General features: G+C 70.6%; 49 protein-coding genes (1 of these 49 running past the window's edge). 19 read left to right on the plus strand and 30 right to left on the minus strand.

Annotated features, from left to right (window positions below):
• Positions 1-411 (plus strand): TerD family protein (locus AOK03_RS05800; protein WP_167355579.1); only part of this gene is annotated, 411 nt, incomplete at its 5' end.
• 188 nt (positions 412-599) lie between these two features.
• Here AOK03_RS05800 and AOK03_RS05805 read toward each other — a convergent pair.
• Entirely contained in the window at positions 600-3497 is a 2898-nt protein-coding gene (locus AOK03_RS05805; protein WP_055564076.1) for a vitamin B12-dependent ribonucleotide reductase, read from the minus strand.
• A 137-nt stretch (positions 3498-3634) separates the two neighbouring features.
• Positions 3635-4180, minus strand: coding sequence for a transcriptional regulator NrdR (gene nrdR, locus AOK03_RS05810; RefSeq protein ID WP_055564077.1), 546 nt, complete (start codon positions 4178-4180; stop codon positions 3635-3637).
• Between the two features lie 495 nt (positions 4181-4675).
• On the opposite strand from nrdR, the gene lexA reads away from it, so the two are divergent.
• A complete protein-coding gene (gene lexA / locus AOK03_RS05815) occupies positions 4676-5461 on the plus strand; it encodes a transcriptional repressor LexA (protein ID WP_030778599.1) in 786 nt (261 codons plus the stop codon).
• A gap of 91 nt (positions 5462-5552) precedes the next feature.
• On the opposite strand, the gene AOK03_RS05820 is transcribed toward lexA, so the two are convergent.
• From AOK03_RS05820 to AOK03_RS05840, 5 genes are all read right to left on the minus strand, one after another.
• Positions 5553-7523: an ATP-dependent DNA helicase gene (locus AOK03_RS05820; RefSeq protein WP_055564078.1), complete on the minus strand. Its 1971-nt coding sequence runs from the start codon at positions 7521-7523 to the stop codon at positions 5553-5555.
• A gap of 40 nt (positions 7524-7563) precedes the next feature.
• Entirely contained in the window at positions 7564-9471 is a 1908-nt protein-coding gene (locus AOK03_RS05825; protein WP_055564079.1) for an IucA/IucC family protein, read from the minus strand.
• Positions 9472-9529: 58 nt separating this feature from the next.
• Positions 9530-10246: a GNAT family N-acetyltransferase gene (locus AOK03_RS05830; RefSeq protein ID WP_055564080.1), complete on the minus strand. Its 717-nt coding sequence runs from the start codon at positions 10244-10246 to the stop codon at positions 9530-9532.
• A 36-nt stretch (positions 10247-10282) separates the two neighbouring features.
• Positions 10283-12292 carry an IucA/IucC family protein gene (locus tag AOK03_RS05835; protein ID WP_425264354.1) on the minus strand — a complete coding sequence of 670 codons (2010 nt, stop codon included), beginning with the start codon at positions 12290-12292 and terminating at the stop codon, positions 10283-10285.
• Between the two features lie 98 nt (positions 12293-12390).
• On the minus strand, positions 12391-13830 hold the full coding sequence (locus AOK03_RS05840) for a diaminobutyrate--2-oxoglutarate transaminase family protein (RefSeq protein ID WP_425264355.1): 1440 nt from the start codon (positions 13828-13830) through the stop codon (positions 12391-12393).
• Positions 13831-14207: 377 nt separating this feature from the next.
• Between AOK03_RS05840 and AOK03_RS05845 the strand changes: the two genes are divergently transcribed.
• Entirely contained in the window at positions 14208-15437 is a 1230-nt protein-coding gene (locus AOK03_RS05845) for a trypsin-like serine peptidase (protein ID WP_055564081.1), read from the plus strand.
• 182 nt (positions 15438-15619) lie between these two features.
• Positions 15620-16831: a trypsin-like serine peptidase gene (locus AOK03_RS05850; protein ID WP_055564082.1), complete on the plus strand. Its 1212-nt coding sequence runs from the start codon at positions 15620-15622 to the stop codon at positions 16829-16831.
• Positions 16832-16935: 104 nt separating this feature from the next.
• On the opposite strand, the gene hflX is transcribed toward AOK03_RS05850, so the two are convergent.
• The 6 genes from hflX to miaA all read right to left on the minus strand — a co-directional run bounded on the left by hflX (position 16936) and on the right by miaA (position 24963).
• On the minus strand, positions 16936-18426 hold the full coding sequence (gene hflX, locus AOK03_RS05855; protein WP_055564083.1) for a GTPase HflX: 1491 nt from the start codon (positions 18424-18426) through the stop codon (positions 16936-16938).
• 194 nt (positions 18427-18620) lie between these two features.
• Positions 18621-20105 (minus strand): M1 family metallopeptidase, encoded by a 1485-nt coding sequence (locus AOK03_RS05860; RefSeq protein WP_055564084.1) that lies wholly within the window; start codon positions 20103-20105, stop codon positions 18621-18623.
• A 134-nt stretch (positions 20106-20239) separates the two neighbouring features.
• A complete protein-coding gene (locus AOK03_RS05865; RefSeq protein ID WP_055564085.1) occupies positions 20240-22387 on the minus strand; it encodes a RelA/SpoT family protein in 2148 nt (715 codons plus the stop codon).
• Between the two features lie 142 nt (positions 22388-22529).
• A complete protein-coding gene (gene dapF, locus AOK03_RS05870) occupies positions 22530-23408 on the minus strand; it encodes a diaminopimelate epimerase (protein WP_055564086.1) in 879 nt (292 codons plus the stop codon).
• 47 nt (positions 23409-23455) lie between these two features.
• Complete coding sequence (locus AOK03_RS05875) at positions 23456-23917, minus strand: hypothetical protein (protein WP_055564087.1); 462 nt, start codon at positions 23915-23917, stop codon at positions 23456-23458.
• Between the two features lie 107 nt (positions 23918-24024).
• Positions 24025-24963: a tRNA (adenosine(37)-N6)-dimethylallyltransferase MiaA gene (gene miaA, locus AOK03_RS05880; RefSeq protein WP_055564088.1), complete on the minus strand. Its 939-nt coding sequence runs from the start codon at positions 24961-24963 to the stop codon at positions 24025-24027.
• 182 nt (positions 24964-25145) lie between these two features.
• Here miaA and AOK03_RS05885 point away from each other — a divergent pair, with 182 nt between their 5' ends.
• On the plus strand, positions 25146-25436 hold the full coding sequence (locus AOK03_RS05885; protein ID WP_055564089.1) for a hypothetical protein: 291 nt from the start codon (positions 25146-25148) through the stop codon (positions 25434-25436).
• A 25-nt stretch (positions 25437-25461) separates the two neighbouring features.
• Positions 25462-25740, plus strand: coding sequence for an antitoxin (locus AOK03_RS05890; RefSeq protein ID WP_055564090.1), 279 nt, complete (start codon positions 25462-25464; stop codon positions 25738-25740).
• Between the two features lie 114 nt (positions 25741-25854).
• Here the strand turns inward: AOK03_RS05890 and AOK03_RS05895 are convergent, their stop codons facing one another.
• Positions 25855-26568, minus strand: a complete 714-nt coding sequence (locus AOK03_RS05895) for a class III extradiol dioxygenase subunit B-like domain-containing protein (RefSeq protein ID WP_055564091.1) — start codon at positions 26566-26568, stop codon at positions 25855-25857.
• Positions 26569-26596: 28 nt separating this feature from the next.
• Positions 26597-28087: a tRNA (N6-isopentenyl adenosine(37)-C2)-methylthiotransferase MiaB gene (gene miaB / locus AOK03_RS05900; RefSeq protein ID WP_079074510.1), complete on the minus strand. Its 1491-nt coding sequence runs from the start codon at positions 28085-28087 to the stop codon at positions 26597-26599.
• Between the two features lie 138 nt (positions 28088-28225).
• Between miaB and AOK03_RS05905 the strand changes: the two genes are divergently transcribed.
• Entirely contained in the window at positions 28226-29221 is a 996-nt protein-coding gene (locus tag AOK03_RS05905) for a TAXI family TRAP transporter solute-binding subunit (protein WP_055564092.1), read from the plus strand.
• Between the two features lie 29 nt (positions 29222-29250).
• On the opposite strand, the gene AOK03_RS05910 is transcribed toward AOK03_RS05905, so the two are convergent.
• On the minus strand, positions 29251-30666 hold the full coding sequence (locus AOK03_RS05910) for a sensor histidine kinase (RefSeq protein WP_055564093.1): 1416 nt from the start codon (positions 30664-30666) through the stop codon (positions 29251-29253).
• Between the two features lie 16 nt (positions 30667-30682).
• Complete coding sequence (locus AOK03_RS05915; RefSeq protein ID WP_055564094.1) at positions 30683-31372, minus strand: response regulator transcription factor; 690 nt, start codon at positions 31370-31372, stop codon at positions 30683-30685.
• Positions 31373-31658: 286 nt separating this feature from the next.
• On the opposite strand from AOK03_RS05915, the gene AOK03_RS05920 reads away from it, so the two are divergent.
• The 8 genes from AOK03_RS05920 to AOK03_RS05950 all read left to right on the plus strand — a co-directional run bounded on the left by AOK03_RS05920 (position 31659) and on the right by AOK03_RS05950 (position 38326).
• Positions 31659-32438, plus strand: coding sequence for an amino acid ABC transporter ATP-binding protein (locus tag AOK03_RS05920; RefSeq protein WP_055564095.1), 780 nt, complete (start codon positions 31659-31661; stop codon positions 32436-32438).
• 46 nt (positions 32439-32484) lie between these two features.
• Positions 32485-33405, plus strand: a complete 921-nt coding sequence (locus tag AOK03_RS05925; protein WP_055564122.1) for a glutamate ABC transporter substrate-binding protein — start codon at positions 32485-32487, stop codon at positions 33403-33405.
• 95 nt (positions 33406-33500) lie between these two features.
• Positions 33501-34148 carry an amino acid ABC transporter permease gene (locus AOK03_RS05930; RefSeq protein WP_055564096.1) on the plus strand — a complete coding sequence of 216 codons (648 nt, stop codon included), beginning with the start codon at positions 33501-33503 and terminating at the stop codon, positions 34146-34148.
• Positions 34145-35140 (plus strand): amino acid ABC transporter permease, encoded by a 996-nt coding sequence (locus AOK03_RS05935; protein ID WP_079074511.1) that lies wholly within the window; start codon positions 34145-34147, stop codon positions 35138-35140. The genes AOK03_RS05930 and AOK03_RS05935 overlap by 4 nt, the downstream gene beginning before the upstream one ends.
• A gap of 253 nt (positions 35141-35393) precedes the next feature.
• Positions 35394-37046 carry an FAD-dependent monooxygenase gene (locus AOK03_RS05940; protein ID WP_055564097.1) on the plus strand — a complete coding sequence of 551 codons (1653 nt, stop codon included), beginning with the start codon at positions 35394-35396 and terminating at the stop codon, positions 37044-37046.
• A 193-nt stretch (positions 37047-37239) separates the two neighbouring features.
• Positions 37240-37311 (plus strand): putative leader peptide, encoded by a 72-nt coding sequence (locus tag AOK03_RS44970; RefSeq protein WP_327084869.1) that lies wholly within the window; start codon positions 37240-37242, stop codon positions 37309-37311.
• 80 nt (positions 37312-37391) lie between these two features.
• A complete protein-coding gene (locus tag AOK03_RS05945) occupies positions 37392-37928 on the plus strand; it encodes a cupin domain-containing protein (protein ID WP_055564098.1) in 537 nt (178 codons plus the stop codon).
• Positions 37925-38326, plus strand: coding sequence for a rhodanese-like domain-containing protein (locus AOK03_RS05950; RefSeq protein ID WP_341845782.1), 402 nt, complete (start codon positions 37925-37927; stop codon positions 38324-38326). Before AOK03_RS05945 ends, AOK03_RS05950 begins: the two co-directional genes overlap by 4 nt.
• 69 nt (positions 38327-38395) lie before the next feature.
• Here the strand turns inward: AOK03_RS05950 and AOK03_RS05955 are convergent, their stop codons facing one another.
• From AOK03_RS05955 to AOK03_RS05980, 6 genes are all read right to left on the minus strand, one after another.
• Positions 38396-40960 (minus strand): FtsX-like permease family protein, encoded by a 2565-nt coding sequence (locus AOK03_RS05955; protein ID WP_055564100.1) that lies wholly within the window; start codon positions 40958-40960, stop codon positions 38396-38398.
• Complete coding sequence (locus tag AOK03_RS43795) at positions 40957-41835, minus strand: ArsR/SmtB family transcription factor (RefSeq protein WP_079074512.1); 879 nt, start codon at positions 41833-41835, stop codon at positions 40957-40959. The genes AOK03_RS05955 and AOK03_RS43795 overlap by 4 nt, the downstream gene beginning before the upstream one ends.
• Positions 41836-41976: 141 nt before the next feature.
• A complete protein-coding gene (recX, locus tag AOK03_RS05965) occupies positions 41977-42735 on the minus strand; it encodes a recombination regulator RecX (protein ID WP_055564101.1) in 759 nt (252 codons plus the stop codon).
• Between the two features lie 3 nt (positions 42736-42738).
• The gene (gene recA / locus AOK03_RS05970; RefSeq protein ID WP_055564102.1) at positions 42739-43863 is read right to left on the minus strand and encodes a recombinase RecA; all 1125 of its coding nucleotides are present in this window, start codon (positions 43861-43863) and stop codon (positions 42739-42741) included.
• 247 nt (positions 43864-44110) lie between these two features.
• Positions 44111-45388, minus strand: a complete 1278-nt coding sequence (locus tag AOK03_RS05975) for an AI-2E family transporter (protein ID WP_079074513.1) — start codon at positions 45386-45388, stop codon at positions 44111-44113.
• A 114-nt stretch (positions 45389-45502) separates the two neighbouring features.
• On the minus strand, positions 45503-45697 hold the full coding sequence (locus AOK03_RS05980) for a DUF3046 domain-containing protein (RefSeq protein WP_055564104.1): 195 nt from the start codon (positions 45695-45697) through the stop codon (positions 45503-45505).
• A gap of 80 nt (positions 45698-45777) precedes the next feature.
• Here AOK03_RS05980 and AOK03_RS05985 point away from each other — a divergent pair, with 80 nt between their 5' ends.
• Together AOK03_RS05985 and AOK03_RS05990 are read left to right on the plus strand one after the other, a co-directional pair.
• The gene (locus AOK03_RS05985) at positions 45778-46743 is read left to right on the plus strand and encodes a hypothetical protein (RefSeq protein ID WP_055564105.1); all 966 of its coding nucleotides are present in this window, start codon (positions 45778-45780) and stop codon (positions 46741-46743) included.
• A gap of 89 nt (positions 46744-46832) precedes the next feature.
• Positions 46833-51518, plus strand: a complete 4686-nt coding sequence (locus AOK03_RS05990; RefSeq protein WP_055564106.1) for an ATP-dependent helicase — start codon at positions 46833-46835, stop codon at positions 51516-51518.
• Between the two features lie 99 nt (positions 51519-51617).
• Here the strand turns inward: AOK03_RS05990 and AOK03_RS42430 are convergent, their stop codons facing one another.
• Positions 51618-51824: a hypothetical protein gene (locus AOK03_RS42430; protein ID WP_157868868.1), complete on the minus strand. Its 207-nt coding sequence runs from the start codon at positions 51822-51824 to the stop codon at positions 51618-51620.
• A gap of 225 nt (positions 51825-52049) precedes the next feature.
• Between AOK03_RS42430 and AOK03_RS05995 the strand changes: the two genes are divergently transcribed.
• Entirely contained in the window at positions 52050-52850 is an 801-nt protein-coding gene (locus AOK03_RS05995; RefSeq protein WP_055564107.1) for an Fpg/Nei family DNA glycosylase, read from the plus strand.
• A 103-nt stretch (positions 52851-52953) separates the two neighbouring features.
• Positions 52954-53757: an SDR family NAD(P)-dependent oxidoreductase gene (locus AOK03_RS06000; RefSeq protein ID WP_055564108.1), complete on the plus strand. Its 804-nt coding sequence runs from the start codon at positions 52954-52956 to the stop codon at positions 53755-53757.
• Here the strand turns inward: AOK03_RS06000 and AOK03_RS43800 are convergent.
• From AOK03_RS43800 to rimO, 6 genes are all read right to left on the minus strand, one after another.
• A complete protein-coding gene (locus AOK03_RS43800; RefSeq protein WP_425264356.1) occupies positions 53705-54061 on the minus strand; it encodes a hypothetical protein in 357 nt (118 codons plus the stop codon). The two genes, AOK03_RS06000 and AOK03_RS43800, sit on opposite strands and share 53 nt — an antisense overlap.
• A 217-nt stretch (positions 54062-54278) precedes the next feature.
• Positions 54279-54749, minus strand: a complete 471-nt coding sequence (locus AOK03_RS06005; protein WP_055564109.1) for a Dps family protein — start codon at positions 54747-54749, stop codon at positions 54279-54281.
• A gap of 173 nt (positions 54750-54922) precedes the next feature.
• Positions 54923-55297 carry a helix-turn-helix domain-containing protein gene (locus AOK03_RS06010; protein ID WP_055564110.1) on the minus strand — a complete coding sequence of 125 codons (375 nt, stop codon included), beginning with the start codon at positions 55295-55297 and terminating at the stop codon, positions 54923-54925.
• Between the two features lie 109 nt (positions 55298-55406).
• Positions 55407-56030: a CinA family protein gene (locus AOK03_RS06015; RefSeq protein ID WP_244177501.1), complete on the minus strand. Its 624-nt coding sequence runs from the start codon at positions 56028-56030 to the stop codon at positions 55407-55409.
• Positions 56027-56725: a CDP-diacylglycerol--glycerol-3-phosphate 3-phosphatidyltransferase gene (gene pgsA / locus AOK03_RS06020; RefSeq protein WP_055564111.1), complete on the minus strand. Its 699-nt coding sequence runs from the start codon at positions 56723-56725 to the stop codon at positions 56027-56029. The genes AOK03_RS06015 and pgsA overlap by 4 nt, the downstream gene beginning before the upstream one ends.
• Positions 56722-57671, minus strand: partial view of a 30S ribosomal protein S12 methylthiotransferase RimO gene (rimO, locus tag AOK03_RS06025; RefSeq protein ID WP_055564112.1) — the 3' portion only. Its footprint extends 532 nt past the window's final position; the window shows 950 of its 1482 coding nt (coding positions 533-1482); the start codon falls outside the window, past its right edge; its stop codon occupies positions 56722-56724. The genes pgsA and rimO overlap by 4 nt, the downstream gene beginning before the upstream one ends.

Here is a 57671-nt window from a genome sequence, read left to right on the forward strand (position 1 = left end):
GCGCCGTACGGCGCCCCTGTGTACCTCGTGCACTTCGACAGTCGCTCCCCCGACGGCACGATCACCCTCAACCGCGACAGCAGGACGGGGCAGGGATTCGGTTTCGACGAGGTCATGACGCTGGAGCTGGACCGGCTCGCTGCCACGTTCACCCGGGTCGTAGTGGGAGTGGCCATACAGCAGGAGACGGGACAGAAGGTGTTCGGTGACATTTCGAACGCCGCGTTCCGGATCCGCGAAGGCCACAAGAACCTGGCGGAGAGCGACCTGGCAGGGGTCTCCGGCTCCACGGCCGCGACCATCGGCCATTTCACCCGGGACGAGTCCGGAGCGTGGTCGTTCCGCAATGACATCCGGGGCTTCGACGCCGATCCGACGACGTTCGCCTCACTGATGGGCAGCGAGCACTGATCCCTCGGGCCGACACGAACCCAGGCTGACACAGACCGCGAAACGGACGGCTGGGCCCCCGACACACAAGAGAGCCCACGAAGCACAAGAGAGGGTGCCGACCCTTGGTCGGCACCCTCTCTCACGTGGAGCTCAGCGTCTCCGGCAGCAGTCGCTCAACGCAGCCTCGGACGCGCTCCCGCTCGCTGTCAGCTGCAGCCGCTGGTCGAGCCGCAGCCCTCGCAGATGTAGCAGGAACCGGCGCGCTGCATCTTCGTGCCGCAGGAGAAGCACAGCGGTGCGTCGGCCTGGATGCCCAGCTGCATCTCCACGAGCTCGGCGCTGGTGTGCGCCTGCTGCGGAGCCTCCTTGGCCACCTCGGCCTCCGCCTTCGGCGTGGAGACCGCCTTCAGGGACTCGGGCTGCCGCGGAGCGGACTGCGCCAGACCCTCGACGTCCACCTCGTCCTCGGCGGGCTCGTACGACCCGGTCTCCAGGTGGCGCTGACGCTCCTCGGCCGAGTGGATGCCGAGCGCGGAGCGCGTCTCGAAGGGCAGGAAGTCCAGCGCCAGGCGGCGGAAGATGTAGTCGACGATCGACTGCGCCATCCGCACGTCCGGGTCGTCCGTCATACCGGCCGGCTCGAAGCGCATGTTCGTGAACTTGGAAACGTACGTCTCCAGGGGCACGCCGTACTGCAGACCGACGGAGACGGCGATGGAGAAGGCGTCCATCATGCCCGCGAGGGTCGAGCCCTGCTTGGACATCTTGAGGAAGACCTCGCCCAGACCGTCGTCCGGGTAGGAGTTGGCGGTCATGTAGCCCTCGGCGCCACCCACCGTGAAGGACGTGGTGATGCCGGGACGGCCCTTCGGGAGGCGCTTGCGGACCGGACGGTACTCGACCACCTTCTCGACCGCGGCACGGATCGTGTCCTCGGTCTTCTCGGTGATCTCGGCCTTCTCCTCCTCCTTCTTCTTGGCGGAGAGGGGCTGGCCGACCTTGCAGTTGTCGCGGTAGATGGCGAGCGCCTTGACGCCCATCTTCCAGGCCTCGTAGTAGACCTCTTCGACGTCCTCGACGGTGGCGGTCTCCGGGAGGTTGACCGTCTTGGAGAGGGCACCCGAGATCCACGGCTGGATCGCGGCCATCATGCGGACGTGGCCCATAGCGGAGATGGAACGCTCGCCCATGGCGCAGTCGAAGACTTCGTAGTGCTCGGTCTTCAGACCCGGGGCGTCGATCACATTGCCGTTCTCGGCGATGTGGGCGACGATCGCCTCGATCTGCTCCTCCTGGTAGCCCAGGCGGCGCAGGGCCTGCGGCACGGTGCCGTTGACGATCTGCATCGAGCCGCCGCCGACGAGCTTCTTGAACTTCACCAGGGCGAGGTCGGGCTCCAGGCCCGTGGTGTCGCAGGACATCGCGAGACCGATGGTGCCGGTCGGGGCGATGACGGACGCCTGGGAGTTACGGAAACCGTTCTTCTCGCCGAGGCGGATCACGTCCTGCCAGGCCTCCGTGGCGGCGGCCCAGATCGGCGAGTCCAGGTCGTCCATGCGGACGGCCGAGGCGTTGGCGTCGGCGTGCTGCTTCATGACGCGCTTGTGCGGCGTGGCGTTGCGGGCGTAGCCGTCGTAGGGACCGACGACCGCGGCGAGCTCGGCGGAACGCTTGTACGACGTACCCGTCATCAGCGACGTGATGGCACCGGCGAGGGCGCGGCCGCCGTCGGAGTCGTACGCGTGGCCGGTGGCCATGAGCAGGGCGCCGAGGTTGGCGTAGCCGATGCCCAGCTGGCGGTAGGCGCGGGTGTTCTCGCCGATCTTCTGCGTCGGGAAGTCCGCGAAGCAGATGGAGATGTCCATCGCGGTGATGACCAGCTCGACGACCTTGGAGAAGCGCTCCGAGTCGAAGGACTGGTTGCCCTTGCCGTCGTCCTTGAGGAACTTCATCAGGTTCAGCGAGGCGAGGTTGCAGGACGTGTTGTCCAGGTGCATGTACTCACTGCACGGGTTCGAGCCGTTGATCCGGCCGGACTCCGGGCAGGTGTGCCAGGCGTTGATCGTGTCGTCGTACTGGATGCCCGGGTCGGCGCAGGCCCAGGCGGCCTCGGCCATCTTGCGGAAGAGCGACTTGGCGTCGACCTCCTCGATGACGTCGCCCGTCATGCGGGAGGTGAGGCCGAACTTGCCGCCCTCCTCGACCGCCTTCATGAACGTGTCGTTCACGCGGACCGAGTTGTTGGCGTTCTGGTACTGGACGGACGTGATGTCGTCGCCGCCCAGGTCCATGTCGAAGCCCGCGTCGCGCAGGGCGCGGATCTTCTCCTCTTCCTTCACCTTGGTCTCGATGAAGCCCTCGATGTCGGGGTGGTCGACGTCGAGGATGACCATCTTGGCCGCGCGACGCGTGGCGCCACCGGACTTGATGGTTCCGGCGGAGGCGTCGGCACCGCGCATGAAGGAGACGGGACCCGAGGCGTTGCCTCCGGAGGACAGCAGTTCCTTGGAGGAACGGATGCGGGACAGGTTCAGGCCGGCGCCGGAGCCGCCCTTGAAGATCATGCCCTCTTCCTTGTACCAGTCGAGGATCGACTCCATGGAGTCGTCGACGGCCAGGATGAAGCAGGCGGACACCTGCTGCGGCTGGGGCGTTCCGACGTTGAACCAGACCGGGGAGTTGAAGCTGAAGATCTGGTGCAGGAGGGCGTAGGCCAGCTCGTGCTCGAAGATCTCCGCGTCGGCGGGCGAGGCGAAGTAGCTGTAGTCCTCGCCGGCCTTGCGGTACGTCTTCACGATGCGGTCGATCAGCTGCTTGAGGCCGGTCTCGCGCTGCGGGGTGCCGACGGCCCCGCGGAAGTACTTGCTGGTGACGATGTTGACCGCGTTCACCGACCAGAAGTCGGGGAACTCGACGCCACGCTGCTCGAAGTTGACCGAGCCGTCGCGCCAGTTGGTCATGACGACGTCACGGCGCTCCCAGACCACCTCGTCGTACGGATGCACGCCGGGCGTCGTGTGGATGCGCTCGATACGCAGACCCTTGTTGGCCTTGGAACCCTTGGCGCGGGAACCTCGTGCCGGGCCGCTCGTCGTCTCGGTCATGCCGCCTCCCTATATCAGGCTAAAACGCCCTGAAGTGCCACGTTGTTCCCATGGCACGGATGTGTGTCTGGTGTCGAGGGCACCCCGGAGGGCACCTTCAACAGGTCTGGTTCGCCGCCGGCCCGTCGGTCAGCCGGTCAGTCGGCGGCAGTGGCGGGCACCGGGACTTCGACAGTCCCTCCGGGCCCGCAGTCATTCACGACGCGCTCTCCGTCCGCGTCGCTCGGCCCGGCGTCGAGCCGCTGTTCCCTCAGCTCCCCGATGGCAGCCTCGAAGTCCTCAAGTGAGTCGAAGGCCCGGTACACGGACGCGAAGCGCAGGTAGGCGACGAGGTCGAGCTCCTGCAGCGGGCCGAGTATGGCAAGGCCCACGTCGTGCGTGGTGAGCTCGGCGCTTCCGGTGGCCCGCACCGCTTCTTCGACCCGCTGGCCGAGCAGAGCGAGGGCGTCCTCGGTCACCGGTCGCCCCTGGCACGCCTTGCGGACGCCATTGATGACCTTGGTGCGACTGAAGGGCTCCGTCACCCCGCTGCGCTTCACCACCATCAGCGAGCACGTCTCCACCGTCGTGAAACGACGGGAGCAGTCGGGGCACTGACGGCGCCGCCGGATCGACGTGCCGTCGTCAGTGGTGCGACTGTCGACCACGCGGCTGTCGGGGTGCCTGCAGAAGGGGCAGTGCATGGAACTCCCAACCCTCCTTCACGGCACGACTCATAAGCCTCAACGAGCCCTCGGGGCCCTCGAAGCAGCCCCAAGCATAGGCGATCCCGGAGGCCCTGAAAGACCAGGGACCACAACTTCTGGGCTGCTGCCGCAATCCAACCACTAGATCTGGGGTTTGGCCGCTTTTTCGACACCGCGCGTGTCGTGCCGTGTCGAGCGACCCCGGACGCGCACGACGGCCACTCGCGCCGCTCTGGGCGGGGGCCGGTGCCGGGTTGACGGGGTGCCGGGTGGCAATATGGGAGCCCCACCGAGGGGCTCACTGCCCCGGCGGTGAAGCGTACCGTAATGAACCGAATTGCCGTTCGGCCCGAGCGCTAGCCATACACCCAAACACATGATCACGGTAGGTAATCTCCGTTTTTTCACTCGAACGTGTGTTTGGCGCAACCTTTCGAAAGCAACTACCGTTGGCTAGCTAGGGAGAGAACATCTCGAGAGGGGCCGACCGACGTGACCACCACCGCAGACAGCGCCACCATCACTGCCCAGGACCGCTCCCAGAGCCGACTCGAGCCGGTGCATGCCATGAATGACGCAGCCACGAACCAGGAGGGGCCCAAGCCCACTCGCTCCCTGCCGGGCCGACCTCCAGGCATCCGCGCCGACAGCTCGGGGCTCACCGACAGGCAACGCCGCGTGATCGAGGTCATCAGGGACTCCGTGCAGCGGCGCGGCTACCCGCCGTCCATGCGGGAGATCGGTCAGGCAGTCGGGCTTTCCAGCACCTCCTCCGTCGCCCACCAGCTGATGGCTCTGGAGCGCAAGGGCTTCCTGCGCCGCGACCCGCACCGCCCGCGGGCGTACGAGGTGCGGGGCTCGGACCAGCCCAGCAGCCAGCCCACCGACACCACCGGCAAGCCGGCCGCGTCGTACGTCCCGCTCGTGGGCCGCATCGCCGCCGGTGGGCCGATCCTCGCCGAGGAATCGGTGGAGGACGTCTTCCCGCTCCCCCGCCAGCTGGTGGGTGACGGCGAGCTCTTCGTACTGAAGGTCGTCGGTGACTCGATGATCGAGGCCGCGATCTGTGACGGCGACTGGGTGACGGTGCGCCGCCAGCCCGTCGCGGAGAACGGCGACATCGTGGCCGCCATGCTCGACGGCGAGGCGACCGTCAAGCGGTTCAAGCGCGAGGACGGTCACGTCTGGCTGCTCCCGCACAACTCCGCGTACCAGCCGATCCCCGGCGACGAGGCGACGATCCTCGGCAAGGTCGTGGCGGTGCTGCGGCGGGTGTGACTCCGCCCCTGACCGGGCCCCGGAACCAACTGCGCCGGTTCCGGGGCCCTGCTGCGTCCGGGGCACCCCGAGCTTCCCCAGGGGCCGGGGGCTAGGCCTCGTCCGCCTTCGCAGCCGCGTCGATCGCGGCCAGCGAGCGGCGTGCCTGATTACGGTCCGTCGTGTACCAGAAGTCGGGAAGCGAAGCCCGCAGGTAGCTGCCGTAGCGCGCGGTGGCCAGGCGGGGGTCCAGGACGGCCACCACTCCGCGATCCCCTGAGGCCCGTACGAGACGTCCCGCGCCCTGCGCCATCAGCAGGGCCGCGTGGGTCGCCGCGACCGCCATGAAGCCGTTTCCCCCGGCTTCGTCGACCGCCTTCTGGCGGGCGCTCATCAGCGGGTCGTCGGGACGCGGGAACGGGATCTTGTCCATGATCACCAGCTGGCAGCTGGGGCCCGGCACGTCGACGCCCTGCCAGAGCGACAGCGTCCCGAAGAGACAGGTCTTCGAGTCAGCCGCGAAGCCCTTGATCAGCTCGCCCAGCGTCTCCTCGCCCTGCAGCAGAATCGGCATGTCCAGACGCCCGCGCAGCTCCTCCGCCGCGCCCTGAGCGGCACGCATCGAGGAGAACAGGCCGAGCGTGCGTCCACCGGCCGCCTCGATCAGCTCGGCCAGCTCATCGAGCATGTCGCTGCGGGTCCCCTCGCGTCCCGGCCGGGCCAGGTGCTTGGCGACGTACAGGATGCCCTGCTTGCCGTAGTCGAACGGGGAGCCGACGTCGAGGCCCTTCCAGACCGGCGCGTCATCGGATTCGGTGCCCTCCGGGGCCAGGCCGAGCGAGGCGCCCACTCCGTTGAAGTCACCGCCGAGCTTGAGCGTGGCGGAGGTGAGCACCACCGAACGGTCGGCGAAGAGCTTCTCCCTGAGGAGGCCCGACACGGACATGGGGGCCACCCGAAGGGAGGCTCCGTAGCGATCGTGGCGCTCGTACCAGACCACGTCGTACTCGGAGCCGTTCGTGATGCGCTCCGACACGTCGTGGATGGACTCCACGGAGGCGAGGGCCTGCTTGCGGACCGCGTCCTCGTCCTGGACCGACTTGTCCCGGGTCGAGCCGAGCGCGCTGATGACCGTGCGGGCGGCGTCGCGCAGGGCCATCAGCGCATAGCCGAGGTCCTCGGGAATCTCCTCCAGACGGCCGGGCAGGGCCAGCTCCATCAACCGCTCGAAGCCCTCCGAGGCGGTCTGGAGCTGATCCGCGGCCTTCTCGTTGACCAGCTTGGCGGCACGGCGCACGGCACGGTTGACCTGCCCCGGAGTGAGCTCCCCCGTGGCCACGCCGGTGACGCGGGAGACCAGCTCGTGGGCCTCGTCCACGATCAGCACCTCGTGCTGCGGCAGGACGGGGGCGCCTTCGATGGCGTCGATCGCGAGCAGTGCGTGGTTCGTGACCACGACCTCGGAGAGCTTGGCGCGCTCGCGGGCCGCCTCGGCGAAGCACTCCGCCCCATAGGCGCACTTCGAAGCTCCCAGGCACTCCCTGGAGGAGACGGACACCTGGGCCCAGGCCCGGTCGGACACTCCGGGAGTCAGATCGTCGCGGTCGCCGGTCTCGGTCTCGTCCGCCCAGTCCCGCATCCGCAGGAGGTCCTGGCCCAGCTTGCTGGTGGGAGCGGCCGCCTCGAACTGATCGAAGAGGCCCTCCTCCTCGTCCTGCGGCATGCCTTCGTGGAGGCGGTGCAGGCACAGATAGTTCGAGCGGCCCTTCAGCATCGCGTACTGGGGCCGACGGCGCAGCAGGGGGTGCAGCGCGTCCACCGTGCGCGGCAGATCGCGCTCCACGAGCTGCCGCTGCAGGGCGAGGGTGGCCGTCGCGATCACCACACGCTCTCCGTGGGCGAGGGCCGGCACCAGATAGCCGAGGGATTTACCCGTGCCGGTGCCGGCCTGGACCAGCAGGTGGGAGCCGTCGTCGATCGCCTCGGCGACGGTCTCGGCCATGGACACCTGGCCAGGGCGTTCCGTACCACCGACAGCGGTGACGGCGGCGTGCAGGAGCTCGGGGAGCGAGGGCTTCGTCATAGCGCGACCACCCTACGGTGCCCCACTGACAATCCGCCGATCAAGGCTGATGGAGGGGGTTGGCCACGGTCCCGTGCACGGCGGCGTGCGGACGCTGGGAACGATCACGGTACCCGTCGAGGTGGAGTCGGTTCCGGTTCAGGCAGAGCCGCTCGATACGGGGGGTGAGCAGGTCGAACATCTCGTACCGTTCCTTCAGCTCCGGAACGCGCGCCTGGTGCCGCAGGATCTCGGAGCGCACGAAGGACCAGAAGTCGCTCTCCGGGACGCCCAGTTGCTCCTCACAGATCGGCGCGAGATACCGGAAGACCCCCACGAAGAGACCCGAGTGGATGAACTGGGTGAGGAATCCGGGGGGCTCGGTGAGCAGTACGTCGCGGACGTCGCCCGGCATCGAGTCCTGCTCGGGCAACGGCACCGCGCTCACGTTGACGTCGTCCACGAAGTCCTTCACCGCGAGCCGGACGGGCACGTCGTTGTCGTCGAAGACGACGATGGTGTTCTCCCCATGGGGGGAGAACACCGTTCCGTAGCGGTACAGGAAGTGCAGCAGGGGCGGCAGCAGTGCGGCGAAGAGCCGCCGCAGCCAGACCGCGGGAGCCAGCCCCGAACGCTCCACGAGCTCGGCGACGAACGCACGCCCGTCGAGGTCGGTGTGCGTGAGCGAGGCGAGGGTGCGGGCGCGTTCCCCGGGCGCCAGATACCGGGTGATGGGCTCGCGCCAGATGGCGCCGAGCAACTCTCGGTACTGGTACGGGACTTCCGGCAACCCGTCGTACACGGGATGTTCGACAGCCACTGAGGCCACCTCGCCGAGCAGGATGACCCCGCACTCGTCGCGCAGGAAGGGGTCCGCGTCCCGGAGCGCGTGCATCCACGCCGTGACGGCGGGCGCGGCGACGGTGCGGCCGGTCGGCAGCCCCCGCCACACGAGGGTGTTGAGGACCGACAACGGAAGCTTCACGGTGTGCCGGTCGGGACGGGAGGTGTTGAGGAACGTACGGATGGACTGCTGGGGCAGGCGCAGATCGCCGTCGCTGCAGAGCGGGACGATGGCATCGGTGGCGACGGACGGCGCGAAGAGCGGCAGCACGACCTCGTCCCACTGCCAGGGGTGCACCGGGAGGTAGAGGTACTCCTCCGGGTCCAGCCCGCGTGCGCGGAGTAAATCGGCGAAGGCTTCCCGGGTGTCGGTGGAGAGCTCGCGGGCGTAGAGCTGCTGTGCGGTGTCCAGTCCCGTGACGCCCCGGTACACGGCAAGGCCGGTGTGTACGGCGATCCAGGGAAGCGTCGTGGAGCGGCGGGCCTCAGGCGCCCATCGGTCGGTGTCACCCGCGGAGAAGCCGATGCGCCCCTTGTTCAGGACGAGCCAGGGGTGGCCTGTCTGGTGCCCTTCGAGTTCCGCGTAGTCGAGGTCGGCGAGCCGGGCTGTGCTGAGCGCCGTGTGGTCGATCCGGGTGTCGGCGCTGAGTGTGACGGTGAGCTCGCGAATGAGGTGCCCGAGGGTGGCCCCGTCCAGGCCCAGGGTCCTGCGGGCCAGTACGAGGAATCGCAGGGGGTCGCTCAGGGGCTGGGCCGGTCCGTCGCCCTCGGTGAGGGTGAGGCCGACCGGATCCACGTACCAACTGCCGTACGAGCCGCGACGCGCGCGGAAGGTGAGGCCGGCGCCCTGTCGGCCCGCCGCGCCAGTGAACCCGTCGCGCTCCCCGGTCGCCCCTATGGCCTCGGCCGTCTCTCCCTGTTCGGCCGGATCGAGGAGGAGCCGGTAGGTACCCACGCCCCCTTCGCCCACCGGCACGGGCCGAATGATCTCCTCGTACGCGAACTCTCCGATCATCTTGGCCAGCAGGCGCCGTCCCGCCGCTCGCCATCTGTCCCGGGTCAGCTCGGGCGGGTCGTACAGCTCGGCGGTGGGGCGGGGAATCGGGCTGGCGGACGGATTCGGCACGGGGACTCCTCAGTGAGGGAACCGGATCGGGTCGAGCGGTGTACCAGAAGTGATCGGGTCAGAGCACGGCGCGCAGGGCCCGGTCACGGACCATCAGCGCCGCGCGTTTGTCCGGCAGATCCACCTCGGCGGAGAAGCGGAAACCGGCGCTCAGGAAGGCGGAGACGGACGGGGTGTTGCGCAGGTCGGGTTCGGCCACGACACGTGCGCATGCAGGGCGGTGGTCGAGCACCAGGTCGGCCACGGCTTTGAGCAACGAAGTGCCGAGGCCGCGGCCACGGTTGGCGACGCCGCCGATGAGGAGGTGGATTCCGGTGTCGTGCGGGCGCGAGGGGTAGTACCTGGCGAGTGGATCCAGGTCCGCCCGGTAGATCTCCCAGTAGCTCATCGGCATGCCATCCAGCACGCCCAGACAGGGAACGCTGCGTCCGTCCCCGTCGAGCTGTGTCCGCAGGTGCGCCTCCGTCACGGCGTCGGGCCCGGACAGTTCCCAGAAGGCGGCCACGGCGGGGTCGTTCATCCAGCGGCTGATCACCGGGAGGTCACGTTCGAGACGTACGGGAACGAGCTGGAAGACACCGGCGCCGGTCGTGGTGGGTCCCCAGGCTCCGACGCCGTCCAGGAGGTCGTCCCGCACCGTGCCGACCGGCCGCTCGCCCTCGGCCAGCAGGGCGGCGAGGTCGTCGGGCAGCCGCAGGTCGAGGGTGTCGGTGCAGTCGGCGCCGGCAGCGGTGGATCCGGTCCCGGCATCGGTGCTCGCGTCGGTGGGAGGCACGGCGTCGCTCCTGTCAGGAGAGGTGGGGCATGTTCCTCAGGAATGAAGGGGATTGGGGATGGTCACGTAGACGGACTGGGTGTCGACCGGGCCGACGAGCTCGTCGAGGCCGTGCAACCGGGTCAGCAGGTTGGCCTTGCACCGCAGCACGGGTGAGTCGAGCAAGGTCGCGGGCAGCGACGTACGCAGCCTGGCGGGGCCCGTGGCGACATCGCCGAGGAAGCGGCGGAAGGCGGCGAGCAGCAGCCGTTCGTCCGCGAGCCGTTCGGCGCCAAGGGCTCCGATGAGGCCGAGGACGTTGTTGATGCCGAGGTAGTAGGCGAACCGCTCGTCCGTCACCTCGTCGGAGACGAACGTGTCGCTGTCCCGGCCGATGCCGGGAAGCCGTCGCTCCAGTTCGGCGCGCCGGGACTCGCGGAAGTAGTAGCCCTGGTTGTCGCGGTAGCGGCCGCCCAAGGGCCAGCCGTCGGGGTCGAGCAGGATCAGGGTGTTCTGCTGGTGCGCCTCCAGGGCGACACCCGCCTCGCTGTCCAGCCACAGCACGGGGCGCACGACGGTTTCCAGGTAGCGCAGGAACCACTCGGTGGCAACTGCTCCCCTGGAGCGGCCCGTTCGCCCGGCGAGCCGGGTGACAGTTTCACCGAGCCGGGAGCGCATGGCGTGGCGGTCCTGGCAGGCGGGCAGCGCCGAAGGCCGGGGCGAGACCAGCCCGGCGATGCAGGTGGCGTCGTCGCCGGACCGAAAGGGGTTGTGCCGGATCATGACGTCGAGTCCGGGGACGGGCTTGCCGTCGGACCCCGTGACGGCGAGCCATGCCGGGTCGCGGACCACGTCGAAGCAGGGGTGGACCGACTGCCACTCCTCGGCGAGGCCGCTGCGCAACAGGCGGTGGACCTCGACGCCGCGGTGCAGCTCCTTGCGGAGGTTCTCACGGCGGGAGTTGGTGATGCGCAGGCCGAGCGACAGCTTGAGCATGGCGGCAGCGCCGGGGCGGTAGAGCGTACGTACGGAGGAGGTGGGTCGCCAAGGGGTGCCGTGAGCGCCGAGGTCCCGGAGGAGTCCGGCGTCGAAGAGCTCGGCGGTCGCGGGCCGGTGCCGGAGCTCGCGGATCTGCCAGGGGTGCACGGGAAGGGCGACGTGGTCGCCCGGGAGCGGCAACTCCGATCCGACGAGTCGGGTGCTGAGCTGGTCGGCGGGAACGGTCCGGCCGCGCTCGGTCCACGCCGAGTCGGAGGCGAGCACGGAGCGGTCGACGGCCAGCCAGTGCAGCGCGAAGGCGCCGCGCAACTCAGGAGAGTAGAGCCGGGATTCGGTGTCGGACAGGCCCTCGCGGCTCTTGGGGGTCGGGTGGAGGGGGTGCCCGAGGAGCAGGGACTGCTCGGCGGCGAGGAAGAGGTCTGGCTCATCGGCGGGCCGGTCGCGGCGGTCGGCGATGAAGGCGGCCGTGCGCCGGACCGAGTCGGCGACGCGACCGACCAGATCGGCACCGTCCTGAGCGGCCTCTACTTCTGTCTCTGTCTCCGCCGCTGTCTCTACCTCTGTCCCTGCTTCTGTCCCTGCCTCCGCCTCTGGCTCCGCCGCCTCTGCCTCGCCCGTCGGCAGTTCCGCCGTGCTGCGTGCCGTCTCGCGGCCGAGGAGTGCGGCGACGGTGACCGCGTCGACGGGCGGGGCGCTCGCGGGGCCGTCCTCCAGGTAGGGGAGGCTGAAGCGGTGCCAGCCGGTGGCCGACCAGTAGTGCACGGGAACGAGCAGGGCCGTTCCGCTGGCCTCCAGGGGGACCCGCAGGACGCCTCGGTCCGGAGCGGGGAGGTTGTTCTCCCTGACCCAGCAGCGGAGGAGGTTCTCGACGGCCGCGGCCTGGGCGGCGATATGCGGGTCGGGGTGTTCCAGCAGGTCGGTCGATGCCCCGCGCAGGCGCTCGACCTCTTGGCCGCCACCCTTCTGCCGGGGGACCGTACCGGACTCCGCCACCAGTGAGGTGTGCGCGCCGCACGCGCCTGGGGCGTCGGGTTGGGGGCGACCTTCGGATGCGGGGGTGGCGTTCAAGAGTGCTTCCTTGTGAGGTTGTTCGGGGCTCCGTGTAGTGACAGGACCGGTGCGAGCACGGCGGTTCATGTCCGGCAGAACGGCCCGGCCCGTCTTGGCTATCTGTGGTGGGCACGCGCCGCGGTGGTCAGCGCGTCGGCGAGGCGGTCGAGGACCGCGGCCGCCTGTTCATCGGTGAGGGTGAGGGGAGGCAGGAGTCGTACGACGCTGGAGTGGCGGCCGCCGAGTTCGACGATGAGGCCGCGGTGCAGACACTCCCGCTGCACGGCCGCGGCCAGTTCGGGGGCCGGGGGACGAGGTCGTGCGGTGACGGGGAGCTCCGGCGACGACGAGCCGCCCGGCTCGGACGTCGGGTCCACCAGCTCCACGCCGATCATCAGTCCTCGGCCGCGGACCTCACCGATGCAGGGGTGGTCCGCGGCCAGGGAGCGGAGTTGGGCGAGCATGTGGGCGCCGAGGGTGGCGGCTCGTTCGGCGAGGCCGTTCTCACGGACGTACGCGAGGGTGGCCGCGCCCGCGGCCATGGCGAGCTGGTTTCCGCGGAAGGTTCCCGCGTGGGCGCCGGGCGGCCACACGTCGAGGTCGTCGCGGTAGACCACCACGGCCAGGGGGAGGCTGCCGCCGATCGCCTTGGAGAGCACCATCACGTCGGGAACGATGCCGCTGTGCTCGACGGCCCAGAAGGCGCCGGTACGGCCGACGCCCGTCTGCACCTCGTCCGCGATGAGCGGGATGCCGCGCGCGGCGGTGATCTCGCGCATCCGGCGGAGCCAGTCGTCGGGCGCGGGATAGACGCCGCCCTCGCCCTGGACCGGTTCGAGGATCATGCCTGCTGGGGTCGGGACGCCCGACTTGGTGTCGTCGAGGAGGTTCTCGGTCCATCGGGCGGACAGTTCGGCGCCGCGCGCGCCGCCGAGGCCGAAGGGGCAGCGGTAGTCCTGGGGGTAGGGCAGGCGCGCGACCCGATTGCTCGATGCGCCGCCGGATGCTTCGAGCGCCCCGGCGGTCATGCCGTGATACGCGCCGGTGAAGGCGAGCATTCCGTCGCGCCCGGTGGCCGCGCGGACCAGTTTCAGCGCCGCCTCCACCGCGTCCGTCCCTGCGGGACCGCAGAACTGGATCCGTGCGCGGTCGGCCAGGCCGCGCGGCAGTGTGCGGAACAGCTCCGTGGTGAAGGCGTCCTTGACCGGTGTGGCCAGATCCAGCACGTGCAGCGGCGCCCCGGAGTCGAGGACCTTCCTGATCGCTTCGAGCACCACCGGGTGGTTGTGGCCGAGGGCGAGGGTTCCGGCGCCCGAGAGACAGTCGAGGTATCGGCGGCCGTCGGCGCCCTCGATCGTCAGACCGCGCGCCCGGACCGGCACGATCGGCAGGGCGCGCGCGTAGGTGCGGGCGGCCGATTCGCGTGCCGACTGGCGTCGCAGGATTCCCTCGTGGGCTGTGGCGTGCGATTCGGGCTGCGTTGCAGGATGCGTAGCGGGCGGCGTTACGGAAATCCCTGCGGACACCGGCGCGGGCGCAGGCTCGGTCACGGCCACGACTGGTGGTCCTCCCCTGTGACGAGCGCGCCCGTCCGATGCGGCTCCGGAGAGCCCCATAGGGGCGAACGCGCAGGCGAGTTGGCAGGGGGAATGAACGCAGGCCGCGACTCCCCCGTACGTACCAACGACGAGGGGCCCGGCAGAACACGGGTAATCCGAAGATCCTTGCCGTGACGGAACCGTTGCCCTTCCGTGGGCCGTCCCCAACGGCACCGGCATAGTGTGGGGGCCGTTCATCAGCCACGGATGGTGCCGATCCCCCGAGCAAACCCGAGCAAACCCAGCGAAGGGGTGCCGCACCGGTGGCAACGGGTGTCCAACACCCGGATGTCCAGCACTTTGGAACAATTTCGAGGCCCAGGGGGAATCTCACGATGCGACCCATACGTCCGCTCTTCACTGTTCGCAATGGGAGGAGCATGCGCGGCAGAACCTCCCCTGTGGCGGCTGTTGCGCTCGGCGCGGCGCTCGTTCTGACCGCCACGGCCTGCGGTCCCAGCGACGACAACGCCGGCGGTGACTCGTCCTCGTCCCAGCCCGGCGGCAGCAACGGTGACGACAAGATCCAGATCCCGGACGCCTGGAAGGACAAGCTCAAGGAAAACGGGATCGATCTGGACGAATGGAAGAACGGCGCCTGGAAGAACTGGAACAAGGACGACTGGCTGCGCGAGGCCGGCGACTTCGTCAACCCGATCATCGAGGACCTCTGGGACCCGGACCGGATGCGGGACGCCGACAAGAACCCCGACCGTGGTGTCGACGACAACGACATCTCCGGTGACCAGGGCGTGACCGACCCGACGCCCAAGCCCGTGGAGGCGGCCGCCGTGAAGGCGCCGTACCACGACCAGGTCGCCGAGTCGGGCAAGCTCTTCTTCGACAGCCCCGAGGGTTCGATGGTCTGCTCCGCGACCGTCGTCAAGGACCCGGCCCACCCCGGCAAGTCCAACATGGTGTGGACCGCGGGCCACTGCGTGCACGCGGGCGCCAAGGGCGGCTGGTACCGCAACATGGTCTTCGTGCCCTCGTACAACAACAGCGGCAAGTCGGCCGAGGAGCTGCAGAACGCTCCCAAGGAAGAGGTCGCTCCGTACGGCGTCTGGTGGGGCGACTGGGCGCAGACCTCGGACCAGTGGATCGAGCAGGGCGGTCCGACCGGCGGTGCGGGCGCGCCGTACGACTTCGCGGTCATCCACGTGAAGCCGGAGAAGGGCAGCGAGGGCAAGTCGCTCGAGGAGACGGTCGGTTCCGCGCTCCCGGTGGACTTCAACGCCCCGGCCGTGCCGCAGATCGACACCATGACGGCGACCGGATACCCGGCGGCACCGCCGTTCGACGGCCAGAAGCTGTTCCAGTGCGCCGACAAGCCCGGCCGCCTCTCGCTGACCAAGCCCGACCCGACGATGTACCGCGTCGGCTGCACCATGACCGGCGGTTCGTCCGGTGGCGGCTGGGTCGCCAAGGGCCAGGACGGCAAGCCCGCTCTGGTGTCGAACACCTCCATCGGTCCGGTGACGGCGGGATGGCTGGCCGGTCCGCGCCTCGGCAAGGAGGCCAAGGGCATCTACAGCGCGGTGAGCAAGAAGTTCGCCGACAAGTAGTCCGGCAGCAAGGCACTTTCATACGGTGGCGGGGGCGCCGGAAACCTTCACGCCCCCGCCGCCGTTCGTCCCCAACCTCACAGGCATAGTGGGGTGTTGCATCGACGTCGGAGACGAATTGCCGCGTCGACTCACATGACACGCACATGGCAAATACACGTTCCATCGGGGGTAACAGCACCATGCGTTCCACTCGTGCGCCGTTCGCGCGCAGCCGCGGACGGCGGGTGGCGCTCGCCGCCACCGGGCTCGCCGCGACCCTGGCACTCACCGCCACGGCCTGTGGGCCGAGCGACGACAAGGCGAGCGACAAGCCGGACACCGGCACGTCCCAGGGAGCCGACGGCTCCGACTCGGGTTCCGACGTCAAGCTTCCCGACGGCCTCGCCGACAAGCTCAAGGACAAGGGCATCGACCTGGACGACTGGAAGAACGGCGCCTGGAAGAACTGGGCCAAGGACGACTGGGTCCGGGAGGCCAAGGACTTCGCCAACCCGGTCATCGAAGGGCTCTGGAAGCCCGAGCGGATGCAGAAGGCGAAGGACCCGAACAAGACGATCGCCGCGAAGGACGCGTCCGCCGGTCAGGGCGGAACCGACCCGGAGCCGACGCCGGTCCAGGCCAAGCGGGAGCGGACTCCGTACCACAAGAACGCCGCCCCGGTCGGCAAGATCTTCTTCGACTCCCCCGAGGGGTCGATGGTCTGCTCCGGCACCGTGGTGAAGGACCCGCGCAACCCCGGCAAGTCCAACCTCGTGTGGACCGCGGGCCACTGCGTGCACGCCGGCCAGAAGGGCGGCTGGTACCGCAACATCGCCTTCGTGCCCTCCTACAACGACCTGGGCAAGTCCGAGGCCGACCTGCGCAACGCCGCTCCGCAGGAGATCGCCCCCTACGGCCAGTACTGGGCCGACTGGGTCTCGACCTCCAACGAGTGGATCAATGAGGGCGGTCCGACGGGCGGCGCGGGTGCGACGTACGACTACGCCGTCATGCACGTGAAGCCGGAGCAGGGCGGCAAGTCCCTCGAGGAGACCGTCGGCAACGCGCTCGACGTCGACTTCTCGACCCCGGCCGCGCAGAGCGTGGGCTCGATGGGCGCCTGGGGCTACCCGGCCGCTCCCCCGTACAACGGCCTGCTCATGCACAAGTGCGTCGCCAAGCCGGGCCGACTCTCGATGTCGCCGTCCCTGCCGACCATGTACCGCATCGGCTGCACCATGACCGGCGGTTCGTCCGGCGGCGGCTGGTTCCGCGTGTCGGGCGGCAAGACGAAGCTCGTGTCGAACACCTCGATCGGCCCGGCCGAGAACACCTGGCTGGCGGGCCCGCAGCTAGGCCGGGGCGCCGAGCAGGTCTACGACATGATGAGCAAGAAGTACGGCGCGCAGTAGTCGCACGTCGCATCCGAGACGGCGAAGGCCCGCCCCCTGCGAGAGGGGGCGGGCCTTCGCCTTGTGCGCTGACGCGTGGTGGCTTACGTCTGGTGCGCCGAGGTTCAGTGCGCCGCTAGTACGTACGGAGCGAGCTCCGCGGCGAGTTCCTCGTGCACCTGCGCCTTGAGCAGCGTGCCGTCGGCGGTGTGCTCCTCGGAGAGCACCTCGCCCTCGGCGTGCGCCCGCGAGACGAGCTGCCCGTGCGTGTACGGAACGAGGGCCTCGATCTCGACCTCGGGCCGCGGCAGCTCGGTGTCGATGAGCCCGAGCAGCTCCCCGATGCCGGCGCCGGTCCGCGCGGAGACCGCGATAGCGTGCTTCTCGTTGCGCAGCAGGCGCTGGAGGACCAGCGGGTCCGCCGCGTCCGCCTTGTTGATCACCACGATCTCGGGCACGTCGGTCGCGCCCACGTCACGGATGACCTCGCGCACGGCGGCGAGCTGCTCCTCCGGCACGGGGTGCGAACCGTCCACCACGTGCAGGATCAGGTCGGAGTCGCCGACCTCTTCCATCGTGGAGCGGAAGGCCTCGACGAGGTGGTGCGGCAGATGCCGGACGAACCCGACGGTGTCCGCGAGGGTGTAGACCCTGCCGCTCGGCGTCTCCGCCCTGCGGACGGTGGGGTCGAGGGTGGCGAACAGTGCGTTCTCCACCAGCACGCCCGCGCCCGTGAGGCGGTTGAGCAGCGAGGACTTGCCCGCGTTCGTATATCCGGCGATCGCGACCGAAGGCACCTTGTTGCGCCTGCGCTCCTGCCGCTTGATGTCGCGGCCCGTCTTCATCTCCGCGATCTCCCGGCGCATCTTCGCCATCTTCTCGCGGATCCGTCGCCGGTCCGTCTCGATCTTGGTCTCACCGGGACCACGCGTGGCCATGCCGCCACCGCCGCCGCCACCCATCTGACGGGAGAGCGACTGACCCCAGCCGCGGAGCCTCGGCAGCATGTACTGCATCTGCGCGAGGGCGACCTGCGCCTTGCCCTCTCGGGACTTGGCGTGCTGCGCGAAGATGTCGAGGATCAGGGCGGTCCTGTCGACCACCTTGACCTTGACGACGTCTTCGAGGTGGATCAGCTGGCCGGGGCTCAGCTCACCGTCGCAGACGACGGTGTCGGCTCCGGTCTCGAGCACGATGTCACGCAGCTCCAAGGCCTTGCCGGAGCCGATGTACGTCGCCGGGTCGGGCTTGTCGCGGCGCTGGACGACGCCGTCGAGCACGAGCGCGCCCGCCGTCTCGGCGAGGGCGGCCAGCTCGGCGAGGGAGTTCTCCGCATCCTGGACCGTGCCCGAAGTCCACACGCCGACGAGCACCACGCGCTCCAGGCGGAGCTGTCGGTACTCGACTTCGGTGACGTCCTCGAGCTCGGTGGAGAGGCCCGCGACACGGCGCAGGGCCGCGCGCTCGGAACGGTCGAGCTGCTCGCCGTCCCGCGCTCCGTCGATCTCGTGGCTCCAGGCGACGTCCTCTTCCATCAGGGCATCGGCCCGAAGACCTTCGGGGTAGTTCTGCGCGAAGCTCTGTGCGTCCTGGGAAGGGGAAGAAGAGGAGGTCATTGGGTCCTTACGTCGATACGCCGATGGGAAGGCGACGGATGCGGGATCCGTCACAGTCGACAACGCCCGGAGTGGTCCGGAGATTCCCGGCACCGGCCGATCGTGCCCTGAGATGTCCCCGAGGGGATGTCCCCGACGGGCCGCGTCGTCGACCTGAAGATGGTTGCACGACACGGCCCGTCTCGTCATCCGGGTTATTTCCCGGAATTCCAGTCCGGATGCCCCGGCATCGGCGGCGTCTTCTTTCCGTACAGCCAGCCGTCGAAGAATCCGTTGAGGTCACGTCCGGCGATCTCGGAGGCGAGCCGCACGAAGTCGGCGGTCTCGGCGTTGCCGTCGTGGTGGGTACGGACCCAGTCCCGCTCCAGGCGCTCGAAGGCCCGGTGTCCGATCTCCTGGCGCAGGGCGTAGAGCACCAGGGCGCTTCCGTCGTAGACGACGGGGCGGAAGATGCTGATCTTCTTCCCGGGCGCGGGCGCCTTCGGCCAGGCTGGCGGGCCGCCGGCCGCGCGCCAGCCGTCCGACTGGCGGTAGGCCGCCCGCATCCGCTCGGTCATGGGCTTCTTCGCCTTCTCCTCGGCATACAGCGCCTCGTACCAGGTGGCGTGCCCCTCGTTGAGCCAGAGGTCCGACCAGGACCGCGGGCTGACGCTGTCGCCGAACCACTGGTGCGCGAGCTCGTGCACCATGATCGATTCGACGTACCACTCGGGGTACTCGGGGCGGGTGAAGAGCTCTCTCTCGAAGAGAGAGAGCGTCTGGGTCTCCAGTTCATAGCCGGTCTTCGCCCCGGCGATCAGGACCCCGTAGACCTCGAAGGGGTAGCGGCCGACCTTCTTCTCCAGCCAGTCGATCTGGCCGGGGGTCTTCTTCAGCCAGGGCTCCACGGCCTTGCGGTCCTTGGTGGGCACCACGTCGCGAACGGGCAGGCCGTGCGGGCCCTGGCGGCGCAGCACGGTGGAGCGGCCGATCGACACCTGGGCCAGCTCGGTGGCCATGGGGTGGTGGTGCCGGTACGCCCACGTGGTCGCGCCGCCGTGCCGGGTCGTACCGGCGGGAAGGCCGTTGGCGACGGCGGTGTACCCCTTGGGCGCGGTGATCCGGAACCTGAACTCTGCCTTGTCCGCCGGGTGGTCGTTGCACGGAAAGACCAGGTGGGCGGCGTCTGCCTGGTTGGCCATGGCGAGTCCGTCGTCGGTGCGCACCCACCCGCCCTGAGTGCCCTTCGCGTACTCGGGGTCGCTGGTGTGCCGGACGGTGAGCTCCATCCGGTCGCCCTGCTCGACGGGCGCGGGCGGCGTGACGACCAGGTCCTCGCCGCTCTTCTCGAAGCGGGCCTGCCTGCCGTTCATCTCGACGGAGCGCACGGTGCCGTGCGCGAAGTCCAGGTTCACGCGATCCAGGGCGGCCGTCGCCTCGGCCTCGATCTTGGTGACGGCGTCCAGCGGCTTGCGGTTGTCACCGCGGTAGGTGAAGGCGATGTCGTACGACGCCACGTCGTACCCGGGGTTGCCCAGGTGCGGGAAGAGGCGGTCGCCGATGCCGAGCGGAGTGGCCGGCGAGGGCGCGCTCGCCGCGACGAGGGCGGCGGACACGGTCGCCGCGATCAGTGCGGCGGCGACGCGAGGGGTGCGGAGGGCCTTCGGCCCGGAGGCCGTGGTCCGAGGGGTGAGCAGCATGAACTACCGCTATCAGCGCGCGTCTTCCGCGTCGTGACGGCGCGCGCCGGGCCACTCGAACGAGTCGCCGCCGGGCTGCCGAGCGTGCCCTCTTCAGGGGGTGGCGGCCGCTCTTGAGTGAGCAGCCACGCTCTTCAGGGGGTGGCGGCCGCGGGATGCTGTGCGCGGCTCACGTCGTACACCCCGGGGACCGCGCGCATCGCCCGCATCAGCCCCGGGAGGGTGGCGGCGTCCGGGAGTTGGAGCGTGTACGTGTGGCGTACGCGCTGCTGGGTCGGCGGCTCCACCGTCGCCGAGATGATCGCCACTCCTTCGAGGGCGATCGCTTCGGTGAGATCGGCGAGCAGATGCGCCCGGCCGAACGATTCGGCGATCAGGGTGACCCGGCACTCGGCGGTGTCTCCCCAGTGCACGCCGATCTCCGGGCGCCCCACTTCTTTCATGCGCTCCACCGCGGGGCAGCCGACCCGGTGGACGGTCACGACACCGCCGCGGACGGCGAAGGCGGTGACGTCGTCGGGCGGCACGGGCGTACAACAACCGGCGAGGCGCACGCTCGCGCCCTCGCGGTCCACGACGGCGTTCGCCGCGGCGGGCCGCACGGCGCCGGACTCCTCCGCCTTGGGCGTGACCGCGGGCGTCTGCTGCGGCGGCCGCTCCTCGGACGGCGTCGGCGCGGCCGCCGCGGGGGCGGGATGCGTGGTGAGCCAGCGCCGGATGGCGATCCGTGCGGCAGGCGTGCGCGCATGGTCCAGCCACTCGCGCGAAGGCCCGGACGTGAGGTCCTGACCCATGAGGAGCTGGACCGTGTCGCCGTCCCGCAGGACCGTGCTGAGCGTCGCCAGACGGCCGTTGACGCGCGCGCCGATGCAGTCGTGCGCGTCCTCGCCGTACTGGGCGTACGCGGCGTCCACGCAGCTGGCTCCGGCGGGCAGGCCGAGCGTGCCGCCGTCGGGCCGGAAGACGGCGATCTCGCGGTCCTGGGCCAGGTCCTCCCGCAGCGTCGACCAGAACGTATCCGGATCGGGGGCGGCCTGCTGCCAGTCGAGGAGCCGGGAGAGCCAGCCGGGCCTGGTCGGGTCCACCCGCTCGTCGTCGACGCCGTCGGACGGCTCCTCCGAAGGAGGAGCGTAGGGATTGTGCAGGGCGACGACGCCCGCCTCCGCGACCTGGTGCATCTGGTGCGTACGGATGAGGACTTCGGCGACCTCGCCGTCGGAGCGGGTCACGGCCGTGTGCAGCGATTGGTAGAGGTTGAACTTCGGTACGGCGATGAAGTCCTTGAACTCCGATACGACCGGCGTGAAGCAGGTGTGCAGCTCGCCCAGGACTCCGTAGCAGTCGGCGTCCTCGTTGACGAGCACGAGGAGGCGGCCGAAGTCGGACGCGCGCAGGTCGCCGCGCTTGCGGTGCACGCGGTGGACGGAGACGGAGTGCCGTGGCCTGATGAGCACTTCGGCGGTGATGCCCGCGTCGCGCAGCACGCCGCGCACCTCGCCCGCGATGTCCCCGAGAGGGTCCCCCGCGCTCTCGGCATTGGCGGCGATCATGGCTTTGACCTGGGCGCACTCCTCCGGGTGGAGGATCGCGAAGACGAGGTCCTCCAGCTCGGTCTTGAGCGCCTGCACACCGAGGCGCTCGGCGAGCGGAATGAGGACGTCCCGGGTGACCTTGGCGATGCGGGCCTGTTTCTCGGGACGCATGACGCCGAGCGTGCGCATGTTGTGCAGGCGGTCGGCGAGCTTGATCGACATGACGCGTACGTCATTGCCGGTGGCGACGAGCATCTTGCGGAAGGTCTCGGGCTCGGCCGCCGCTCCGTAGTCGACCTTTTCCAGCTTCGTGACGCCGTCGACCAGATAGCAGACGTCGTCGCCGAACTCGGTCCGCACCTGGTCGAGCGTGACGTCCGTGTCCTCGACGGTGTCGTGGAGCAGGGAGGCGGTCAAGGTCGTGATCTCCGCGCCCAGTTGGGCGAGGATCAGGGTGACCGCGAGCGGGTGCGTGATGTACGGCTCGCCGCTCTTGCGTGTCTGGCCGCGGTGCGAGGACTCCGCGAGGACGTACGCACGGCGCAGTGGCTCCAGGTCCGCGTCCGGGTAATGGCCCCTGTGGGCCTCCGCCACATGGCCGATCGCGTCCGGAAGACGGTCCCGGGTGCCGGATCCGAGCAGGGCGGCCCTGCCGAGCCTGCGCAGATCGAGACGCGCACGGCCGCGCTTGCGCTGGACCCCCGACGTCACGGGGCCGGGCGTGGCAGGGTTCGTGGCCTCCGCACTCATGAGCACCTCCGGCTGCTTCGACCGGCGGTGTGCGGACGGCGGCGTACTCCGTCCGGGCCGGTGCTTGATGCTACCGAGCCCATCACGTGGTGCTGACCGCCTCTCGCCGAGCGTGAAACGGATCACCCATTCGAGCGACAGTTCATGCGGATGCCGTTTCGAGCCATTCGGATGCGATCTCGCCCTCGGCGACGATCACTGCGCCACCTGTCATCTCGATCTCGCCGTCGGGCCGCTCGGTGATCACCAGGCGCCCGCCGGGCAGGTCGACGGTGTACGTGGCCGGGGCGCCGGTCACGGCCGGGTCCAGGCCGTCCTTGCGGGCCGCCGCCACGGCCACGGCGCACGCGCCGGTGCCGCAGGAGCGGGTCTCGCCCGCGCCGCGCTCGTGCACGCGCATGGCGACGTGCTGCGGGCCTCGGGGGACGACGAATTCGACGTTCACCCCGTCCGGGTAGGCGGAGGCGGGGCTGAAGGGCGGCGCCTCGTAGAGATTGCCCGCTTCGGAGAGGTCGTCGATGAAGGCGACCGCGTGCGGATTGCCCATGTTCACGTTCCGCGCGGGCCATCGGCGGTCGCCGACCGAGACGGTGACGTCCCCTTCGGGGAGCGTCGCCCTGCCCATGCCGACGGTGATCTCGCCACCGGACTCCGCCTTGGCGATGTGCACGGTCTTCACGCCACCGCGGGTGGCCACTGCCAGGTCGCCCTCGACGGCGTGCCCGGCGTGCTGCAGGTACCGGGCGAAGACCCGGACTCCGTTGCCGCACATCTCCGCGATGGAACCGTCGCCGTTGCGGTAGTCCATGAACCACTCGGCCCGGTCCGCGAGGTGGCGGGCCTCGGGGTGGGCCGCGGAACGTACGACATGGAGGAGGCCGTCGCCACCGATGCCCGCGCGGCGGTCGCACAGGGCGGCCACGGCGGCCGGGGACAGCTCGATGGCGTTGTCGGGGTCGGGGACGATCACGAAGTCGTTCTCGGTCCCGTGCCCCTTGAGGAAGGCGATCCGCGTGCTCATTCCTCGATCGTACGGGGTGGGCAGGACACCCGGCCGGGGCGGTGCGCTCAGCGGAGCCTGGCGACCCGCCACACGGCGAGGACCACGGCGCTCAGCAGCATCAGGGCGTACCCCGAGACGACTCGCCAGTCCGGGCGGCGGCCGGAGCCGCGCTCGGGCAGTCCCGGCCAGGTGTGTCCCACGCGGCGGGCGGCCATCATGCCCCACCCGGCGGCGCAGCAGCTGATCAGCAGCCCGAGCATGGCGACCACGGCGCCGCCGTCGCCGAACTCGAAGGCGAGCGGGAAGGCGAACATCAGGGAACCGACCGCGGCCAGGATCACGATGGGCGCGAGCTGCCAGATGCGCAGGCGCGGCTGCGGTCGCAGCTCGACCTCGACCTCGGCCTCCGGCGACATCTCGTCCATGCCGGGACCGTCGTCCGTCACTCCGCCCGACGTCTCGTCGGGACCGTCGGGACTCAGCTGCTCTCCGCCGTCATGCGCGGTGTCACGAGGGCCGGCCTCCATCGCCACGCGCCCTCCCACTTCGGACTTCACCGGTCGATCGATGGTCGATGATGGCACGGTGTCAGGTGCCGGGATGACCGCCGGAGCGTCCCGATGCAATCACGTGATCAGGCTGTGACCGGTCGTTCGATCAACGCCAGCGCGCGTGCCGGGAGTTCCCCGTGGTCGGCCAGGGCCCCACTGAGCCAGTGCACCCGCGGATCGCGGCGGAACCAGGAGTCCTGACGGCGCGCGAAGCGCTTGGTGGCGCGCACGGTTTCGGCGCGCGCCTCGTCCTCGGTGCACTCCCCCGCGAGCGCCGCGAGCACCTGCTGGTAGCCGAGCGCACGCGCCGCCGTACGCCCCTCGCGCAGCCCCTGCGCCTCCAGCGTGCGCACCTCGTCGACCAGGCCCTGCTCCCACATGCGGTCCACGCGCGTGGCGATGCGTTCGTCGAGTTCGGGGCGTGCCACGTCGACCCCGATCTGGATCGTGTCGTAGACGGATTCGTGGCCGGGGAGGTTGGCGGTGAAGGGCTTGCCGGTGATCTCGATGACCTCCAGGGCGCGGACGATCCGGCGGCCGTTGCTGGGCAGGATGGCCCGGGCCGCCCCGGGGTCGGCGGCGGCGAGGCGGGCGTGCAGGGCTCCGGAGCCCTGGAGCGTGAGCTCTTCCTCCAGGCGGGCCCGCACGGCGGGGTCGGTGCCGGGGAATTCCAGGTGGTCCACGGCCCCCCGGACGTAGAGCCCGGAGCCGCCGACGAGGATCGGCCAGCGCCCTTCGGCGAGGAGACGGTCGATCTCGGCACGGGCCAGCTTCTGGTACTCGGCGACGCTGGCCGCCTCCGTGACGTCCCAGATGTCGAGGAGATGGTGGGGCACGCCGCCGCGCTCCTCGGGCGTCAGCTTGGCGGTCCCGATGTCCATCCCTCGGTAGAGCTGCATCGAGTCGGCGTTGACGATTTCGCCGCCGAGGCGCTGGGCGAGAAAAACGCCCAGATCGGACTTTCCTGCCGCGGTCGGACCGACTACGGCGATGACCCGCGGGGCGGGGGCTGCGCTACTCACCGCCCCAGTCTCGCAAACGTCGGACCCCATCCCCGAACGAGCTACGTGACGGCACGGCTCTGAGGTCGTTGCCTGTTGCGAGGTTCCGGCCGCCGGTTTCGAGGACCGATGACCCGGGCGACGCAATGGGACGCACCGGGTGGGGCGGGATTTCGCCCACACGAGTAACGTATGGAGTAGATATGGGCGTTTTTGCACGTTTCCGCCGGAAGTCCAAGGACAGCGACGAGGCGTCGACAACCGACGCGGCAGCCGCCACGCTGACGGCCGAGCCGGAAGAGGCCGAGAGTGCCTCCGAGGCCGACACCGATGCGAAGCCTGCTGCCGAGGCCGACACCGACGCCGAGGCCGCTGCCGAGGACAAGCCCGCGGAGACCGCCGAAGCGGCTGAGGCGGAGGGCGTCGAGATTCCGAAGCAGCAGTCCGCGGAGGAGGCGGCCGACAACGAGGCCGGCGAGGGCGCCCGCAAGTAGCTCCCCAGCGAGGGAAGGTGGACCCATGGGCTTCCTGGACCAACTGAAAGCCAAGCTCGCCCCTGCCAAGGACAAGGTCTCGGACCTCGCGCAGCAGCACGGGGACAAGATCGACCAGGGCCTGGACAGGGCCGCGAAGGTGGTCGACGAGAAGACCAAGGGCAAGTACAGCGACAAGATCCAGGCGGGCACGGGCAAGGCGAAGGACGCCCTCGACCGCGTCGCCGGGACCGACGAGGGCGGCAAGGACGCGGGCGGCAGCGCCACCCCTCCGACGCCCCCGTCGCCACCTCCGGCTTCCTGAACCGCAGCGGCGGACGGCCGCGAGGCATCGCGCTTCGCGGCCGCCACCGTGTGTCCGGGCCAGGCGCCCGTGCCGTGCCCTGCGCGCGTGCCTGCAAGGCCCCCTGAAGCCCGGCTACGACCAGGCAGCCACCACGTACCCCACGCCGTACGGCGCGTCCTCGTAGAGCAGCTCGCCGCTCAGCGCGGCACCGTCCGCCGCCCCGGCGAGCACCTGCCACGGGGCACGGCCCGCTGCCTTCAGTTCGTACGCGAGCCCCGTGTCCAGTGCCTTCAGCGCCGCGACATCGGCCCCACCGAGAGCACGCCCGACCTCCGCGTCGAAACCGGCCGCCCGCTCGTCGAGGTACCCCGGCGCCTTCAGCGTGCGGCACGCACTGGCGTCGCCCATCACCAGCAGTGCCACGCGGTCGGCAAGGGCCCCGATCTCCTCTCCGACCTGAACGCATCGCTCGGCCTCGAGTGGTTCCCCCACACCGAGACCTTCCACCGGCGCGGTGGCCCACTGCGTGCGCGCCAGCAGCCAGCCCGCGACGGCGAGCGACGTCGGAAGCTCACGCCGAACGGCTTCGGCTCCTGCTGGTCCGAGACGGACGTCGACGTCCACCCCGAAGCCCCGGAACGACCCGCGCGCGCCCTGTGGATGCGGTCCGCGCCCGCTCTGCTCGGCGGGCCCGATCACGACGAGCCGGTCGGGCCGCGCGGCGGCGAGCACCCCGAGGGCGTCCGAACACGCCGCGCGCGCGGCGTCCAGTTCAGGTGCGGCACCCGCGGCGACCTCGGGAACGAGCAGCGGCGGGGAGGGGCAGACGGCTGCGGCGACAAGCATGATCCGCAGAGTAACGCGCCCTGCCCGGTCAGTCGCAGCCGCAGCCGCTGCCCGTCGCAGCGGGGAGCGGCGCCGGAGCACCGATCTTCGGCAGGCCCAGCAGCACGCCCGCGGGCTTCGCGGCCGCCTCGGTGTTCCGCTTCTCCCAGGCGTCGCCCGCGCGCGTGGGACGCACGTTCAGCACGGCGCCCTCGGCGAGCAGGTGGTGCGGCGCGGCGTACGTGATCTCCACGGTCACGACGTCACCGGGGCGCACCTCGGTGTCCGGCTTGGTGAAGTGCACCAGACGGTTGTCGGGGGCACGGCCGGAGAGGCGGTGGGTGGCACCGTCCTTGCGGCCCTCGCCCTCGGCGACCATCAGGTCCAGGGTGCGGCCGACCTGCTTCTTGTTCTCCTCCCAGGAGATCTCCTCCTGGACGGCCACCAGACGCTCGTAACGCGACTGGACGACCTCCTTGGGGATCTGGCCCTCCATGGTGGCCGCCGGGGTTCCGGGACGCTTGGAGTACTGGAAGGTGAAGGCGTTCGCGAAGCGGGCCTCGCGGACCGCGTGCATCGTCTGCTCGAAGTCCTCCTCGGTCTCGCCGGGAAAGCCCACGATGATGTCGGTGGAGATGGCCGCGTCCGGCATGGCGGCGCGGACCTTCTCGATGATGCCCAGGAAACGATCCTGCCGGTACGAGCGGCGCATCGCCTTGAGGATCGGGTCCGAGCCGGACTGCATCGGCATGTGGAGCTGCGGCATCACGTTCGGCGTCTCCGCCATGGCGGCGATCACGTCGTCGGTGAAGTCACGCGGGTGCGGGGAGGTGAAGCGCACGCGCTCCAGACCCTCGATCTTTCCGCAGGCCCGCAGGAGCTTGCTGAAGGCCTCGCGGTCGCCGATGTCCGAGCCGTACGCGTTCACGTTCTGCCCGAGGAGGGTGATCTCGGAGACGCCCTCGCCGACGAGCGCCTCGATCTCCGCGAGGATGTCGCCGGTCCTGCGGTCCTTCTCCTTGCCGCGCAGCGCGGGCACGATGCAGAAGGTGCAGGTGTTGTTGCAGCCGACGGAGATGGAGACCCAGGCCGCGTACGCGCTCTCGCGGCGGGTCGGCAGCGTCGACGGGAAGGCTTCGAGCGACTCGGCGATCTCGACCTGTGCCTCTTCCTGGACGCGGGCGCGCTCCAGGAGGACCGGCAGCTTGCCGATGTTGTGCGTGCCGAAGACGACGTCGACCCAGGGCGCCCGCTTGACGATGGTGTCGCGGTCCTTCTGGGCCAGGCAGCCGCCGACGGCGATCTGCATCCCCGGACGCTTGGTCTTCATCGGCGCCAGGCGGCCGAGATTCCCGTACAGACGGTTGTCGGCGTTCTCGCGCACGGCGCACGTGTTGAAGACGACGACGTCGGCATCGCCGTCGGCTCCTTCGGGCGCACGCTCGTAACCGGCGTCCTCCAGCAGCCCGGAGAGCCGCTCGGAGTCATGGACGTTCATCTGGCACCCGTAGGTGCGCACCTCGTAAGTCTTCGCGCTCATCTCGCCCCCCAGGGTACGGGGTCGCCACGCGCGCGTGCCCGCGGATTCCGACTGCGGCACCGGCGACCGGGCTCGGCGGCGGCTCGGTGTGACCTCTCCCCTGGTCATCACGGCGAGTGGCCTGGCAGGATCGCGCGCATGCTCAAGGCACTCCCCCACATCGGCAGGCGCCGCGCCCTGCAGGGCGCGGCCGCGGCTCTCGTGGTGTTCGGTCTGCTGCTGTGGTGGCTGTTGCCCGTGGGTGAGGACTCACCGAGCGGGCGGATCGCGTTCAGCACGGGCGTGCGGGAGGGCGTGTACGAGCGGTACGGCAAGCTCCTGGAGACGTCGATCTCCAAGGACATGCCGGACGTCGACGTCGACCTCCTCAACAGCGAGGGGTCGCAGCAGAACGTCGCGCGCGTGGCCACCGGAAAGGCGGACTTCACCATCGCCGCCGCCGACGCGGTGGAGACGTACCGCCTCGACGGCGCACCGGGCTGGCACCGGTTGCGGGGGTGCACGCGCCTGTACGACGACTACGTACAGCTCGTCGTGCCCCGGTCCTCGAAGATCAAGGACGTCGCCGACCTGCGGAACAAGCGCGTGGCGGTGGGCCAAGAACACTCGGGGGTGCGGCTGATAGCCGACCGGGTCCTGGACGCCGCGGGCCTCGACCCGACCACCGACATCAAGCCCGTGGCCGCCGGTATCGACACCATGCCCAGCCTTCTGAAGGACCGGTCCATCGACGCGTTCTTCTGGTCGGGCGGGCTCCCGACCAATTCCGTGCGTGCCCTCTCCGAGGAGATGGACATCAAGCTCGTGAAGCTCGGCTACCTCGTCGAAGCGCTGCACAAGCAGGGCGGCGGCTCGCGCTACTACCGGGCCGCGACGATGCCGGCGGACGCCTATCCCGAGGCCCAGCAGGGTTCCGCCGTGCCGACGCTGGCCGTGGCGAACCTCCTGGTGACCACGGACCGCACCGATCCGGAGCTGACCGAGCAGCTGACGCGCACCGTCATCGACAGCCGCGATCACATCGGCGACCAGGTGCACGCGGCGCAGGTGGTGGATCTGCGCACCGCGCTGTTCACGGACCCGCTGCCGCTGCACGACGGGGCTCGGCGCTACTACCGCTCGGTCAAGCCCTGAGCCCTCGCGTGCGGCTCTGAGGCGCCCGCTCAGCCCGCTGCGGGGGGCTCGCTGCGCGGGACGCCGACCGTCACCTTCAGCCCGTGCGGTTCATGGCGTGCGTACGCGAGGGAGCCGCCGCCCGCCGCGAGCAGCGCCCGCGAGATGGACAGGCCGAGCCCCGAGCCCTGCACGTTCTGGTGGCGGTTGCTGCGCCAGAAGCGGTCGCCGACGCGGGCGAGCTCGTCGTCGGTGAGGCCGGGTCCGCCGTCGGTGATCACGACGGTCGTCGTCCCGTTGCCCGATGAGACCGCCACCTTCACGGCTCCTCCCTCGGGCGTGAACTTCAGGGCGTTGTCGATCACCGCGTCCAGCGCGCTGGACAGGGCGATCGGGTCGGCCCAGCCGGTGGTGGCCGGGCACTCCCCCGTGAGCCGCACGCCCCGCTCGTCGGCGAGCGGCCGCCAGGCGGCGACGCGCTCGGCGGTCAGCTCCCCGATGTCGATGACGCTCAGGTCCGCGGCGGCGTGCTCGGCGAGCGCCAGGTCCAGCAGGTCGTCGAGGACCTGGGCCAGGCGCTTGCCCTCGGTGCGGACCGAGGCGACCTCTTCGCTGTCCTCGGGCAGCTCGAGGGCGAGGAGCTCGATGCGGAGCAGCAGCGCCGAGAGAGGGTTGCGCAGTTGGTGGGAGGCGTCGGCGACGAAGGCGCGCTGCTGCTCCAGCACGTCCTGGACGTTGTCGGCCATCTCGTTGAACGAACGGGCGAGGCGCCTCAGTTCCGGTGGTCCGCCCGCTGCCGCGACCCGGGACTTCAGACGCCCGGTCGCTATGTCGTGCGTGGTCGCGTCCAGGACCCGCACGGGGCGCAGGATCCAGCCGGTGAGCCGCAGGGCCGCGCCGACCGCCAGGAGCATGGCCGCCGACTCGCCCGCGGCGATCAGCAGCCAGCCGCGCAGCGTCTCCGAACGCATGCGCCCGGTCGGCGAGTCCGTGACGACGACGGCGATGACGTCGCCGTCCTTGATCACCGGGGAGGCGACGGCCAGCCGTCCCCGCTGCCACGGCCACACCTGCTCGGGATCGTGGCTGCCGCGGGAGCGGAGCGCTTCTTCGAAGGCGTCCCGCAGGGCTCCGTGGCGCGGCAGGAACCAGTCGTTCGGGGACTGGGCCATGGCGCCGTCGTCGCGGTAGAAGACGCCCGCGCGGATGCCGTAGACGCCGTAGTAGTCGTCCAGTTCGTTCTGCAGCGTCTCGCGGCGCTCGTCCGTGCTCCCCAGGCCCAGAGGTCCCGTGGGACGTTTGGTGACGAACTGCGCGAGCGAGGCGAAGCGGGCCGTGTCGTCGATCCGGTCGACGACCACCTTCTGCTGCTGGGCGGCGGCGACGCTGACGGCGAGCGGAAAGCCGAGCGCGAGCAGGACGCCCGCCATGAGGATGATCAGCAGCGGGAGGAGGCGAGAGCGCACCTGTCCTCGCTCCGGGTCAGGCGGCCGGGACGACGAGGCGGTAGCCGACGCCGCGCACCGTCTCGATCAGGGCAGGCATGTGCAGCTTGGAGCGCAGGGACGCCACGTGCACCTCCAGCGTGCGCCCGGTCCCCTCCCAACTGGTGCGCCACACCTCACTGATGATCTGCTCCCGGCGGAACACCACTCCGGGGCGCTGGGCCAGGAGGGCGAGCAAGTCGAACTCCTTGCGGGTCAGTTGGACGACTGAACCGTCCACGCTGACCTGCCGGGTGGGCAGTTCGATGTGTACGGAGCCGAGCCTCAGATCGCTGTCGCCCGACGCCGGCGCATCGCCGGGGGCGGGCCGCCGGATGACGGCGTGGATGCGGGCGATGAGCTCCCCGGTGTCGTACGGCTTCACCACGTAGTCATCGGCTCCGAGGTTCAGGCCGTGGATCCGGGAGCGTACGTCCGAACGGGCCGTCACCATGATCACCGGTGTCGAGCCGCGCTTGCGGATCTTGCCGCACACCTCGTAGCCGTCCTGGTCGGGCAGACCCAGGTCGAGAAGCACCACTCCGAAGGGGGGCGCCTCCGCGGGCAGCAAGGCCTGCAGCGCCTCCTCGCCGCTGCGGGCGTGCACGACGTCGAAGCCGTGCCGGGCCAGGACGGCGGACAGGGCGGCGGCCACGTGATCGTCGTCCTCGACGAGAAGCAGTCTCATACAGGCCCCCTCCGGTTCATCCGTCGTTCCGTTGCAGCCGGTCATCATGGCCGGTCGTCGTGCGAGCGCACCATGGCATCCACTCCGATGGATAAGGACCACGTCAAGAGCGTTCAAGCCCCGGGCACGTTCCGTTACCCACCCGGTACGCACTCCGTGGACCCTCTTCACACGGAGTGTCCGGTTGCGGCCGGATCGTTATGCTCAATTTCCCCTCAGATGTAATGACGCTGGTCGCACTGGGTTATTACTGTCCTCCCAACCGAGGAGGATGGAGCAACAAGCCGTGACCGAAGTATCGGTGACCAAGGACGCCATACCGCCCGGGGCGGACGACCTGGTCGTGCTGAAGAACGTCAACAAGCACTTCGGCGCTCTGCACGTCCTCCAGGACATCGACCTGACCATCGCCCGCGGTGAGGTCGTCGTCGTGATCGGCCCCTCCGGGTCCGGCAAGTCGACTCTGTGCCGCGCCATCAATCGCCTGGAGACGATCGATTCGGGAGGCATCTCGATCGACGGCAAGCCGCTGCCCCAGGAGGGCAAGGAGCTGGCGAGGCTCCGCGCGGACGTGGGCATGGTCTTCCAGTCGTTCAACCTTTTCGCGCACAAGACCGTGCTCGAGAACGTGACCCTGGGCCAGACCAAGGTGCGCAAGATCGGCAAGGCGGAGGCGGAGACGAAGGCACGCGGTCTGCTGGACCGCGTGGGCGTCGCCTCCCAGGCCGACAAGTACCCCGCGCAGCTCTCCGGCGGCCAGCAGCAACGCGTCGCCATTGCGCGCGCGTTGGCGATGGACCCCAAGGTGATGCTCTTCGACGAGCCCACGTCGGCGCTCGACCCGGAGATGATCAACGAGGTCCTCGAGGTGATGCAGCAGCTCGCCCGGGACGGGATGACGATGATCGTCGTCACCCACGAGATGGGCTTCGCCCGTTCCGCGGCCAACCGTGTCGTCTTCATGGCAGACGGCCGGATCGTCGAAGAGGCCGTGCCGGATCAGTTCTTCAACAACCCGCGCAGCGACCGGGCCAAGGACTTCCTGTCGAAGATCCTTAAGCACTGAGGCTCCCACGCCGTCTCAACACCAGTCGAAACAGAGGATGTTCACCATGAAGCTCCGCAAGTCCGCCGCCACCGCGGCGGCCATCGCTGCGCTCGCGCTGACCGCCACCGCCTGCGGCGGCAAGGAGGGCTCGGCCGGCGACAAGCCCGAGGGCCCGGACAGCAAGGACACCAAGGCCCTCAGCTACTCGGTCAAGAAGGACGCCTCGGTCGACTCGGCCGTCTTCAAGGACGCCAAGAAGCGCGGCAAGCTGGTCATCGGCGCCAAGGCCGACCAGCCGTACCTGGGCTTCCAGGACCAGTCGACGAAGGAGTACTCCGGGTTCGACATCGAGATCGCCAAGATGATCGCGGCCGACCTCGGCTTCTCCGCCGACCAGATCGAGTGGAAGACGGTTGACTCCGGCGCCCGCGAGACTGCGGTATCCAAGGGCGACGTGGACCTGATGATCGGCACGTACACGATCAACGACGAGCGCAAGAAGCAGATCGACTTCGCCGGCCCGTACTACCACGCGGGTGCCTCCCTCCTCGTCCGCAAGGACGAGAAGGACATCAAGGGCCCCGAGACCGTCCGCGGCAAGAAGGTCTGCTCGATCGTCGGCTCCACGCCGCTGCAGAACATCAAGAAGCCGAAGTACGGCGCCAAGGTGACCGAGCTGTCGAAGTACTCCGAGTGCGTGGCGCAGATGCTCAACAACCAGGTCGACGCCGTCACCACGGACGACGCGATCCTGATGGGCTACGCGGCGCAGAACCCGAAGAAGCTCAAGGTCGTCGGCAAGCCCTTCTCCGACGAGCCCTACGGCGTCGGCCTGAAGAAGGGCGACAAGGCGCTGCAGAAGGCCGTCGCGGACGCCGTCAAGGCGCACCAGGAGAACGGCGACTACAAGAAGGCGTTCGACGCCACCATCGGCAAGTCCGGCTCCGAGTACAAGGACCCGCCGGCTTTCACCGACCCCAAGTGACACACCGCGCCCCGCTTCGCACGGTCTGAACGTCCGTGCGGGGCGGGGCGTCTTGTGACCACATCGCCGTCCGACCGCCCTCTCGCGGAGAATTCATGAACGTACTGACCGACAACCTGTCGCTGTTCCGCGAGGGGTTCATCGGCACCGTGGAGCTGACCTTGGTCAGTGGGATCATCGCCATGGTGCTGGGCGTGATCATCGCTGCCTTCCGGGTCTCCCCCGTGCCACCACTGCGCGTCTTCGGCACCGTGTGGGTGAACATCCTCCGGAACACCCCGCTCACGCTGCTGTTCCTGGTCGCCTTCTTCGTCCTGCCGAAGATCCTGTTCCCGGACATGGACTCCTTCGTGCTCGGCGTGCTGGCGCTGGGCTTCTACACCTCGTCCTTCGTCGCCGAGGCGATACGCTCCGGCATCAACACCGTGCCGATGGGCCAGGCCGAGGCCGCCCGCGCGATCGGCATGAGCTTCACGCAGGTCATGCGGGTCGTGGTGCTCCCGCAGGCCACTCGCGCGGTCATCGCCCCGATGGGCTCGATCTTCATCGCGCTGACGAAGAACTCGGCGATCGCGGGCGGCTTCGACAACGTCGAGCTGTTCAACATCACCAAGACGCTCAGCAATGAGGGCTACGACATCACGATGATCTTCGTCTGGATCACCGTCGCCTACCTGATCATCACCTACGCCATCAATGGCGCCTTCCGGCTGCTGGAGCACCGAATGGAGGTCGCCCGATGAGCGCCAGCGTTCTCTTCGACGCGCCGGGCCCCAAGGCCAAGGTCCGCAACACGATCTACTCGATCGTGGGCACCGTCGCGCTGCTCGGCCTCATCGTCTGGGTCGTGCTGCGGCTCAACGAGAAGGGCGAGTTCGACAGCGCCCTGTGGGACATCTTCAACTACTCGGGCATCCGCCAGAACATCTTCGACGCGCTCATCGCGACACTGAAGGCCTTCGGCCTCGCCGGTGTCTTCTCGCTGGCCTTCGCGGTCGTGCTGTGCGTCGCCAGGCTCTCCGACCACCGCCCGGTCCGCTGGATCGCGGTCGTCTTCATCGACCTCTTCCGGTCGATCCCGCTGCTGATCACGATCTTCGCCCTCTGGGTCGGCATCCTCGGCGACATGACCCCGCTGTGGGCGCTGGTCCTTGGTCTGACGATCTACAACGGCTGCGTCCAGGCCGAGGTGCTGCGCGCGGGCATCAACGCCGTCCCGAAGGGTCAGACGGAAGCGGCGTACGCCCTGGGGCTCAGCAAGACCCAGGTGATGATCAGCGTCCTCTTCCCGCAGGCCGTGCGGTCGATGCTGCCGACGATCATCAGCCAGCTCGTGGTGACCCTCAAGGACACCTCGCTCGGCTTCATGATCCTCTACCCCGAGCTGCTCTACTCCGCCCGGCTGATCGCCAACAACACCCCGGTGAACGGCACCTACCCGTTCGTCCAGACGGTCACCGTCTTCGGTGTCATCTACATCGCCCTGTGCCTCTCGCTCTCCTCGCTCGCCACCTGGCTGGAGAAGCGCGGACGCCGCGCCAAGACCGGCATCGTGATGGCCGCGGCCGCCGAACCCGCGGAGGCCCCCGGCGTACTCGACACGACGGCGCCGACCGGCCCGACGGCCGCCGCGGCGCCCGCCGCGACCGCTCCCGCCGACGCCCCGGAGGCCCCCGAGGCCGGCTCCGGCCGACCGGAGGACGACTCCGACGGGCAGGTTGGAAAGTCCAACTGACGCATCCTGCGCACAGTGGGCCCTGCATGTGGGGGACGGCTTCGACGCCGTCCCCCACACGTATGTTCCGTTGAACACCACTGGCACCTTCAGGTGAACGCCACTGCCATCGTCACTTGACGCAAGCACCGGCAATGGGTTGCATACGTTCTGTGATCGTGCACCGGGCTCCAACTGCCAGTTCCTGTACGTACGTCCAGCGATTCCGGGCAGCCCGGACCCTCGGAGCCCGTCGGGCCGGAGGGTGCGCGCCGTGGACCCGGTGATCGTCGTCGGCGCGGGCCCCGTCGGACTCGCCCTCGCCCTCGCCCTCGCCCGGCACTCGGTGCCCACCGTCGTCCTCGACGAGGGACCCGGCAAGGACGAGCAGCGCCCCGCGCGGACCGTCGTGCTCCGCGACGACACCGCGGCGTTCGCGGAACGGCTCGTGGGTCACTCGTTCGGTGACACGGAATCGGGCGCACGGTGGACGGGCTGGCGCTCCGTGCGGCGCAAGCAGCTGATGCGGGAGCTCGACTTCGACGAGGAGACCCCCGCGCCGCTGCACCTGCCGCAGCACGTGCTGACCGCCGCGCTGCGCGAAGCCATCGCCGACGAGCGGCTCGTCAAGATCGCGGTGGACAGCAAGCTCGACTCCCTGGAGCAGGACGCCGGTGGAGTGACCGCGCACACGCGCGGGCCGAAGGGCACGTGGTGGCGGGGCAGTTACCTGGTGGGCTGCGACGGGCCGCGCTCCACGGTGCGCAAACTTCTCGATGTCCGCTTCCCGGGACGTACGGCCGTCGAGCGACACGCCGTGGCCGCGCTGCGCACGGAACTTCCGTGGCCGGGTCAGGCGTTGTTGCACCGGATGCCTCCGTGGCGCCACGGAGGCGCCGAGGTCGCGGGCCGACCGCTGGCCGGCGGAGTGTGGCGGCTCGACTGGCTGCTTCCGCCGCGCGGCGACCTGGTGACGCCCGACGCCATCGTCGTGCGCATCCGGGAGACCCTCGCGGGCTGGTGCGGCGGCTCCACACCGCCGTACGAACTGCTCGACACGGGCGTGCACACCGTCCACCACCGGCTCGCCCGGCGGTGGCGGATCGGCCGCGCCTTCCTCGCCGGGGACGCCGCGCACCTGCTCGGCGCGCTCGGCACCCAGGGGCTGGACGAAGGGCTGCGGGACGCCGACAACCTCGCGTGGAAGCTGGCGCTCGCCTGGCACCACGGCGCGCGCGAACCACTGCTCGACAGCTACCAGGTCGAGCGCCGGGCCGGTGTGGCCGCCCGCCTGCGCGCCGCCGACCAGTCGCTGCCCGCGCTGCGCGGCAGCAAGGGCCTGCGCTCGTACGTCCCCGGGACCGCGCGCGGGCACGACACGCTCCTCACGGACGGCCATGTGGGGCGCGGCCCGCTCGGCGCGCCCTCGTCGTACGCCGATTCACCGCTGGCGCCCGAGCCCTCCGAGTCCGTCACGGCGGTCGCCACGGAACCCGGGGCGCCGGTCGCCGATGTGCGGGTGACGGCGCCGGACGGATCCTTCGTCCAGCTGCGGGACCGCCTCGGGCTCGGGCACCTGGTCGTCGTCCTCGTCGCGCCGGGCACCGTGGTGTGGGAGCGGCGGCACTGGGTGACGGCCGGGATCATGCCGCGGCTCGCCGCGGCGGTCACGGCCCTGCCGCACCCCGCCGAGCTGCTCGTCGCAGAGAGCTATCCGGGAGCCGCGGCCCACTCGGTCCTGCTCGTACGCCCCGACGGACACCTGGTCACGGCGTTGTCCGGGGTGCGCCCGGCCGAGCTGTACGCGGCGGCCGAAGCGGCACTGGGCGGGCCGACGGCGTCCACGGGGCCCGGGGACGGCGCGGGACGACCGGACCGTACGGGCGAGGAGGAGAGCTCGGCGGGGGCGGCACGGCGTTCGGGGTGAGCGCGGAGTACACATAGGCGGGCGTGGTGTTCGTCGACGGGCAGGGACGTACGTCGACGGCCGGGATGTACCTCAGCGCGGGCGTCGTACGGCTCGTACGGCGTGCGCAGGGGGGCGCCCGCGCCCGCATTCCGAGCCGGGGTTGACCGGCCCCCACCCCCGTGGTCTACTCCGGATCGTGACCGACACCGATGTGCGCCTGTGGCGGAGGGTCCATATGGACCTCGTCCGCTATGCGGGCTGCGTGTGTCACCCGTCCTGCTGAATTCGCATTCCTCCCTCGCGCACTGAGCATCGCTCCGGGCTGGCTCGTGCGCGCTTCCGCGAACCTCCAGGACGGTACCCGTGTCTGTTGCTCCCTCCGCCTCACCCGCCTCTGCACACTCCTCGGCGCCCACCGCCGCCGAGCTCCTCGCCTTCGTCCGCCGCACCGCGGCCGACTCCGAACTCGTCGCCTCTCTGCCGCTCGATCCCGAGGGCCGCACCTGGGTGCGCCTGCAGGGGCCCGGTGGCAGCGAGGCGTGGCTGATCGGCTGGCCGCCCGGCACCGGCACCGGCTGGCACGACCACGCGGAGTCGGTCGGCGCCTTCCTCACCGCGGCGGGCACTCTCAAGGAGAACTCCCTGGCCGCGCGCCTGCCCACCGACGGGTGGAAGACACTGGAGCTCTCCGACGACGTCGACCGCGAACGGGAGCTGACGACCGGCGAGGGACGCGCCTTCGGCCGGAACCACGTGCACGAGGTGCTGAACCAGTCCTCGACCGAGCACGCAGTCTCCGTGCACGCGTACTATCCGCCGCTGCCCCGGATCCGCCGCTACAGCCGCACGGGTGACGTACTCCGCCTGGAGTCCGTCGAGCGCCCGGAGGACTGGCAGTGAGTGATGAACAGCCGGTCGGTGTCGACGAGTTGCTGGAGCGCGTACGACTCGGCCTCGACCGGCTCTCTCCGAAGGAGGCGTACGAGGTCGCCGAGGGCGGCGGACTGCTGGTCGACATCCGCTACGCGGCACTGCGGGAGCGGGATGGGCTGATTCCCGGCGCGCTCGTCGTCGAACGCAACGAACTGGAGTGGCGACTCGACCCGCAGGGCAGCCATCGCTCGCCGGAGGCCACCGGCCATGACCTGCGCGTCGTCGTGGTCTGCAACGAGGGATACGCATCCAGCCTCGCGGCCGTCTCCTTGCGGCAGTTGGGACTGCGCCACGCCACCGACCTCACGGGCGGCTTCCAGGCGTGGCGGGCGGCGGGGCTGCCGGTGGTGACCGCCGAAACGTGAGTACGCGCGTGGGCGCCCCTTCGCGTAAGGGGCGCCCACCATTGCGTACCGCTCCTTACCTCCGCTCCCCTACTCCTTGGCCGTGGCCACGGTGACGGGAAGCGGCCTCAGCGCGGCACGGCCCGGCAGGGCGGTCGCGGTCAGGGCGAGCAGACCGGCGACGGTGATCACGGAGACGTACACCAGAGGAACGACCGTCGGCGCGGCGCCACCGGTCATCCCCACACTGAACGCCGTCAGAACGGCGAGCGCCACCCCGCTGCCCAGCGCGGTGCCGATGAACAGGACCGCCAGCGCCTCGGTGCGCAGCATCCGCAGCACCTGGCGGCGCGTGGCCCCGGCGAGGCGCAGCATCGCGAACTCGCGCAGGCGCTCGGAGACGGACATGGCGAGGGTGTTGACGACGGCAATGGCGGTGAAGGCGAGGACGAGCTCCATCGCCAGCAGGTTCACCTCGGCGTTGGCCTGACGGCTCGCCGCCTGCAGACCGTCCACGGCCGCCGGGGTGAGCACGTGCACGCCCGGGAACTTCTCGACATCGGCCGCGAGTTGTTCCTGCGTACGGTCGCTCTTGACGAGGACCGTGGCGGCGAGCGGGTTGTCCACGTGGCGGGCGACCAGATCGTGCGCCATGGTCAGGTCTCCGAACCCGAGCCCGCGTGCGTACACGGCCCGGACGGTGAGTTCTGTCTTCGTGCCGTCTCCCAGCGTGAATGCGAGCGTGCTGCCCGGCTTCAGTCCGAGCCGGTCGGCGGCCAGTTCGCTCACGGCGACGCTCTCCTCGCCGAAGTCCTCGATCGATCCGGCGGTGACATCCGGGTCCCAGGTGCGGGCGAGGTTCTCCGGGGTGACGCCCTGCGCGGGGTACTTGTCGAGCCCGACGCGCACCGTCGTGCGGACGACCTCGGTGGCGGCCTCCACGCCGTCGGTCGTACGCAGCTTCCGCGCGGCCTCTGCCGGGACGCCCGGACCCTGCGCGGCGAGCACCCAGTCCGCGCGGACGCCGTCGCGGGCCTGGGCACGGGCGGCGTCGTCGAGGGTGGGCTGGACGAAGAGGACGGTGCAGGCCATGCCCGTGAGCAGGGCGAGCGGAGTGACGACGGCGGCCATGCGGGCGGCGTTGCCACGCAGGTTGGCGTGGGTGAGCTTGCCTCCGGGCCCGGTCCAGCGGAGCGGACCCCGGAGGAGTGCGGCCGCAGCCCGGACCACCAGCGGCCCGAGCAGCGCGATGGCGCACGCGAAGACCACGACCGTCAGGAACGTCACGGGGGTCGATGCCGCCTCGGTGCGCAGCACGCTCAGCACGGCGACCAGGACGACACCCCCGACGAGGAACACCAGGCCCGCGACGATCCGACTCCAGACGGGCCGTTGCCGCTCGACGGAGGCCTCGGCAAGGGCCTGCGCGGGACGGATGCGGACGATCCTGCGCCCCGCGATGCGAGCGGCGGCCCACGCGCCCAGCAGGGTCGCGCCGACTGCGACGAGGGGCGGGAAGACGCTGACGGTGCGCTCAAGGGTGGCGGGCACGGCACCCGTTGCCACGAAACGGGCGTGCAGCCGGCCTCCGAGCGGGATTCCGGCGAGTGCGCCGACGGCTCCCGCCACCGCTCCGACGATCACCGCCTCACGCCCGAGCAGCCTGCGGATCTGCTTCGGGGTCGCGGCGACGGCGCGCAGCAGGGCGAGTTCGCGGTGGCGCTGCTGGACCGAGAGGGCGAAGGTGCCGACGACCACGAGGACGGCGACGAGGAGGGAGGTACCGCCCATGGCACCGCCGATGCTGATGAGCTTGACGTGCGCCCCCGCCGCGTCGAGGAACTCCACGGGTCCGCGGTCGTCCCCCGCACTGACCTGCGCCGTCGTTCCTTCGACGGCCTTCTCGACCGCCTTCTCGAGGTCGGTGACGGTGGTGCCCTTGTCGGGCACGACGCCGAAGGCGGTGACCTTGCCGGGGTGCGCCGCGAGCCGCTCGGCCTCTTCGGAGGAGAAGAAGAGCGAGGTCTGGTGGGTCAGGGCGCCGCTCTCGGGAGCGGCCACTCCAGTGATGCGGTAGTCGCGCGGGCTCTGCGTCGACTGGACGGTCAGGTGGTCGCCGGGGCGCAGTCCCATGCGGTCGGCGAGGCCGCGGTCGACGACGAGATCGCGGGAGGAACGCGGCGCCGTGCCGTCGACGAGCCGGAAGGGGGTGAGGGCGGCGGACTCCCAGGCATGCCCGTACGAAGGTGTGCCGGACCCGCCTGACCCGCCGGACCCGCCCGTCGCGCCGGACTTCAAGGGCTGCGCGAGGAACGTGAGTTCGGGAACGACGGCGCCGACGCCCGGGGCGCTCTTGATCCTGTCCTCGATGTCGCGGGCCTGCAGCCAGGCTCTCTCGGCGATCGGTTTCGCCTTGTGCTTGACCTTGGTCTTGCCCTTCTTGTGCTTGACCGTGGTGCGGTGCACGTTCTGGTCGGCGGAGACGATCACGGGGGCCGCGGCGTAGCGCTCGGTCTTGATCGTGCCGCGCAGACCGGTCTCCAGGAGGGTGCCGCAGGCGGTGATGAGGGCCGCGGCGCACATCAGGGCGAGGAAGGCGCCGAGGAATCCGCCCTTGCGGTCCCTGACGGTCTGCAGTGCGTAACGCAGCATCATGAGGGCTCTGACTCTTTTCGGTTGTCGGAGGGGGCCGCGGGCGCGGGGAGGTTCGCGGGCGCGGGGAAGGCCAGGAAGCGCGTGAGGACGGTGCGAGCGCCGTCCGGGGTGTCGGCGTCGGGCCGCTTATAGCGGTTGAGGAGCGCGATGTACTCCTCGAAGAACTCGTGGAGTTCGGGGAGGGTCAGCCGGATCGTGCCCCGTGAGGAGGGCAGCGCGTCGGCCCACTCGTCGGGGTCGGCGCCGTCCGGCCGCTGGTGTCCCTGGCTCCGCTCCCGCTGCAGTTGCGCGAAGAGCTCCAGGTCGGCGGCGTACGAGAGGTGGTTGAGCTCGTCCATGACGAGCCGCATCTCGGGGCTCTGCCGGCCGCGCGGCGGAAAGCGCCGGTCGCCCGGGACGGCCCGCCACCAGCGCTCACGTCCGTGCTCCGAGCCGCGCGTCTCCTCGACGAAGCCGTAGCGGGCGAGTTCGCGCAGGTGGTAACTGGTCGCGCCGGTGTTGAGTCCGAGTGCTCTGGCGAGCGTCGCGGAGGTGGCCGGGCCGTGCACGGTGAGGTGCTGCAGCATCTGGTGCCGCCGCGGCTGCGCGAGCGCCTTGAGTACGCGCAGGTCGCTCAACTCTTGCGGGCCATCGGTCGCGGCCGCGGGCCGGGACCGGCTGTCGCGGCTGTCCGGGGCGTCGCGCAGGGGCCGATCGCCGTGCTGGGTTCGGTTGCCGGTCCGGCCGCCGTGCAGGGTTCGGTTGCCGCTGCCGGTGCGGTTGTCGTTGCCAGCCGTCTTGTCGCGGTCAATCCGGTCGTCGCGCCGAGTCCGGTTGTCGCGGCCGGTCCGCTCTCCGGACCGTTCCGCGTCGGTCGTGCCGGGTTCCTCTGCCATGCGTACACAGTCGCCTGTGCACAGGTTCCTGTGCACTGCGGCAACCCGGCGTCTCCGCAGGGGGGTTACCCCCACCCTGCGGAGCGCGGGCCGGGATGCGTGGCCTCCGGCTGCCGCCCCACCCCCGTGGGAGCGGCCCGCTCAGAACGCCTCGTACCCCAAGTCGTCGGTCTCTTCGCCCTCTTCCTCCAGCGCCTGCCGGACCACCCGGAGCGCCATGCCCTCCGCGTATCCCTTGCGGGCGAGCATGCCCGCGAGGCGGCGCAGACGCTTGTCGCGATCGAGGCCCCGTGTGGAGCGGAGCTTGCGGGCGACGAGCTCGCGCGCGGTCGCCTCCTCCTGCTCCGCGTCGAGCTGTCCCACGGCCTCGTCGATCAGCGTGGACTCCACGCCCTTGGTGCGCAGCTCCCGCGCGAGCGCGCGACGGGCCAGGCCCCGGCCGTGGTGCCGGGACTCCACCCACGCGTCCGCGAAGGCGCTGTCGTTGATCAGACCGACCTCTTCGAAGCGGGAGAGGACCTCTTCCGCCACGTCGTCGGGGATCTCCCGCTTGCGCAACGCGTCGGCGAGCTGCTTGCGCGTGCGTGGAGTGCCGGTGAGGAGACGCAGGCAGATCGCCCGCGCCCGCTCAGCCGGATCCCCCGTCGGCGGCTCCCCCTTCTCGGCCCTCGACGAGGAAGGGGAACCGCTGTCCTGGTGGCCGTCGGAGCCGAACCCGCCGCGCCGACGCCGACGTCCACGACTCCGTCCCTCGCCGTCCTGGAAGCTGTTGTCGCTGTCGCCACGGCTGTCGTACCGGTCCGCGCCGTCCTGATCCACACCGCCCCCGTGGCCCCGCCCGGCAGTGCCGGTGCGGCTTTCGGGGGCGGTGTGGTCCGCCCAGTCGGTTCGTCGCGTCACGGACTAGCTCTTGGCCGCCGCGGCCTTGGACTTGGCTGCCTTGGCCGCCGGAGCGGGCACCGTCTTGGCGTCGTCGGCCGCCGGGGCGGCGGCCGCCGCGTCCACGCTCGGCTCCTCGGTCGGAGCCTCGGGCTTCACACCGACGCCCAGCTTCTCCTTGATCTTCTTCTCGATCTCGTTGGCGAGGTCGGGGTTGTCCTTCAGGAAGTTGCGGGCGTTCTCCTTGCCCTGGCCGAGCTGGTCGCCCTCGTACGTGTACCAGGCGCCTGCCTTGCGGACGAAGCCGTGCTCGACGCCCATGTCGATCAGGCCGCCCTCGCGGCTGATGCCCTGGCCGTAGAGGATGTCGAACTCGGCCTGCTTGAAGGGCGGCGCGACCTTGTTCTTGACGACCTTGACGCGGGTGCGGTTGCCCACCGCGTCCGTGCCGTCCTTCAGGGTCTCGATGCGGCGGATGTCCATGCGCACCGACGCGTAGAACTTCAGCGCACGGCCACCGGTCGTGGTCTCCGGCGAACCGAACATCACGCCGATCTTCTCGCGCAGCTGGTTGATGAAGATCGCGGTGGTCTTGGACTGGTTGAGCGCGCTGGTGATCTTCCGCAGCGCCTGGCTCATCAGGCGGGCCTGCAGACCCACGTGCGAGTCGCCCATCTCGCCCTCGATCTCCGCGCGCGGCACCAGGGCGGCCACGGAGTCGATGACGATCAGGTCGAGGGCGCCGGAGCGGACCAGCATGTCGACGATCTCGAGGGCCTGCTCGCCGTTGTCCGGCTGGGACAGGATGAGGTTGTCGATGTCGACGCCGAGCTTCTTCGCGTACTCGGGGTCGAGGGCGTGCTCCGCGTCCACGAAGGCCACCGCGCCGCCCGCCCGCTGGGCGTTGGCCACGGCGTGCAGGGTGAGGGTCGTCTTACCGGAGGACTCCGGGCCGTACACCTCCACCACGCGGCCGCGGGGGATGCCGCCGACGCCGAGCGCGACGTCGAGCGCGGTCGACCCGGTGGGGATGACCTCGATGGGCTCGTTCGGCCGCTCGCCCATGCGCATCACTGCGCCCTTGCCGAATTGCCGTTCAATCTGTGCGAGCGCGGCGTCGAGCGCCTTCTCGCGGTCGGTTCCTGCCATGGGTTCCACCCGATTTGCTTGAGTCGATCGCTTCACGTCAAAGACGCTAACGCCTGCCACTGACAATCGGCCCCGACGCCCGTCCAGCCTGTGGATAACTCGAGGCCGTCGCTCACCGAAATCCTCCGGGAGCGTCCCGGGGATCCCCCGCCCGACCCGCAGAATCGCCGCCGGACCACCTATGAGAATGGATGTTCGAATTTAGTGTCAAGCGTGGCACGCCGCAGGGCGGCGCCCGCTGAGGCTCCTACTCGCGCCCGCCCGGCTTCGGTGAAGGCCCGCCGGACTCCGGCGGGGCCTCCGGCCTGTTCGGCCCCCGCAGGGCGCCCCGGATGCGGGCGAGGAGGGGCGCTCCGACCTGGCGCCGATGCCCGTGCACCCGGGGGTCGTCCGTGACGTCGTACCTCTTCACGTACGCCCCGAGGAAGGCCTGCAGCGTCGCGACGGCGGGGATGGCGATCAGCGCACCGACCGCGCCGAGGAGCGCGGTGCCCGCGATGACCGAGCCGAACGCGACCGCGGGGTGGATGTCCACGCTCTTGGCGGTGAGCTTGGGCTGCAGCACGTAGTTCTCGAACTGCTGGTAGACGACCACGAAGATCAGCACCCAGAGCGCGTACCAGGGGTCGACCGTGAAGGCGATCAGCATCGGCAGGGCGCCCGCCAGGTACGTGCCGATGGTGGGAATGAACTGCGACACGAGGCCCACCCACACGGCGAGCACGGGCGCGTAGGGCACTTCGAGCACCTGGAGCAGGATGTAGTGCGCGATGCCGGAGATCAGCGCCATCAGGCCGCGCGAGTAGAGGTAGCCGCCGGTCTTGTCGACCGCGATCTCCCAGGCCCGCAGCACCTCGGCCTGCTTGGCGGGCGGCAGCACCGAGCACAGCGCACGCCGCAGCCTCGGTCCGTCGGCCGCGAAGTAGAACGAGAACAGCAGGATCGTCAGGAGCTGGAAGAGACCGCCCAGCACCTGCGCGGAGACGTCCAGGACTCCGCTGGCGCTGTTCTGCACGTACTTCTGGAGCCAGTCGGAGTGGACGAGGCTGTCCTGGACCTCGACTCGGGAGAGGTCCGTGTGGAACGTCTGGTTGATCCAGCTGATGACCTTGTCGAGGTAGTCGGGGAAGTCCTCGACCATGTCCACGATCTGGCCCGCGAGCATGGAGCCCATCAACGCGACGAAGCCCGCGCTCGCGATCACGACGCTCAGAAAGACCAGGAAGGTGGCGAAGCCCCGGCGCAGCCCGCGCGCCGCCATCCAGCTCACCGCCGGCTCGACCGCCAGCGCCAGGAAGAACGCGATCAATACGTTGATCAGCAGCCCGGTCAGCTGATGGAACGCCCAACTGCCCAGCTGGAAGCAGGCAATGAGCGTCAGGGCGAGGACCATGGCCCGCGGCAGCCACCGCGGCATGCGGGCGCCACGTCCCGCCTCGGCCCCCTCGGGGGGTTGTGCGGGCGGCGTCGTGCCGGGCGGAGCGGTGTCCTGGGTGACCTGCGCGGTCTCGTCTGTCGGTGCCACGGGGCCAGTCTCGCCCACGCCGCCGCCTGCCGGTCGCCACCCTCGCATCTTGGGACGGGCTTGGGACGGCGCACGCGCGCGTGGCGCCCTCCGGCGCCACCGAACCGTCCGTAGTCAGCGCTTTTCGGCGGGTACGTCCATCGCCGTGCACACCGCGCGCCAGACGTCCTTGGCCTCCCAGCCCGCTTCCAGCGCTTCGTGGACCGTACGCCCGCCCAGTTCCGCCATCACGTGATCGCGCGCGAAGGAATCGGCGTACCCCGCACCGAAGTGGGCCGCCATCCGCTGCCAGAAGACCGTCAACCGCATGCCTCCAGTATCACGCCCCTGAGGGGGCAGCCGGGCGCAGGGGGCTCGCCGAGAACGCTTTCCGTCCTACGGTTCGGTGCATGGCCGAAACCGGAGCATCCCCCGAGGCTGTGCCCTCCCCCGACGCGGCGCTCTCCCCGCTCGCCCGCGCCGAGCACTTCGTCTGGCTCACCGCGCGCGTCCTGGAACAGCGACGGTTCGCGTACCACTTCCTCGACGGGGCGGGCGGCGACCCCGCCGCGGACGCGGTGGAGACCGCCCTGACCTCGTACGCCACCGCGGACGGCGGGTACGGCTTCGCGCTCGAGCCCGATCTGCGCGGGCCCGTGAGCCAGCCGCTGCACACCGGGCACGCGCTGGGCGTGCTCGACTCGATCCGCCGCTGCGGCGGGCAGCGGGTGGAGCGCGTCTGCCGGTATCTGACCTCCGTGTCGACACCCGAGGGCGCCCTTCCCGCGATCCATCCCAGCCAGCGCGGCTACCCCTCGGCGCCGTTCGTGCCGATCCTGGACGACCCGCCCAGCGAGTTGCTCGCCACCGGCCCCGTGGTGGGCCTCCTGCACCGCAACGAGGTGTGGCACGCCTGGCTCTTCCGGGCAACGGACTTCTGCTGGGCGGCCGTCGAATCGCTCGAGAGGTCGCATCCGTACGAGATCCGGGCCGCCATCGCGTTCCTGGACGGCGTACCCGACCGCCCACGCGCGCGCGGCGCCGCCGACCGCCTGGGGCGTCTCGTGCGCGAGCAACGACTCGCCGCGCTGGACCCGGCGGACCTCGACGCCTATCCGGTGTCGCCCGGCTATGCGCCGGCAGAACACCACTTCCCGCACGACTTCGCGAAGGTTCCCGAGTCGCTGGCGCGCTCGTGGTTCACCGACGCGGAGATGGAGCGCTCGCTCGACTTCCTGGCCCGGGACCAGGAGGCGGACGGCGGCTGGCCGGTGCGCTGGCGGCAGTGGGCGCCGGGCACGGCCCTGGAGTCGCGGCCGATCGTCACCATCGAGGCGCTGCGCACGCTCCGGGCGTACGGGCGGCACATCGACTGAGGGAGCCCCTCAGGGGCACGGGGGGGGGACGCGCAGCCTCTTTTCCGCAGGTCGGCGCCGATGTCAGTGGCGGGGTGCACGATGGGGTCATGGTCAGCTCCGCGTCCAGTGCCCCCGGCGCCCCCAGCGCTCTCGACGGATTTTCCGCCGCGACCCGCGGCTGGTTCACGGGTGCCTTCTCGGCGCCCACCTCCGCCCAGGCCGGGGCGTGGCAGGCCATTTCCGAGGGTTCGGACGTGCTGGTCGTCGCGCCCACGGGCTCCGGAAAGACCCTGGCCGCGTTCCTCGCCGCCCTCGACCAGCTGGCATCGACGCCACCGCCCGCGGACGCGAAGAAGCGCTGCCGGGTGCTGTACATCTCGCCGCTGAAGGCGCTCGCGGTCGACGTGGAGCGCAATCTGCGCAGCCCGCTGACCGGCATCCGGCAGGAGGCGGTGCGCCTCGGCATGCCCGAGCCTGAGGTGCGGGTCGGCATCCGTTCGGGTGACACCCCGCCCGCCGAGCGCCGAGCGCTGTCGACGCGCCCGCCGGACATCCTGATCACCACGCCCGAGTCGCTCTTCCTGATGCTCACGTCAGCCGCGCGGGACGCGCTGACCGGCATCGAGACAGTGATCCTCGACGAGGTGCACGCCGTCGCGGGCACCAAGCGCGGCGCCCATCTCGCCCTGTCCCTGGAGCGGCTCGACGAACTGCTGCCGAAGCCCGCGCGCCGCATCGGGCTTTCGGCGACAGTGCGTCCGGTGGACGAGGTGGCGCGCTATCTGTCCCCGAAGCGCAAGGTGGAGATCGTCCAACCGACGTCCGGCAAGGAGTTCGACCTGTCGGTGGTCGTTCCGGTCGAGGACCTCGCGGAGCTCGGCGGGTCCCCGGTCAGCGACTCCGGAGAAGGCCCCGGGGCGGAGGCGGAGCGCCCGTCGATCTGGCCGCACGTCGAGGAGCGCATCACGGACCTCGTGCAGGCCCATCGCTCGACGATCGTGTTCGCCAACTCCCGCCGCCTTGCCGAGCGCCTGTGCAACCGCCTCAACGAGATCGCGTACGAGAGAGCGACCGGCGAGGCGCTCCCCGAGGACCACTCCCCAGCGGAGCTGATGGCGGAGTCGGGCGCCGCCAAGGGCGCCCCGCCGGTCCTGGCCCGCGCCCACCACGGCTCGGTCTCCAAGGAGCAGCGCGCGCAGGTCGAGGAGGACCTGAAGGCGGGCAGGCTGCCGGCCGTCGTCGCCACGTCCAGTCTGGAGCTGGGCATCGACATGGGCGCGGTCGACCTGGTCGTGCAGGTCGAGTCGCCGCCGTCGGTGGCCTCCGGGCTCCAGCGCGTGGGCCGGGCGGGCCACCAGGTGGGCGCGGTCTCGACGGGCGTCGTCTTCCCGAAGTACCGGGGGGACCTCGTCCAGGCCGCGGTCGTGACGGAGCGGATGCGGACCGGCTCCATCGAGTCCCTGCGCGTCCCGGCCAATCCGCTGGACGTGCTGGCCCAGCAGCTGGTCGCGATGGTCGCGCTCGACACCTGGCAGGTGGACGACCTGCTGGCGGTGGTCCGCCGCGCGGCCTCCTTCGCCTCCCTCCCGGAATCCGCGTTCACGGCCGTCCTGGACATGCTCGCGGGGCGCTATCCCTCCGACGCCTTCGCCGAGCTGCGGCCGCGCGTGGTCTGGGACCGTGTCGCGGGAACGGTCACCGGGCGGCCGGGTGCGCAGCGCCTCGCGGTCACCTCCGGGGGCACGATTCCCGACCGGGGTCTCTTCGGGGTCTTCCTTGCGGGCGCCGACCCGAAGAAGGGCGGCGGCCGCGTCGGAGAGCTCGACGAGGAGATGGTCTACGAGTCCCGGGTCGGTGACGTCTTCACCCTCGGCACGAGCTCGTGGCGCATCGAGGACATCACACGCGACCGGGTTCTCGTCTCCCCCGCTCCCGGCGTCCCGGGCCGGCTCCCCTTCTGGAAGGGCGACCAGCTGGGCCGCCCGCTCGAACTGGGCCGCGCCCTCGGCGCGTTCCTCCGCGAGGTCGGCGCGTTGTCGCAGGAGGACGCGCGCGGGCGCCTCCTCGCCACGGGGCTGGACGCGTGGGCCGCCGACAACGTCCTGGCGTACCTCGGCGAGCAGCGCGAGGCCTGCGGGCACATCCCCGACGACCGCACCATCGTGGTCGAGCGGTTCCGCGACGAACTGGGCGACTGGCGGGTCGTCGTGCACTCCCCCTTCGGAGCCCAGGTGCACGCTCCGTGGGCCCTCGCCCTCGGTGCCCGCCTCACCGAGCGGTACGGCATGGACGCGCAGGTCATGCACGCCGACGACGGCATCGTGCTCCGGCTCCCGGACGCCGACCTGATGGGTCTCGACCTGCTCGACCAGGAGCCCAGCGCACCCCCTGTGGAGTACGACGCCGACAAGCCCCCGGTGGGCGCCGGTGACGTCACTTTCGACAAGGGCGAGGTCAATCAGATCGTCACGGACCAGGTCGGCGGCTCGGCGCTGTTCGCCTCGCGCTTCCGTGAGTGTGCCGCCCGCGCGCTGCTGCTGCCGCGCCGCAGCCCCGGCAAGCGCACCCCGCTGTGGCAGCAGCGCCAGCGCGCCGCCCAGCTCCTGGAGGTGGCCAGCGAGTTCGGCTCCTTCCCCATCGTCCTGGAGGCGGTCAGGGAGTGCCTCCAGGACGTCTTCGACGTACCGGGCCTCACCGAGCTGATGGGCGACATCGAGTCCCGCCGCGTCCGCCTCGTCGAGATCACCACGCCCGAGCCCTCCCCCTTCGCCCGCTCCCTCCTGTTCGGGTACGTGGCGCAGTTCTTGTACGAGGGCGACTCCCCCCTGGCCGAGCGGCGCGCGGCAGCCCTCTCCCTCGACTCCAGGTTGCTCGCGGAGCTCCTCGGCCAGGCGGAACTGCGCGAGCTGCTCGACGCTGACGTCCTGGCGGAGCTGGAGCAGGAGCTCCAGTGGCGCACCGAGGACCGTCGCGTCAAGGACGCCGAAGGCGTCGCCGACCTGCTGCGGCTCCTCGGCCCGCTCACCGGGGCCGAGTTGACCGAGCGGGGAGCCGAACCGGACTGGGCGGAGGAGCTCGCGGCCGCCCGCCGTGTGATCCGGGTCCGCATCGCCGGAACGGACCACTGGGCGGCGATCGAGGACGCGGGCCGCCTGCGCGACGCCCTGGGCACCGCCCTCCCCGTGGGCGTCCCCGAGGCCTTCACCGAGCCGGTCAAGGACCCCTTGGGCGACCTCCTCGCCCGCTTCGCCCGCACGCACGGCCCGTTCACGTCCGCCGCGGCCGCGGCCCGTTTCGGGCTCGGGGCGGCGGTCACCGAGGGCGCGCTGCAACGCCTCGCGGCGAACGGCCGCGTGGTGCAGGGCGAGTTCCACCCGGCAGGCATCGGCCAGGAGTGGTGCGACGCCGCGGTGCTGCGCCGCCTGCGCCGCCGTTCCCTCGCGGCTCTGCGGCACGAGCTGGAACCGGTGCCGCCCGCCGCCCTCGCCCAGTTCCTGCCCCAGTGGCAGCACCTGAGCGGGCACGGTCTGCGCGGCATCGACGGTCTGGTGCGCGCCATCGAGCAGTTGCAGGGCGCCACGGTGCCCGCCTCCGCCCTGGAGAAGCTCGTCCTGCCCTCGCGCGTGATGGGCTACAACCCGGCGATGCTCGACGAACTGACCGCGGCCGGTGAGGTCGTCTGGGCCGGCGCCGGGTCCCTGCCGGGCAAGGACGGCTGGGTCTCCCTCTACCTGGCCGACACCGCGCCGCTGCTCCTGCCGCCCCCGCACCCCCTGGAGCTCACCGCGCTGCACCAGTCGGTCCTGGACACCCTCTCCGGAGGGTACGGCCTCTTCTTCCGCCAGATCGCCGACCAGGTCCGCGCCACCACGCACCCGGACGCCCTGGATCCGCAACTGGCCGACGCCATCTGGGAACTGGCCTGGTCCGGCATGCTCACGAACGACACCCTCGGCCCGATGCGCTCGCTCCTGGGCTCCGGCCGCACCGCAGGATCCACGGCCCACCGTGCCAAGCGCGGCGTCCCGCGCGGGCGCTACGGCAGCCTCACCGCGGCCGCCCGCACCGCCTCCCGCACCGGCCCTCCCACCGTCGCGGGCCGCTGGTCGCTGCTGCCTCCCCGCGAGCCCGACCCGACCCTGCGCGCCCACGCCCTGGCCCGCGCCCTCCTGGACCGGCACGGCGTCGTCACGCGCGGCGCGGTCGCCGCCGAAGGGGTCGAGGGCGGCTTCTCGGCGACGTACCGCGTTCTGTCCGCCTTCGAAGACAGCGGTCAGGCGCGTCGCGGCTATGTCGTCGAAGGGCTGGGCGCCGCGCAGTTCGCGATGGACGGCGCGGTGGACCGCCTGCGCGCCACCGCGAACTCCCGCGACCGCGCGGACGGTGCGCGCCCCTCGGACGCCCAGGCCGCGGTGGTCCTGGCCGCCGCCGACCCCGCCAATGCGTACGGGGCCGCGTTGTCCTGGCCCGAGCCGCCGAACGGCGCGAGCCACAAGCCGGGCCGCAAGGCGGGCTCCCTGGTCGTCCTGGTCGACGGCGAGCTGACGCTCTACATGGAGCGCGGCGGCAAGACGCTCCTGGCCTGGCCCGCCGCCCCGGACGAGCCGATCGCCGACGACCCCCGGCTGCACGCCGCCGCCGAAGCGCTGGCCTCGGCCGCCCGAGCGGGCTCGCTCGGCACGGTCACGGTGGAGCGCGTCAACGGCTCCGCCGCCCTGACGTCCCCCTTCGCCCCACTCCTGGAAGGAGCCGGTTTCCACGCCACCCCGCGCGGGCTGCGGCTGCGCGCGTGAGGGACCACGCGCCGACAGCCGACCGGTCACCCAGCCCCCGAGCCCCGGGCGCGGGCCCAGGCACCAGGCCCAGGCACCGGGTGACCGGTCGGCGTCATCTCAGCTTCCGTGGTTCTCCAGTGGCGCGACGTCTTGGTTGCGGTCCAGCGGCACGACAGTCTGATGACGCTCGGGCGGGACTACGGTCTGATGGTTGTCCAGCGGCGCGACGGACGAATGGTTCTCTGCCATGGCAGGCGTCACCACAGCACCGAGTACGCCCACGGTCAGCGCGCAGGCGGCGAGTGTCTTCCTCAAGCGGGTCACTGCAACTCCTCTGTCCAGAAGGGGATGTCCGTATGAAGCCCGGCGACGGCGCCCTGCCGTGACATCCGGCAGCATCGGGCACCGGCCGTGCTCCAGCAGTCTCAGCGCCCCTCTGGTTGTCCCGCAGCCCCCGACCGCGCTGGTAGACAAACCAACCGTGTCCTTCCGGACCCGCCCCGGTAACCACCGAAGGCCTCCCCGCCCCCGCCATGCCACCCTGGACCCATGCCCGAAGGTGACACCATCCACCAGGCGGCCCGGCGCCTGCACGTCGCCCTCGCCGGGCACACCCTCACGCGCTCCGACCTCCGCGTGCCCAAGCTCGCGACGGTCGACCTCACGGGACGCACCGTCCTGGACGTCACCCCGCGCGGAAAGCACCTCCTCACCCGCGTCGAGGGCGGGCTCACGCTCCACTCCCACCTACGGATGGACGGCTCCTGGCGGGTGTACGCCCCAGGCGAGCGCTGGCGCGGCGGCCCCGGACACCAGATCCGGGCGATCCTCGGCACCGCCGAGCGCACCGCCGTCGGTTACCGCCTGCCCGTCCTGGAACTGCTCCGCACGACCGACGAGGACAAGGCCGTGGGCCACCTGGGCCCCGACCTGCTGGGCCCCGACTGGGACCCGGAGCGCGCGCTGGGCAACCTCCTGTCCGCGCCCGACCGCGCCCTCGGCGAAGCCCTCCTGGACCAGCGCAACCTCGCGGGCATCGGCAACATCTTCAAGAGCGAGCTCTGCTTCGCCCTGGGCGTCACGCCCTGGCTGCCCGTCGGCGAGCTCACCGAGGAGACCGCCGCCCGCGTCCCCGTCCTCGCCAAGAAGTTCCTGGAAGCCAACCGGAACCGGCCCAACCGCACCACCACAGGCCTCGACCGCCCAGGACAGCGCCTCTACGTCTACGGCCGGGCACCCCGCCCCTGCCTGCGCTGCGGCACCTCGATCCGCGCGGCCGAGCAGGGCGACGGCTCCCGCAGCCGCCCCACGTACTGGTGCCCCACCTGCCAACAGGGCCCGACCCCCTGAACCTCAAGACCGCCCCCCCACACGCACTAGCAACAGCACCTAGCAACAGCACACAACGCCAGACCAGTTGACGCCCCGTCAGAGCTCGCCGTACCGTCCCGTCATGCCCGTCAAGGCGTACGACCTCACCGGACGCACCGCATTCATCACCGGCGCCGCCAGCGGCATCGGCCGCGCAACGGCCCTGCTCCTCTCGGAGGCGGGCGCCACCGTGCACTGCGCCGACCGCGACGAGCAGGGGCTCCAGGAGACCGCCGCCCTCATCGCCAAGGCAGGCGGCACCGCCCACACGTACCTCTTGGACGTGACCGACCGCGCGCAGGTCGACCGGGCAATAGCCACGGCGGCAGCAACACCCACCGGCCCGGACGGCACCCCGACCGCCCCCCGCCTCGACATCACGGCCGCCATAGCAGGCGTGATGCACAGCAGCCCGGTCCTGGAGACGCGCGACGAGGACCTCGACCGGGTCCTGAACATCAACTTCAAGGGCGTCCTGTACGTCTGCCAGGCCGCGGCACGCACCATGATCGACGCGGGCTCGGGCGGCAGCATCATCACCATGGCATCGGGCGCCGTCGACACCGGTGCCCCCGGACTCCTCTGCTACGGCGCGGCGAAAGCGGCCGTGGTCCAGCTCTCCAAGACCCTGGCCACGGAGCTCGGCCCGCACGGCATCCGCGTCAACGTCGTCGCACCCGGCTGGATCCGTACTCCCATGACGACCCGCTACGACACCGAGAAGCAGGCCCACACCGAACGCACCATGCTGCGCATGTCACCGCTCGGCCGCGTGGGCGAACCGGACGACATCGCACAGGCCGTCCTGCACCTCGCGTCGGACGCCGCGTCCTTCACGACGGGCCAGATCCTCCGCCCGAACGGCGGCGTCGCCATGCCCTGGTAGCCCGCACCCTGACGGCCCGCACCCGCCCCGCCGAAACGGCCGCCTTCCCCCACCACGCGAGGGCCGTGCGCTCCCCCGGCCACCGCAATTCCCCGTCGGGCCGCCGCGCGTGACGCTCGGGACCGGCCCCTCGTGCCGCCCTCGCCTCGCCCAGCGCGCGGGCCTTGGGCACACAGTGCACGGGCAGCACGCTCAGCCCCCACCCACCGGCCGCGACCGCCCCTTCCAGGACCCCCGCGTCGGGCGAGAAGGCGAGCCGCAGCACGCCCCACCACCAGAGGGCGCCGAGCGCCAGGAGGGGCACCCATCGCACGGCCCGCCATGTCACGGCCGCCCCGCTCACGGTTGCCACAGATGCCACCTCCCGCCCAACGCGAGATCGACGCTAAACGCCGGGGTTCACTCCCTGGGAGGGCGCACCGGCGGCGCTGGAAGCACCCGGCAGCGCCGAGAGCACCACGGCGCACGAACGGCGACGTCAACCCCTGCGCCGCCCCACGGGCAGCGGACACCCGGAGGGGTCAGCTGTTCTCCGCCTGGAACATCCAGTGGTGCTTCTCCAGGTCGGCCGTGATGCCGATGAAGATGTCCTGGCTGACCGGGTCCGCCTCACCGGTCGCCTCGACGCGCTCACGCATCCGCGTGATGACCGCCCCGAGCGCCTCCACGAGCGTCCCGACCGCGTCCACGTCCTTGACCCAGCCCTCGGGGACCTTCCCGATGCCGCTGCTCTGCGACACCGTGGCCGCGCGCCCGTCGGGCGAGACACCGAGCGTGGAGGCGCGCTCCGCAACGGTGTCCGAGTGCTGCCTGGCGGTGTCCACGACCTCGTCGAGCTGCAGGTGCACGGAGCGGAAGCGCGGGCCGACCACATTCCAGTGGATCTGCTTGGCCACCAGTGACAGGTCGACCAGGTCCACGAGCGCACCCTGCAGGGCCTCCGAGACCGTCTTCAGATCCGCATCGGACAGCGGGCTCTTCACGACGTACATCTGTCTCCTCCAACACACGAGCGAATGAGGTAAATCCCAACCAACCATGTCATAAATTAACCAAATAGGTCGATTCGCGGATGGCCGGACAACCTCTGACAACACAGAAGCCCCGACCGGGTACCCGGTCGGGGCTTCCACACACTTCTCGGCTGCTCAGCAGCAGCTCGGCATCACGCGGCGACGACGTCGACCGCCTCCGCGGGTGCCTTGATCGTGACCCGTTCCGGTGGCACGCCGGCCACGGACACGGAATTGAGCATCGAACGAACCGGTGCGCGCACCGGCTCCGGGACTGCTGCAGACTCAGCCAGCTCGGCGAGCGACAGTTCATCGCTCACTTCACGCATGAGCTCGGACATCCGTACGTCAAGCGCGTCGCAGATCGCGGAAAGCAGCTCGGAGGAAGCCTCCTTCTGCCCCCGCTCCACCTCGGAGAGATAGCCGAGCGAGACTCGGGCGGACGAGGAGACTTCGCGCAGAGTACGGCCCTGGCGCTGGCGCTGCCGACGCAGCACGTCACCAAGCAGGCGACGGAGCAGAATCATCGGTGGCTCCCTCCTCGGACCGCGTAGCCGCATCCTTCACGCCCCACCGTACCGCCTCGCGCGGCGGCCGTGCGGGGAGCGATGTCGTGTTCACTCAGGGCTGCAAACATCAATTCCCCCCGTTCTGTTCCGTATCCTGTGCCCGCCCATTCCCGGAACGTTCTCCGGTCAGCTGCTCGTGAAGCAACGTGAGCACGCTCCGTACACTCTCCATACGGATTTCCGAACGGTCGCCGTTCAACCGCAGGGCGGCCACTTTCCCACGGGCTCCGCCATCGGCGTAACCGCGCATGCTTTCGAAATCGGACACCGGGGCGGCGATATTCGGCCCCGTGACCGCGCCGTCCGGTCCCGCAACCGCCACGTACACGGTCCCGACCGGCCGGCCGTCCTGCGGTTCGGGCCCGGCGACCCCGGTGGTCGCGATCCCCCAGTCCGCGCCGAGAACCCGGCGCGCACCGTCCGCCATCTGCCGCGCGACCTCGGGATCCACGGCCCCGCGCTGGTCCAGCAGAGTGCCGTCGACGCCGAGCACGTCCCGCTTCAGCTCGGTGGCGTACGCGGTCACGGACCCCCGGAAGACCTTCGAGGCCCCCGGCACCGACGTGATCCCCGCGGCCACCAGCCCCCCGGTCAGCGACTCGGCGACGGCGAGCGTCTCCCCGCGCGCGGCCAGGAGCCGCACGAGAGCGCTCGCCTGCACCTCGGCGGCCGGGAGCCCGGGGGACGTCACTTCGCGGCCTCCCGCGCGGACTCCGCGGCTTCCGCACGCGCCTCGGCCATGCCCTGCCTGCGCAGCACGACGGCCTGCTTCACGTAGTCCAGCCCGGTCACCACCGTCAGCACGACGGCGACCGCCATCACCCAGAAGCGCAGGGTCGCGAGCGGCCCGGTCAGCGCGAGAACGTACATCCCGACGGCCGTGCCCTGCGCCAGCGTCTTCATCTTTCCGCCGCGGCTGGCCGGAATGACGCCGTAACGGATCACCCAGAACCGCAGCAGCGTGATCCCGAGCTCGCGCCCGAGGATCACTCCGGTCACCCACCAGGGCAGATCGCCGAGCCAGGACAGACAGATCAGCGCCGCCCCCATGATCGCCTTGTCGGCGATGGGGTCGGCGATCTTCCCGAAGTCCGTGACCAGGTTGTACGTGCGCGCCAGGTGTCCGTCGAAGAGATCGGTGATCATGGCCACGGCGAAGGCGGCCCAGGCGAACGAGCGCCAGGCCGGGTCGTACCCGCCGTTGCCGAGCAGCAGCATCACGAAGCCGGGCACGAGCAGCAGCCGGACCATGGTCAGCAGGTTCGCGACGTTCCACAGGCTGGCCTGATTGACCGCCGCGGCGCCCAGCTTCCCGCCGCGCACCGGCTTGGCGCTCGAAGCGCCCTGAGCGCCGGAGCCGCCCGCGGGTGCCGGGACTCCTGTCATCTGCGGACCTCCTCGAGACACTCGGCCACCAAGTCCACGCCCTCCGTGCCGACGACCTTTGCCACGACCATACGGCCGACCTGCAGGCCGTCCCCACCCGTGGCGCCCGTCAGGCGGATCTGGCCGTCGGTCTCGGGGGCCTGGTGCGCGGCCCTGCCGAGCGGGCCCTCCTCCTCGTCGAGGGATTCGACGAGGACCTCGACGGTCTCGCCGAGCCGCTCGTCGGCGCGCTGCGAGGTGAGCTCCTCGGCGAGCCGCGCGATGTGCGCGAGCCGCTCGTCGACGACGTCCTGGTCGAGCTTCTCCTCGTACGTCGCCGCTTCGGTGCCCTCCTCGTCGGAGTATCCGAAGACGCCGATGGCGTCGAGGCGCGCGCCCGTCAGGAAGCGCTCCAGCTCCGCGAGGTCCGCCTCGCTCTCGCCGGGGAAGCCCACGATGAAGTTGGACCGCACGCCGGCCTGCGGCGCCTTGGACCGGATGGTGTCCAGGAGCTCCAGGAAGCGGTCGGTGTCCCCGAAGCGCCGCATGGCGCGCAGGACGCCGGGAGCGGAGTGCTGGAAGGACAGGTCGAAGTACGGGGCGACCTTCTCGGTCGACGTGAGGACGTCGATGAGGCCGGGCCGCATCTCGGCGGGCTGCAGATAGCTGACGCGCACGCGCTCGATGCCGTCGACGGCGGCCAGCTCGGGCAGGAGCGTCTCCAGGAGCCGGATGTCGCCCAGGTCCTTGCCGTACGAAGTGTTGTTCTCCGAGACGAGCATGACCTCCTTGACGCCCTGCTCGGCGAGCCAGCGGGTCTCACCGAGGACGTCGGAGGGGCGGCGCGAGATGAAGGAGCCGCGGAAGGAGGGGATGGCGCAGAACGAGCAGCGCCGGTCGCAGCCGGAGGCCAGCTTCACCGAGGCCACGGGGTTGGTGCCGAGGCGGCGGCGCAGCGGGGCGCGCG

The sequence above is a fragment of the Streptomyces atriruber genome, assembly GCF_001418325.1.
Taxonomy (GTDB): Bacteria; Actinomycetota; Actinomycetes; order Streptomycetales; family Streptomycetaceae; genus Streptomyces; species Streptomyces atriruber.

Excerpts from the sequence above, each read along its gene's own strand:
- AOK03_RS05805 (WP_055564076.1), bottom strand. The coding sequence starts at position 3,497 with ATGACCGAGACGACGAGCGGCCCGGCACGAGGTTCCCGCGCCAAGGGT.
- nrdR (WP_055564077.1), bottom strand. The coding sequence starts at position 4,180 with ATGCACTGCCCCTTCTGCAGGCACCCCGACAGCCGCGTGGTCGACAGT.
- AOK03_RS05820 (WP_055564078.1), bottom strand. The coding sequence starts at position 7,523 with ATGACGAAGCCCTCGCTCCCCGAGCTCCTGCACGCCGCCGTCACCGCT.
- AOK03_RS05845 (WP_055564081.1), top strand. The coding sequence starts at position 14,208 with ATGCGACCCATACGTCCGCTCTTCACTGTTCGCAATGGGAGGAGCATG.
- AOK03_RS05850 (WP_055564082.1), top strand. The coding sequence starts at position 15,620 with ATGCGTTCCACTCGTGCGCCGTTCGCGCGCAGCCGCGGACGGCGGGTG.
- hflX (WP_055564083.1), bottom strand. The coding sequence starts at position 18,426 with ATGACCTCCTCTTCTTCCCCTTCCCAGGACGCACAGAGCTTCGCGCAG.
- AOK03_RS05860 (WP_055564084.1), bottom strand. The coding sequence starts at position 20,105 with ATGCTGCTCACCCCTCGGACCACGGCCTCCGGGCCGAAGGCCCTCCGC.
- AOK03_RS05865 (WP_055564085.1), bottom strand. The coding sequence starts at position 22,387 with ATGAGTGCGGAGGCCACGAACCCTGCCACGCCCGGCCCCGTGACGTCG.
- dapF (WP_055564086.1), bottom strand. The coding sequence starts at position 23,408 with ATGAGCACGCGGATCGCCTTCCTCAAGGGGCACGGGACCGAGAACGAC.
- AOK03_RS05875 (WP_055564087.1), bottom strand. The coding sequence starts at position 23,917 with ATGGAGGCCGGCCCTCGTGACACCGCGCATGACGGCGGAGAGCAGCTG.
- AOK03_RS05885 (WP_055564089.1), top strand. The coding sequence starts at position 25,146 with ATGGGCGTTTTTGCACGTTTCCGCCGGAAGTCCAAGGACAGCGACGAG.
- AOK03_RS05890 (WP_055564090.1), top strand. The coding sequence starts at position 25,462 with ATGGGCTTCCTGGACCAACTGAAAGCCAAGCTCGCCCCTGCCAAGGAC.
- AOK03_RS05895 (WP_055564091.1), bottom strand. The coding sequence starts at position 26,568 with ATGCTTGTCGCCGCAGCCGTCTGCCCCTCCCCGCCGCTGCTCGTTCCC.
- miaB (WP_079074510.1), bottom strand. The coding sequence starts at position 28,087 with ATGAGCGCGAAGACTTACGAGGTGCGCACCTACGGGTGCCAGATGAAC.
- AOK03_RS05905 (WP_055564092.1), top strand. The coding sequence starts at position 28,226 with ATGCTCAAGGCACTCCCCCACATCGGCAGGCGCCGCGCCCTGCAGGGC.
- AOK03_RS05915 (WP_055564094.1), bottom strand. The coding sequence starts at position 31,372 with ATGAGACTGCTTCTCGTCGAGGACGACGATCACGTGGCCGCCGCCCTG.
- AOK03_RS05925 (WP_055564122.1), top strand. The coding sequence starts at position 32,485 with ATGAAGCTCCGCAAGTCCGCCGCCACCGCGGCGGCCATCGCTGCGCTC.
- AOK03_RS05930 (WP_055564096.1), top strand. The coding sequence starts at position 33,501 with ATGAACGTACTGACCGACAACCTGTCGCTGTTCCGCGAGGGGTTCATC.
- AOK03_RS05935 (WP_079074511.1), top strand. The coding sequence starts at position 34,145 with ATGAGCGCCAGCGTTCTCTTCGACGCGCCGGGCCCCAAGGCCAAGGTC.
- AOK03_RS05955 (WP_055564100.1), bottom strand. The coding sequence starts at position 40,960 with ATGATGCTGCGTTACGCACTGCAGACCGTCAGGGACCGCAAGGGCGGA.
- AOK03_RS43795 (WP_079074512.1), bottom strand. The coding sequence starts at position 41,835 with ATGGCAGAGGAACCCGGCACGACCGACGCGGAACGGTCCGGAGAGCGG.
- recA (WP_055564102.1), bottom strand. The coding sequence starts at position 43,863 with ATGGCAGGAACCGACCGCGAGAAGGCGCTCGACGCCGCGCTCGCACAG.
- AOK03_RS05980 (WP_055564104.1), bottom strand. The coding sequence starts at position 45,697 with ATGCGGTTGACGGTCTTCTGGCAGCGGATGGCGGCCCACTTCGGTGCG.
- AOK03_RS05985 (WP_055564105.1), top strand. The coding sequence starts at position 45,778 with ATGGCCGAAACCGGAGCATCCCCCGAGGCTGTGCCCTCCCCCGACGCG.
- AOK03_RS05990 (WP_055564106.1), top strand. The coding sequence starts at position 46,833 with ATGGTCAGCTCCGCGTCCAGTGCCCCCGGCGCCCCCAGCGCTCTCGAC.
- AOK03_RS05995 (WP_055564107.1), top strand. The coding sequence starts at position 52,050 with ATGCCCGAAGGTGACACCATCCACCAGGCGGCCCGGCGCCTGCACGTC.
- AOK03_RS06000 (WP_055564108.1), top strand. The coding sequence starts at position 52,954 with ATGCCCGTCAAGGCGTACGACCTCACCGGACGCACCGCATTCATCACC.
- AOK03_RS06005 (WP_055564109.1), bottom strand. The coding sequence starts at position 54,749 with ATGTACGTCGTGAAGAGCCCGCTGTCCGATGCGGATCTGAAGACGGTC.
- AOK03_RS06010 (WP_055564110.1), bottom strand. The coding sequence starts at position 55,297 with ATGATTCTGCTCCGTCGCCTGCTTGGTGACGTGCTGCGTCGGCAGCGC.
- pgsA (WP_055564111.1), bottom strand. The coding sequence starts at position 56,725 with ATGACAGGAGTCCCGGCACCCGCGGGCGGCTCCGGCGCTCAGGGCGCT.